General features: G+C 75.3%; 50 protein-coding genes, 1 tRNA gene and 3 pseudogenes (1 of these 54 cut by a window edge). 27 read left to right on the forward strand and 27 right to left on the reverse strand.

The genetic code is table 11. The features are described from left to right. From DQ241_RS09350 to DQ241_RS09360, 3 genes are all read left to right on the forward strand, one after another. On the forward strand, positions 1 to 96 hold the 3' end of the coding sequence (locus tag DQ241_RS09350; protein ID WP_113829882.1) for an SLC13 family permease. 1,242 nt of this gene lie to the left of the window's left edge; 96 of the gene's 1,338 nt are visible here — the last part of the coding sequence; its start codon lies beyond the left edge, outside the window; it ends in the stop codon at positions 94 to 96. A gap of 83 nt (positions 97 to 179) precedes the next feature. Further along, the gene (locus DQ241_RS09355; RefSeq protein WP_113829883.1) at positions 180 to 1,370 is read left to right on the forward strand and encodes a CaiB/BaiF CoA-transferase family protein; all 1,191 of its coding nucleotides are present in this window, start codon (positions 180 to 182) and stop codon (positions 1,368 to 1,370) included. Next, on the forward strand, positions 1,367 to 2,887 hold the full coding sequence (locus DQ241_RS09360) for a carboxyl transferase domain-containing protein (protein WP_113829884.1): 1,521 nt from the start codon (positions 1,367 to 1,369) through the stop codon (positions 2,885 to 2,887). The genes DQ241_RS09355 and DQ241_RS09360 overlap by 4 nt, the downstream gene beginning before the upstream one ends. A gap of 3 nt (positions 2,888 to 2,890) precedes the next feature. Here the strand turns inward: DQ241_RS09360 and DQ241_RS09365 are convergent, their stop codons facing one another. The 7 genes from DQ241_RS09365 to DQ241_RS09395 all read right to left on the reverse strand — a co-directional run bounded on the left by DQ241_RS09365 (position 2,891) and on the right by DQ241_RS09395 (position 8,608). Then, positions 2,891 to 3,382 carry a MarR family winged helix-turn-helix transcriptional regulator gene (locus DQ241_RS09365; RefSeq protein ID WP_113829885.1) on the reverse strand — a complete coding sequence of 164 codons (492 nt, stop codon included), beginning with the start codon at positions 3,380 to 3,382 and terminating at the stop codon, positions 2,891 to 2,893. A gap of 23 nt (positions 3,383 to 3,405) precedes the next feature. After that, entirely contained in the window at positions 3,406 to 4,083 is a 678-nt protein-coding gene (locus DQ241_RS09370) for a GAF and ANTAR domain-containing protein (RefSeq protein ID WP_233492333.1), read from the reverse strand. Positions 4,084 to 4,223: 140 nt separating this feature from the next. Continuing rightward, positions 4,224 to 6,617 (reverse strand): excinuclease ABC subunit UvrA, encoded by a 2,394-nt coding sequence (locus DQ241_RS09375; protein WP_113829887.1) that lies wholly within the window; start codon positions 6,615 to 6,617, stop codon positions 4,224 to 4,226. An 88-nt stretch (positions 6,618 to 6,705) separates the two neighbouring features. Continuing rightward, complete coding sequence (locus tag DQ241_RS09380) at positions 6,706 to 7,116, reverse strand: VOC family protein (protein ID WP_113829983.1); 411 nt, start codon at positions 7,114 to 7,116, stop codon at positions 6,706 to 6,708. Positions 7,117 to 7,121: 5 nt separating this feature from the next. Next, the gene (locus DQ241_RS09385) at positions 7,122 to 7,562 is read right to left on the reverse strand and encodes a helix-turn-helix transcriptional regulator (RefSeq protein WP_233492334.1); all 441 of its coding nucleotides are present in this window, start codon (positions 7,560 to 7,562) and stop codon (positions 7,122 to 7,124) included. 73 nt (positions 7,563 to 7,635) lie between these two features. Further along, the gene (locus DQ241_RS09390; RefSeq protein ID WP_113829889.1) at positions 7,636 to 8,163 is read right to left on the reverse strand and encodes a helix-turn-helix transcriptional regulator; all 528 of its coding nucleotides are present in this window, start codon (positions 8,161 to 8,163) and stop codon (positions 7,636 to 7,638) included. Next, positions 8,084 to 8,608 (reverse strand): hypothetical protein, encoded by a 525-nt coding sequence (locus DQ241_RS09395; protein ID WP_113829890.1) that lies wholly within the window; start codon positions 8,606 to 8,608, stop codon positions 8,084 to 8,086. Before DQ241_RS09395 ends, DQ241_RS09390 begins: the two co-directional genes overlap by 80 nt. Positions 8,609 to 8,844: 236 nt before the next feature. Between DQ241_RS09395 and DQ241_RS09400 the strand changes: the two genes are divergently transcribed. The 4 genes from DQ241_RS09400 to mscL all read left to right on the forward strand — a co-directional run bounded on the left by DQ241_RS09400 (position 8,845) and on the right by mscL (position 10,775). Next, positions 8,845 to 9,123, forward strand: coding sequence for a hypothetical protein (locus DQ241_RS09400; protein WP_113829891.1), 279 nt, complete (start codon positions 8,845 to 8,847; stop codon positions 9,121 to 9,123). Positions 9,124 to 9,280: 157 nt separating this feature from the next. Next, entirely contained in the window at positions 9,281 to 9,607 is a 327-nt protein-coding gene (locus tag DQ241_RS09405; RefSeq protein ID WP_113829892.1) for an FmdB family zinc ribbon protein, read from the forward strand. An 86-nt stretch (positions 9,608 to 9,693) separates the two neighbouring features. Further along, positions 9,694 to 10,308: a Flp pilus assembly protein CpaB gene (gene cpaB / locus DQ241_RS09410; protein ID WP_113829893.1), complete on the forward strand. Its 615-nt coding sequence runs from the start codon at positions 9,694 to 9,696 to the stop codon at positions 10,306 to 10,308. Positions 10,309 to 10,349: 41 nt separating this feature from the next. After that, positions 10,350 to 10,775: a large conductance mechanosensitive channel protein MscL gene (mscL, locus tag DQ241_RS09415; RefSeq protein ID WP_113829894.1), complete on the forward strand. Its 426-nt coding sequence runs from the start codon at positions 10,350 to 10,352 to the stop codon at positions 10,773 to 10,775. Here mscL and DQ241_RS09420 read toward each other — a convergent pair. After that, positions 10,772 to 11,464 (reverse strand): YbaK/EbsC family protein, encoded by a 693-nt coding sequence (locus tag DQ241_RS09420; RefSeq protein WP_113829895.1) that lies wholly within the window; start codon positions 11,462 to 11,464, stop codon positions 10,772 to 10,774. The two genes, mscL and DQ241_RS09420, sit on opposite strands and share 4 nt — an antisense overlap. A 59-nt stretch (positions 11,465 to 11,523) precedes the next feature. On the opposite strand from DQ241_RS09420, the gene DQ241_RS09425 reads away from it, so the two are divergent. Both DQ241_RS09425 and DQ241_RS09430 read left to right on the forward strand, forming a co-directional pair. Next, a complete protein-coding gene (locus DQ241_RS09425) occupies positions 11,524 to 11,880 on the forward strand; it encodes a VOC family protein (protein WP_113829896.1) in 357 nt (118 codons plus the stop codon). Then, positions 11,877 to 12,296, forward strand: a complete 420-nt coding sequence (locus DQ241_RS09430; protein WP_199584232.1) for a PaaI family thioesterase — start codon at positions 11,877 to 11,879, stop codon at positions 12,294 to 12,296. The genes DQ241_RS09425 and DQ241_RS09430 overlap by 4 nt, the downstream gene beginning before the upstream one ends. 2 nt (positions 12,297 to 12,298) lie before the next feature. Here DQ241_RS09430 and DQ241_RS09435 read toward each other — a convergent pair whose 3' ends face one another. Genes DQ241_RS09435 through DQ241_RS09465 form a run of 7 tightly spaced genes read right to left on the reverse strand, consistent with a single transcriptional unit; the run spans position 12,299 to position 16,150 of the window. Next, a complete protein-coding gene (locus tag DQ241_RS09435) occupies positions 12,299 to 13,213 on the reverse strand; it encodes an MSMEG_6728 family protein (RefSeq protein ID WP_113829897.1) in 915 nt (304 codons plus the stop codon). Between the two features lie 31 nt (positions 13,214 to 13,244). Beyond that, a complete protein-coding gene (locus DQ241_RS09440) occupies positions 13,245 to 13,535 on the reverse strand; it encodes a biopolymer transporter Tol (protein ID WP_113829898.1) in 291 nt (96 codons plus the stop codon). Then, on the reverse strand, positions 13,532 to 14,395 hold the full coding sequence (locus DQ241_RS09445; protein WP_113829899.1) for an NAD-dependent protein deacetylase: 864 nt from the start codon (positions 14,393 to 14,395) through the stop codon (positions 13,532 to 13,534). The genes DQ241_RS09440 and DQ241_RS09445 overlap by 4 nt, the downstream gene beginning before the upstream one ends. A gap of 38 nt (positions 14,396 to 14,433) precedes the next feature. Next, entirely contained in the window at positions 14,434 to 14,877 is a 444-nt protein-coding gene (locus tag DQ241_RS09450; protein WP_113829900.1) for an SRPBCC family protein, read from the reverse strand. A 31-nt stretch (positions 14,878 to 14,908) separates the two neighbouring features. Continuing rightward, positions 14,909 to 15,202 carry a hypothetical protein gene (locus tag DQ241_RS09455; protein WP_113829901.1) on the reverse strand — a complete coding sequence of 98 codons (294 nt, stop codon included), beginning with the start codon at positions 15,200 to 15,202 and terminating at the stop codon, positions 14,909 to 14,911. Positions 15,203 to 15,231: 29 nt separating this feature from the next. Beyond that, on the reverse strand, positions 15,232 to 15,675 hold the full coding sequence (locus DQ241_RS09460; RefSeq protein ID WP_113829902.1) for a DUF5313 family protein: 444 nt from the start codon (positions 15,673 to 15,675) through the stop codon (positions 15,232 to 15,234). Continuing rightward, a complete protein-coding gene (locus tag DQ241_RS09465) occupies positions 15,668 to 16,150 on the reverse strand; it encodes a MarR family winged helix-turn-helix transcriptional regulator (RefSeq protein WP_113829903.1) in 483 nt (160 codons plus the stop codon). Before DQ241_RS09465 ends, DQ241_RS09460 begins: the two co-directional genes overlap by 8 nt. A gap of 129 nt (positions 16,151 to 16,279) precedes the next feature. On the opposite strand from DQ241_RS09465, the gene DQ241_RS09470 reads away from it, so the two are divergent. Genes DQ241_RS09470 through DQ241_RS09485 form a run of 4 tightly spaced genes read left to right on the forward strand, consistent with a single transcriptional unit; the run spans position 16,280 to position 19,733 of the window. After that, positions 16,280 to 16,864 carry a sigma-70 family RNA polymerase sigma factor gene (locus DQ241_RS09470; protein ID WP_233492335.1) on the forward strand — a complete coding sequence of 195 codons (585 nt, stop codon included), beginning with the start codon at positions 16,280 to 16,282 and terminating at the stop codon, positions 16,862 to 16,864. Further along, positions 16,848 to 17,918 (forward strand): hypothetical protein, encoded by a 1,071-nt coding sequence (locus tag DQ241_RS09475; RefSeq protein WP_113829904.1) that lies wholly within the window; start codon positions 16,848 to 16,850, stop codon positions 17,916 to 17,918. Before DQ241_RS09470 ends, DQ241_RS09475 begins: the two co-directional genes overlap by 17 nt. Position 17,919: 1 nt before the next feature. Then, positions 17,920 to 18,888: an ABC transporter ATP-binding protein gene (locus DQ241_RS09480; protein WP_199584235.1), complete on the forward strand. Its 969-nt coding sequence runs from the start codon at positions 17,920 to 17,922 to the stop codon at positions 18,886 to 18,888. Next, entirely contained in the window at positions 18,885 to 19,733 is an 849-nt protein-coding gene (locus DQ241_RS09485; RefSeq protein WP_113829905.1) for an ABC transporter permease, read from the forward strand. The genes DQ241_RS09480 and DQ241_RS09485 overlap by 4 nt, the downstream gene beginning before the upstream one ends. Positions 19,734 to 19,765: 32 nt before the next feature. On the opposite strand, the gene DQ241_RS09490 is transcribed toward DQ241_RS09485, so the two are convergent. After that, positions 19,766 to 19,841, reverse strand: a tRNA-Arg gene (locus DQ241_RS09490). 205 nt (positions 19,842 to 20,046) lie between these two features. On the opposite strand from DQ241_RS09490, the gene DQ241_RS09495 reads away from it, so the two are divergent. The 4 genes from DQ241_RS09495 (at position 20,047) to DQ241_RS09510 (ending at position 23,565) form a co-directional block, all read left to right on the forward strand. Next, positions 20,047 to 20,367, forward strand: a complete 321-nt coding sequence (locus tag DQ241_RS09495) for a GNAT family N-acetyltransferase (protein WP_113829987.1) — start codon at positions 20,047 to 20,049, stop codon at positions 20,365 to 20,367. 28 nt (positions 20,368 to 20,395) lie between these two features. Continuing rightward, a complete protein-coding gene (locus tag DQ241_RS09500) occupies positions 20,396 to 21,205 on the forward strand; it encodes an Fpg/Nei family DNA glycosylase (protein WP_113829906.1) in 810 nt (269 codons plus the stop codon). Positions 21,206 to 21,277: 72 nt separating this feature from the next. Then, the gene (locus DQ241_RS09505; protein ID WP_113829988.1) at positions 21,278 to 22,117 is read left to right on the forward strand and encodes a hypothetical protein; all 840 of its coding nucleotides are present in this window, start codon (positions 21,278 to 21,280) and stop codon (positions 22,115 to 22,117) included. Between the two features lie 50 nt (positions 22,118 to 22,167). Further along, positions 22,168 to 23,565, forward strand: a complete 1,398-nt coding sequence (locus tag DQ241_RS09510) for an FAD-dependent oxidoreductase (protein ID WP_113829907.1) — start codon at positions 22,168 to 22,170, stop codon at positions 23,563 to 23,565. A gap of 3 nt (positions 23,566 to 23,568) precedes the next feature. Here DQ241_RS09510 and DQ241_RS09515 read toward each other — a convergent pair whose 3' ends face one another. The 6 genes from DQ241_RS09515 to DQ241_RS09540 all read right to left on the reverse strand — a co-directional run bounded on the left by DQ241_RS09515 (position 23,569) and on the right by DQ241_RS09540 (position 31,543). Beyond that, positions 23,569 to 24,642: an inositol monophosphatase family protein gene (locus DQ241_RS09515; protein WP_113829908.1), complete on the reverse strand. Its 1,074-nt coding sequence runs from the start codon at positions 24,640 to 24,642 to the stop codon at positions 23,569 to 23,571. Beyond that, complete coding sequence (gene ppc, locus DQ241_RS09520) at positions 24,635 to 27,436, reverse strand: phosphoenolpyruvate carboxylase (RefSeq protein WP_199584238.1); 2,802 nt, start codon at positions 27,434 to 27,436, stop codon at positions 24,635 to 24,637. The genes DQ241_RS09515 and ppc overlap by 8 nt, the downstream gene beginning before the upstream one ends. A gap of 49 nt (positions 27,437 to 27,485) precedes the next feature. Continuing rightward, a complete protein-coding gene (locus DQ241_RS09525; protein WP_113829909.1) occupies positions 27,486 to 28,346 on the reverse strand; it encodes a tetratricopeptide repeat protein in 861 nt (286 codons plus the stop codon). Between the two features lie 82 nt (positions 28,347 to 28,428). Next, complete coding sequence (locus DQ241_RS09530; protein WP_113829910.1) at positions 28,429 to 29,409, reverse strand: TIGR03557 family F420-dependent LLM class oxidoreductase; 981 nt, start codon at positions 29,407 to 29,409, stop codon at positions 28,429 to 28,431. Between the two features lie 38 nt (positions 29,410 to 29,447). Then, entirely contained in the window at positions 29,448 to 30,632 is a 1,185-nt protein-coding gene (locus DQ241_RS09535; protein WP_113829911.1) for an ABC transporter permease, read from the reverse strand. Further along, on the reverse strand, positions 30,629 to 31,543 hold the full coding sequence (locus DQ241_RS09540) for an ABC transporter ATP-binding protein (RefSeq protein ID WP_113829912.1): 915 nt from the start codon (positions 31,541 to 31,543) through the stop codon (positions 30,629 to 30,631). Before DQ241_RS09540 ends, DQ241_RS09535 begins: the two co-directional genes overlap by 4 nt. An 89-nt stretch (positions 31,544 to 31,632) precedes the next feature. On the opposite strand from DQ241_RS09540, the gene DQ241_RS09545 reads away from it, so the two are divergent. Then, on the forward strand, positions 31,633 to 32,322 hold the full coding sequence (locus DQ241_RS09545; RefSeq protein WP_113829913.1) for a UdgX family uracil-DNA binding protein: 690 nt from the start codon (positions 31,633 to 31,635) through the stop codon (positions 32,320 to 32,322). Positions 32,323 to 32,464: 142 nt separating this feature from the next. On the opposite strand, the gene DQ241_RS09550 is transcribed toward DQ241_RS09545, so the two are convergent. Together DQ241_RS09550 and pdxH are read right to left on the reverse strand one after the other, a co-directional pair. After that, positions 32,465 to 33,778 (reverse strand): MFS transporter, encoded by a 1,314-nt coding sequence (locus tag DQ241_RS09550; RefSeq protein ID WP_113829914.1) that lies wholly within the window; start codon positions 33,776 to 33,778, stop codon positions 32,465 to 32,467. Continuing rightward, the gene (pdxH, locus tag DQ241_RS09555; protein WP_199584241.1) at positions 33,775 to 34,422 is read right to left on the reverse strand and encodes a pyridoxamine 5'-phosphate oxidase; all 648 of its coding nucleotides are present in this window, start codon (positions 34,420 to 34,422) and stop codon (positions 33,775 to 33,777) included. Before pdxH ends, DQ241_RS09550 begins: the two co-directional genes overlap by 4 nt. A 160-nt stretch (positions 34,423 to 34,582) precedes the next feature. Between pdxH and DQ241_RS09560 the strand changes: the two genes are divergently transcribed. From DQ241_RS09560 to DQ241_RS21460, 5 genes and pseudogenes are all read left to right on the forward strand, one after another. Then, on the forward strand, positions 34,583 to 35,707 hold the full coding sequence (locus tag DQ241_RS09560) for a citrate synthase 2 (RefSeq protein WP_113829915.1): 1,125 nt from the start codon (positions 34,583 to 34,585) through the stop codon (positions 35,705 to 35,707). Positions 35,708 to 35,787: 80 nt separating this feature from the next. Next, on the forward strand, positions 35,788 to 36,900 hold the full coding sequence (serC, locus tag DQ241_RS09565) for a phosphoserine transaminase (protein ID WP_113829916.1): 1,113 nt from the start codon (positions 35,788 to 35,790) through the stop codon (positions 36,898 to 36,900). A 584-nt stretch (positions 36,901 to 37,484) separates the two neighbouring features. Next, a pseudogene (locus tag DQ241_RS21450) lies at positions 37,485 to 38,507 on the forward strand (sensor histidine kinase); the annotation flags it as partial. A 237-nt stretch (positions 38,508 to 38,744) separates the two neighbouring features. Further along, positions 38,745 to 39,035, forward strand: a pseudogene (locus DQ241_RS21455) (response regulator transcription factor); the annotation flags it as partial. A 219-nt stretch (positions 39,036 to 39,254) separates the two neighbouring features. Then, positions 39,255 to 39,542: pseudogene (locus tag DQ241_RS21460) on the forward strand (ATP-binding protein); the annotation flags it as partial. A gap of 6 nt (positions 39,543 to 39,548) precedes the next feature. On the opposite strand, the gene DQ241_RS09575 reads toward DQ241_RS21460, so the two are convergent. Then, positions 39,549 to 40,997: a circularly permuted type 2 ATP-grasp protein gene (locus DQ241_RS09575; RefSeq protein WP_113829918.1), complete on the reverse strand. Its 1,449-nt coding sequence runs from the start codon at positions 40,995 to 40,997 to the stop codon at positions 39,549 to 39,551. Continuing rightward, positions 40,994 to 42,871: a S9 family peptidase gene (locus DQ241_RS09580; protein ID WP_113829919.1), complete on the reverse strand. Its 1,878-nt coding sequence runs from the start codon at positions 42,869 to 42,871 to the stop codon at positions 40,994 to 40,996. The genes DQ241_RS09575 and DQ241_RS09580 overlap by 4 nt, the downstream gene beginning before the upstream one ends. A gap of 237 nt (positions 42,872 to 43,108) precedes the next feature. Between DQ241_RS09580 and sepH the strand changes: the two genes are divergently transcribed. Genes sepH through DQ241_RS09600 form a run of 4 tightly spaced genes read left to right on the forward strand, consistent with a single transcriptional unit; the run spans position 43,109 to position 48,163 of the window. Next, entirely contained in the window at positions 43,109 to 43,999 is an 891-nt protein-coding gene (sepH, locus tag DQ241_RS09585) for a septation protein SepH (RefSeq protein ID WP_113829920.1), read from the forward strand. A gap of 45 nt (positions 44,000 to 44,044) precedes the next feature. Next, positions 44,045 to 45,829: an ABC transporter ATP-binding protein gene (locus DQ241_RS09590; protein ID WP_113829921.1), complete on the forward strand. Its 1,785-nt coding sequence runs from the start codon at positions 44,045 to 44,047 to the stop codon at positions 45,827 to 45,829. Then, positions 45,826 to 47,658, forward strand: a complete 1,833-nt coding sequence (locus DQ241_RS09595) for an ABC transporter ATP-binding protein (RefSeq protein ID WP_113829922.1) — start codon at positions 45,826 to 45,828, stop codon at positions 47,656 to 47,658. Before DQ241_RS09590 ends, DQ241_RS09595 begins: the two co-directional genes overlap by 4 nt. Positions 47,659 to 47,689: 31 nt before the next feature. Further along, on the forward strand, positions 47,690 to 48,163 hold the full coding sequence (locus DQ241_RS09600; RefSeq protein WP_113829923.1) for a general stress protein: 474 nt from the start codon (positions 47,690 to 47,692) through the stop codon (positions 48,161 to 48,163). Here the strand turns inward: DQ241_RS09600 and DQ241_RS09605 are convergent. Beyond that, a partial coding sequence (locus DQ241_RS09605) for an integrase core domain-containing protein (protein ID WP_147252355.1) occupies positions 48,160 to 48,291 on the reverse strand: 132 nt, incomplete at its 5' end. The genes DQ241_RS09600 and DQ241_RS09605 overlap by 4 nt on opposite strands.

A 48,291-nucleotide genomic window follows, 5' to 3' on the forward strand; every position in this document is an offset into this window, starting at 1 on the left:
CGCTTCTACAAGCAGATCCTCGCCTACTCCGGCATCGTCGTGGCCGTCGGACCGCTGCTGGCCTGGCTGGTGTTCGTCGTCCCCGGCTGGCTCTGACGGGCCTCTGGCCAGATTTACCTCAGCGCTGAGACACTTTGCGGGTGCCGCCGCCGGAGCCGCACCGAGCGAGGGAGAGATCCATGACCGGACCGCTGGACGGCGTGCTCGTCGTCGACCTGACCCGGGCCCTGGCCGGCCCCCACGCGGCGATGATGCTGGGCGACCTGGGCGCGCGGGTGATCAAGGTGGAGAACCCGGGCAGCGGGGACGACACCCGCGGTTGGGGGCCGCCGTTCGTGCAACCCGACTCGGGTGACCGGGAGTCGACGTACTTCCTGTCGGCCAACCGCAACAAGGAGTCGATCACCCTCGACCTCAAGGACGAGGGCGACAAGGCGCTGCTCACCGAGCTGCTCCGCCGCGCCGACGTGCTCATGGAGAACTTCCGGCCCGGCACCCTGGCCCGGCTCGGCTTCGGCACCGACGTGCTGGCCGACCTGAACCCGCGCCTGGTGCAGCTGTCGATCAGCGGCTTCGGCCACGACGGCCCCGAGGGCGGCCGGGCCGGCTACGACCAGATCGCCCAGGGCGAGGCGGGGCTCATGTCGCTGACCGGGCCCGGTCCGGAGGACCCGCAGCGGGTCGGCGTCCCGATCGGCGACCTGCTGGCCGGGATGTACGGCGCCTACGGCGTGCTCGCCGCGCTGATGGAGCGGGAGCGGACCGGCCGCGGCCAGGTGGTGCGCACCTCGCTGCTGGCCTCGATCGTCGGCGTGCACGCCTTCCAGGGGACGGCGTGGACGGTCGGCGGCACGGTCGGCCGCGCGCAGGGCAACCACCACCCCTCGATCGCGCCGTACGGGCTGTTCCACTGCAAGGGCGGCAGCGTGCAGCTGTCCTGCGGCAGCGAGTCGCTGTGGCGCAAGCTCTGCGCCGAGTTCGGGCTGGACGCCGAGGCCCCGGGCTTCGCGACCAACGGCGAGCGGGTCGACCGCCGCCAGGAGGTCATCGCGCTGCTCGAGGGCGCGTTCGCCGACATCTCCCCCGAGGACCTGCTCGCCCGGCTGGCCGCGGCCGGCATCCCGGCGGGCAAGGTGCGCACCATCGACGAGGTCTACACCTGGGACCAGACGCTGTCCCAGGGCCTGCTGGTCGACGTCGACCACGCGACCCTCGGCCGCCTGCAGCTGCCCGGCCCGCCGCTGCGGTTCTTCACCCCCGGCCCGGACGGCGAGACCGAGACCACCCGCCGCGACCACGCCGCCCCGCCGGTGCTCGGCGCCGACGGCGACGCCATCCGCGCCTGGCTGTCCGGGGACGAGACCCCGTGAGCGAGCGCCGCGACGCCCGCGCGCTGCGCGACCTGGTCCTCGACCCCGGCTCGTGGCAGTCGTGGGACTCCCCCGTCCCCCGGCGCGACGTGCCCGAGGACTACGCCCGCGACCTGGCGAGGGCCGCGGAGAAGACCCGCCAGGACGAGTCGATCATCACCGGCGAGGGCCGGCTGCGCGGCCGCCGCGTGGCCGTGGTCGCCGGGGAGTTCGGCTTCCTGGCCGGCTCCATCGGCGTGGCCGCGGCCGAGCGGCTGATCGCCGCGGTCGAGCGGGCCACCGACGAGGGGCTGCCGCTGCTGGCCGCCCCGGTGTCCGGCGGCACCCGCATGCAGGAGGGCACGGTCGCGTTCCTGCAGATGATCGGCATCACCGCAGCGATCGCCCGGCACAAGGAGGCCGGGCTGCCGTACCTCGTGTACCTGCGCCACCCCACGTTCGGCGGCGTGCTGGCCTCCTGGGGGTCGACCGGGCACGTCACGATCGCCGAACCCGGCGCCTCGATCGGCTTCCTCGGACCGCGCGTCTACGAGGCGCTCTACGGGGAGAAGTTCCCCGAGGGCGTGCAGACCGCCGAGCACATGGCCGAGCTCGGCCTGATCGACGCCGTCGTCCCGCACGAGGAGATCGCCGACGTCGCCGACCGGGCGCTGCGCGTGCTGGCCGCCCGCCAGACCTGGCACGTCGACGTCCGCGGCGCCGAGCGCCCCGGGCCCGAGGACGGCACCGACGCCGACGACCCCGAGGACCACCGCAGCGCCTGGGACGTGGTCACCGCGTCGCGGCGGCAGGACCGGCCCGGTGTCCGGCGGCTGCTGCGGACCGCGGCCACCGACGTCGTCGGGCTGTCGGGCACCGGCGCCGGCGAGAAGGACCCCGGCCTGCTGCTGGCGCTGGCCCGCTTCGGCGGTGCACCGTGCGTGGTCCTGGGGCAGGACCGGCGCGGTCAGTCGATGTCGGCGCCGCTGGGCCCGGCGGCGCTGCGCGAGGCGCGGCGCGGCATGCACCTGGCGCAGGAGCTGCGGCTGCCGCTGGTCACGCTGATCGACACCCCCGGCGCGGCGCTGTCCCAGGAGGCCGAGGAGGGCGGGCTGGCCGGCGAGATCGCCCGCTGCCTGGAGGACCTCGTGATGCTCAAGGCGCCGACGCTGGCGGTGCTGCTCGGTCAGGGCACCGGCGGCGGGGCGCTGGCGCTGGTCCCGGCCGACCGGGTGCTGGCCGCGGCCAACGGCTGGCTCGGCCCGCTGCCGCCCGAGGGCGCCTCGGCGATCGTGCACCGCACGATCGACCGCGCCGGCGAGATGGCCGCGAACCAGGGCGTGCGGGCCACCGACCTCTGGCGGGCCGGGATCGTCGACCGGGTGGTGCCGGAGCGGCCGGACGCCGCGGACGAGCCGGTGGAGTTCTGCCGCCGGCTGGGCCGGGTGCTCGGCGAGGAGCTGGCCGGGCTGCTCGGCCGCGACGACACCGAGCGCTTCCGCAGCCGGCTGCACCGCTACCGGCACCTGGGCCGGTAGCGGTCAGGCCTGCAGCTCGTCGCCCTCCCGCAGCCGCAGGCTGTGGTCGGGGTCGAGGCGCTCGAGGACGGCCTCGAGCGCCTCGCCGAGGGCCGCCGCCTGCCCGGCGGTCAGCGGGTCGAACACCGCCTCCCGGACGGCGTCGACGTGCCCCGGGGCGAGCTTGACGACGACGTCCCAGCCGGCGTCGGTGAGGACGGCGACGTTCCCGCGCCCGTCCTCGGCGGAGCGCTCGCGCCGCACCCAGCCGCGCTCCTCGAGCCGGGCGACGGTGTGCGACAGCCGGCTCTGCGACTGGTTCGCCCGCCGTGCCAGGTCGCTCATCCGCCGGCTGCGGTCGGGCGCCTCGGACAGCATCGCGAGGACCACGTAGGCCGCGTGGCTGATCCCGGCGTCGCGCTGGAGCTGCGCGTCGAGCACCCGGGGCAGGAGCTCGGCCACCGACAGCCAGGCCCGCCAGGTCCGCTGCTGCTGCTCGTCCAGCCACTGCGTCACCGGGCGACCGTACTGCGCGAGGTTCAGTCCCGGCGCCCGGCGCCCGCGGGGATGTCGCCGGTCTCGGCCAGCTCCCGGGCGATGTCGACCAGCTTGCGGTTGAGCTCCTGGGAGATCCGGGTGAGCAGGGCGAAGGACTGGTCGGCGGTGAGCTTGTGCCGCTCCATGAGGATGCCCTTGGCCTGGCCGATGAGGTCGCGGCTGCGCATGCCCGCCCGCAGGTGCTCCTCGTGCTGGGCGCCGGCCAGGGCCACGGCGGCGTGCGAGGCGAAGACCTGCCCGATGTCCTCGGCCTCGTCGCCGAACGCGCGGGGTGCCCGGGCGTACAGGTTGAGCGCGCCGAGCTGGTCACCGATGACGAACAGCTGGAAGCACATCATCCCGCCGACGCCGATGTCCCGGGCCCGCCGCGACAGCTCGGGCCAGCGCTGGTCGGACGTGAGGTCGTCGACCCGGACGATCTCCTGGTCCCACACCGCGTCCAGGCACGGCCCCTGGCGCAGCTCCTGCTGGAGCAGGTCGACGTGGTGCGGGAGGTGCCCCGTGGCCGCCCGGGGCTCGATCCGCGCCCGGCCGATCACGTAGCTGATCCCGCACTCGTCGACCCCCGGCACGGTGAGGACCGCGGCGGCGGTGATGGCCTGGAGCGTCGCCTCGACGTCGCCGTGCTCGCCCTGCAGCTCCCGCGCGAGCCGGCTCATCGCGGCACCGAGCTCGGCGGCCGGACCGCGTGTCCCCTGCCTTCCCGGAGCACCGCCCCCCATGGGGCACAACCTACCGGCGGCGACGCCGGACGACACCGTCTCCTGCGCCGCCGCCGGCGGCCGCACCACGTCCCGGATCAGGCGCCGACGTAGGCCGCCAGGTGCTGCCCGGTGAGAGTGGACCGGTCGGCCACCAGGTCGCCCGGCGTGCCCTCGAAGACCACCCGGCCGCCGTCGTGCCCGGCGCCGGGGCCCAGGTCGATGATCCAGTCGGCGTGCGCCATGACCGCCTGGTGGTGCTCGATGACGATCACCGACCGGCCGCCGTCGACCAGCCGGTCGAGTAGGCCGAGCAGGTTCTCGACGTCGGCGAGGTGCAGGCCGGTGGTCGGCTCGTCCAGGACGTAGACCTCGCCCTTCTCCGCCATCTGCGCGGCCAGCTTCAACCGCTGCCGCTCACCTCCGGACAGCGTGGTGAGCGGCTGGCCGAGGGTGAGGTAGCCCAGGCCGACGTCGGCGAGCCGGTCGAGGATCGTGTGCGCGGCCGGCGTGCGGGCCTCGCCGGACGCGAAGAACTCCTCGGCCTCGCTGACGGGCATGGCCAGCACCTCGGCGATGTCCTTGCCGCCGAGGGTGTACTCGAGCACCGACGCCTGGAACCGCTTGCCCTCGCACTCCTCGCAGGGCGACTCGACGGTGGCCATGACACCCAGCTCGGTGTAGATCACCCCGGCGCCGTTGCAGGTGGGGCAGGCGCCCTCGGAGTTGGAGCTGAACAGCGCCGGCTTCACGCCGTTGGCCTTGGCGAACGCCTTGCGGATCGGCTCGAGCAGCCCGGTGTAGGTGGCCGGGTTGCTCCGCCGCGACCCGCGGATCGCCCCCTGGTCGACCACCACGACGCCCTCGCGCGGCGCCACCGAGCCGTGGATCAGCGAGCTCTTGCCCGAGCCGGCCACCCCGGTGACCACGGTCAGGACCCCGAGCGGGATGTCGACGTCCACGTCCCGGAGGTTGTGCGTGCTCGCCCCGCGCACCTCGAGGGCGCCGGACGGCGTCCGCACCGCCGGCTTGAGCGCCACGCGGGTGTCGAGGTGCCGGCCGGTCAGCGTGCCGCTGGCGCGCAGCCCGTCGACGCTGCCCTGGTACACGATCTCGCCGCCGCCGGTCCCGGCTGCGGGGCCGAGGTCGACCACGTGGTCGGCGATCGCGATGGTCTCCGGCTTGTGCTCGACGACGAGGACGGTGTTGCCCTTGTCGCGCAGCCGCAGCAGCAGGTCGTTCATCCGCTCGATGTCGTGCGGGTGCAGCCCGATGGTCGGCTCGTCGAAGACGTAGGTGACGTCGGTGAGCGAGGACCCGAGGTGGCGGATCATCTTGGTGCGCTGCGCCTCACCGCCGGAGAGGGTGCCCGCCGGCCGGTCGAGGGAGAGGTAGCCCAGGCCGATCTGGGCGAAGGAGTCGAGCAGGTGCTGCAGGCCGGCCAGCAGCGGGGCGACCGAGGGCTCGTCGAGCTCCCGCACCCAGGCGGCCAGGTCGCTGATCTGCATGGCGCAGAGCTCGGCGATGTTCTTGCCGCGGAGCCTCGAGCCCAACGCCTCCCTGGTGAGCCGGGTGCCCTCGCACTCCGGGCAGGTGGTGAAGGTGACGACCCGCTCGACGAAGCGCCGGACGTGCGGCTGCAGCGAGTCGACGTCCTTGGACAGCATCGACTTCTGGACCTTCGGGATCACGCCCTCGTAGGTGAGGTTGATGCCCTCGACCTTGATCTTGGTCGGCTCCTCGTAGAGGAGGGTGTGCATCTCCTTCTTGGTGAACCTGCCGATCGGCTTGTCCAGGTCCAGGCCGACGCCCTGGAACAGCCGGCCGTACCAGCCCTCCATGCTGTAGCCGGGCACCATGAGGCCGCCCTCGTTCAGCGACCTGGAGGCGTCGTAGAGCGCCGTCAGGTCGAAGTCGTTGAGCGCGCCCATGCCCTCGCACTTCGGGCACATGCCGCCCAGGTAGACGGCGTCGCGGACCACGCTCTTGTCGACCCGCCCGCCGGCCTTCTCGGTGCTCATCACCCCGCTGGCCCTGCGGGTCGGCACGTTGAAGGAGAAGGCGGTGGGCGGGCCGATGTGCGGCCGGCCGAGCCGGCTGAACAGGATGCGCAGCATCGCGTTGGCGTCGGTGGCGGTGCCGACGGTCGAGCGCGGGTTGGCGCCCATCCGCTCCTGGTCGACGAGGATCGCCGTCGTCAGGCCCTCGAGGAGGTCCACCTCCGGGCGGGCGAGGTTCGGCATGAACCCCTGCACGAACGCGCTGTAGGTCTCGTTGATCATCCGCTGCGACTCGGCGGCGATCGTGTCGAAGACCAGCGAGCTCTTGCCCGATCCCGAGACGCCGGTGAACACCGTCAGCCGGCGCTTCGGGATCTCGACGCTGACGTCCTTGAGGTTGTTGACCCGCGCGCCCAGCACCCGGATGAGGTCGTGGCTGTCGGCGACGTGCCGCTCCGGCGCCTGCGGGTCGGTCGTCGTGGCCGTGCTCATCGGTCCTCCAGCTGTCCAGGGATCGCGTCGCGGGTGACCGCTGTCTACCAGCGGTGTCCGACAGGGTGACTGCGCGAGCGGGCCGTTCTCAGCGCAGCTCCTGGATGCGGACGGTGTTGCCGGCGGGGTCCCGGAAGGCGCAGTCGCGGACGCCGTAGGGCTGGTCGGCCGGCTCCTGCATGACCTCGGCGCCGGTGGCCTGGATCCGGTCGAAGGCACCGTCGAGGTCCTTGGTCGCCAGGACGATGGAGGCGTAGGTGCCCTTGGCCATCATCTCGGCGATGGTGCGCTTCTCGTCCTCGGTGATGCCCGGGTCGGCGGCCGGCGGGTGCAGCACGATCGTCGGCCCGGGCTGGGCCGGGGAGCCGATGGTCAGCCAGCGCATACCGCCGTAGCCGACGTCGTTGAGCAGCTCGAAGCCGAGCGCGTCCCGGTAGAAGGCCAGGGAGGCGTCGGGGTCGTCGTGCGGGAGGAAGGTGTGGTGGATGGTGATGTCCATGGCGATCACGCTAGGGACGGCGCCGCGACCTGCGCTTCTCGATTCCTGACCGGTCTGGTGACCTGCTTGGCCACGCACGACGGGATGCCCTCGGCGGCGGCCGCGACCTCCCGGCGGTAGACGCTGGGCGGCACGCCGACCAGCTCGGTGAAGCGGGTGCTGAAGGTGCCCAGGGACGAGCAGCCGACGGCGAAGCAGACCTCGGTGACGCTGAGGTCGCCGCGCCGGAGCAGCGCCATCGCCCGCTCGATGCGGCGGGTCATCAGGTACGCGTAGGGCGACTCCCCGTACGCCGCCCTGAACGCCCGGGACAGGTGGCCGGCCGACATGTGCGCGCCGCGGGCGAGCGCCTCGACGTCCAGGGGCTGCGCGTACTCCCGGTCCATCCGGTCGCGGACCCGGCGCAGCCGGGCGCGGTCCGCGAGGTGGGGCGGCCGCTCGGTCACGCCGGTGATCGTGCCGCACCACCGGCACGGGTGTCAGCCCCGTGGCGACGGTCCCGGCGCCGGGCTCCGGTGGTCAGGACAGCAGCGTCTCCAGCGGGGAACGGCCGTAGACCTGCTGGTGCGCGGCGGCGAACCGGCCGCGGTGGGTGAACCCCCAGCGGGCGGCGACGGCGGCCACGGTCGCGCCGCTCGTCGGGTCGGCCGCCTGCAGCTCGCGGTGCGCCCGCTCCAGCCGGGTGTCGCGGAGGTACGCCGTCGGGGTCGTGCCCTTGTGCCGGCGGAAGGCCTCCTGCAGGGCGCGCGGACCGATGCCGGCCGCCCGGACGATGTCGTCGAGCGCCAGCGGCTGGTCGGCGTGCGCGTCGATGAAGTCGACCGCCCGTCGCACGGCGGCGGGCAAGGCGTACGCGGCCGGGCCGTCGGGAGCGCCCGCGGTGGTGCTGGTCGGGAAGGCGGCGAGCAGCGCCGCGGTGACGGTGTCGAGGGCGGCGGAGCGCACCAGGGGGTGCGCCACCGCCGGGTCATCGCCGGCGAACAGCGAGTGCAGGTAGCCGATGGTGTGCGCCCAGTGGCGGCCGAGAGCCGCGGAGATCGGGGACATGCCGCACAGGCGGAAGTCGGCCGGGTCGGTCCCCGTCGCCCCGGCTGCCCGCCGGGCGAGCTCGGGGGGCGGGCAGCCGGACCACCTGCAGGCTCATCAGCTGCCACTCGCAGGTGAACGGGACCCCCTGGGGGAAGAGCACCACGTCACCGGGTCGGCCGCGCACCTCCTCCCCGGCGCGGGTGAGGCCGAACTGGCCGCCGGTGACCAGCCCGACCCAGATGCCCTGCACGGGGTCGACGTCCTCGCGGACGCCCATCGAGTGGTGCAGGGAGTCGACGGCCAGCTCGCCCGCGGTCGCGGTCGACTGCCGGTAGCGGAAGTTCTCCTGGCTGCCGCGGATGTGCAGCCGGTGACCGGCGAACGTGTCGCGGATCGACTCGTGCGCGCGGAGCACGTCGCGGGTGACCACCTCGAGGCGTTGGACCGTCTCTGCGCGGGGCATCGCCAGGGACCCTCCTCGCCGTTCGGCCGGGCCGGCACCCGGTCCCCCACCGCCTTACCACACGCCGCGCACGGGCGCAGGGCGCGCGACGGGGGAGCCGCGGGACGAGGAGTGGCGGCCTGCTCCGGTCCGCCGCGCGCGGTCGTGAGCCGGGATGCGCACCGACCCTTGCGGGGGCATCGGCACCGGTGCGGTCATGGACCGGACGGGCGGCGGATCGATGGCCGGAGGGGTGCATGACGACCAGCCACGAGGGCACGGCGCACGGCCCGGGCGCCGTGGGCGGGGCGCGGTGGATCGTCGGTGCCGACGGGCTGGCCCTGCGCCTGTGGTCGGGGGAACCCGTGCCGATGCCGACAGGACGGTTGCACGCGGTGGGCGGCGACGGGCTGGTCCTCGGGCGGGCGGCCTGCCTGGCGCCCGTGGTGCTGCTCGACCCGCTGGACTGGTGCTGGCCGGACGACGGCGGCGAGGAGTGGCCGCCCTGCTGGATCTGCCTGGCCCTCACCCGATGAGCCGGGACCTGTCCGCGGAGGGGCTTCCACTGCCCCGTGCGACGTGACGCTCACCCACGCACGTGGACGCGCCGCCGCCGCATGGCGCATCATTGGCAGTCGACGGGGCGGAGTGCCAGCCCCGCGCCACTCCGCTCGACCAGGGAGACCACCGCCAGTGCCCACGTACCAGTACGCCTGCACCAACCCCGAGGGCAGGCACCAGTTCGAGGTCGTGCAGTCCTTCACCGATGCACCGGTGGCCGAGTGCCCCGAGTGCGGCGCCCCGGTGCGCAAGGTCTACGGCTCGGTCGGCGTCGTCTTCAAGGGCTCGGGCTTCTACCGCACCGACAGCCGCAAGAGCTCGTCGTCCTCGGAGACCGCCTCGACGAGCAGCAGCAAGCCGGCGGACAGCTCCTCGTCCACGTCGAGCAGCACCCCGTCGACGTCGCCGTCCTCGTCCTCGTCGGGCACCTCCGGCAGCGGGTCCAAGGCCGCCAGCTGACGCCGGCCCGTCCACAACGGACGGGCCCGTCCACAGCTCTTCCGCTCCACCACCGCACGCCGCCGCGCCGCGCCAGGCTCGGCGGCGTGCCGCGTCTCCGCCGTCCCCGTTCCCCGGTGCACGCCGCCCGGCAGGCCACCGCCGTCCTGCTGGGGCTGGCGGCCCTCGCGCTCGCCCTGCGACCGGCGCCGCCGCCCTCGGCCGGCCCGGTGCCCGTCCGTGTCGTGGTTGCTGCCGACGGGTTGCCGTCGGGTCGTTCGCTCGGTGTCGCCGACCTCGCCGTCGCCCGCCTCCCGCCGGACGCGGTGCCCGCCGGTGTGGTCGCCGCCCCCGCCGTGCTGGTCGGGCGGGTGCTGGCCGGCGCCGTCCGAGCCGGTGAACCGCTCACCGATGCCCGCCTCGTCGGGCCTGGCCTGACCGCCGGTCTCCCCACGGGTCAGGTCGCGGCGCCGGTGCGCCTGGCCGACCTCGCTGTGGCCGCGCTGGTGCGCACCGGCGACCGGGTCGACGTCCTGGCCGTCGCCGACGGTGCCGAGGGAGCGGAGCTGGTCGCGGAGAACGCGCTGGTGCTCGCGGCCGGGAGCGGTGACGGCGACCCGTCGGCCGGCCTGCTGCTGGTGGCGGTCGACCCGGGAACAGCCGGCCGGCTGGCCGTCTCCGCGGCGACGGCCACCCTCACGGTCAGCCTGCCGCCCCCGTGACGGTGCGTGCACCGGCGCCCGCGATGTGCGTGGATGACCGCATGATCAAGGGCTTCAAGGACTTCCTGCTGCGCGGCAACGTCGTCGACCTCGCGGTCGCGGTCGTGATCGGCGCCGCCTTCACCGCCGTCGTCGGCCAGTTCACCGCCTCGTTCCTGGAGCCGCTGATCGCCCTGGTCGGTGGCGGCGGCCTGGAGGGCGGGACCTTCACCGTCGACGGCCAGGTCTTCGACTGGGCGGCGTTCGTCAACGCGGTCATCACGTTCGTGCTGACCGCGGCGGTCGTCTACTTCGTGGTGGTGCTGCCCATGAAGACGATCGTGGAGCGGCGCAGGCGCGGCGAGGAGGCCGGCCCGGTCGCACCTACCCAGGTCGAGCTGCTCGCCGAGATCCGCGACCTGCTGCGCGCTCAGCAGCAGGGCCCGGACCGGAGCGAGGGCGGGGTGGGGAGGACGGGCAGCGCCTAGTCGGAGCCCCAGTGCGGCGGCCGGTCCTCGAGGTAGCGCCGGTCGTCGTCCGAGGGGTCGTGCGGGCGCTCCCCCCAGCCGACGTCGCTGTCGTCGGGCGCCCGCACCGGGGCCGGTGGCGGCGTCGCGGCCGCCGGCGCCTCCGCCAGCGGCTGCCCCAGCCCGTCGAGCACCTCCGCGGCGGGCAGCGCGGCCAGCACGGCACCGGGGACGGCGAGCTTGCTGCCGCGCGTCCCTGAGCCGACCACCACGAGGTCGGAGGCGGCGACCGCGGCGTCGACGAGCACGGGCCACGACCCGGGCAGCCCGACCGGGGTGATGCCGCCGTAGGCCATCCCGCTCTCGGCCACCGCCACGTCCTGCGGGGCGAAGGACGCCTTGCGGGCGCCGAGGTGCTTGCGGGCCAGGCCGTTGACGTCGGCGCGGGTGGTGGCCAGCACCAGGCAGGCGGCCATCGTCGTCTGCCCGGACCGCCGGGCGGCGACGACCACGCAGTTGGCCGAGGCCTCCAGCGGCACGCCGTAGGCCTCGGTGAAGGCGGCGGTGTCGGCCAGGTCGTCGTCGATCTCGGCCACCCACGCGGGGCCGGCGAGCGAGGCGAGCGCGGCGGCGACGGGCGCGCCCAGCAGGTCGGTGCGGTCGGCGGCGGGCAGCCAGGTCAGGGACCCGAGCACGGGAGCGGTCGGCACCCCCCGATCCTGCGCCACCGGGCTCGCGCACCGGACGCCGGGGCCGCCAGGATGGGCCCATGATCGGTCAGCTGCACTCCGTCGTCATCGACGCACCCGACGCGCACGCGCTCGCCGGCTTCTACGCCGAACTCCTCGGCATGGAGGTGAAGGGCGATCCCGGCGACGACTGGGTGGTCATCACCGGCGCCGGCTACCGCATCGCCTTCCAGCAGGCGCCGGATCTCCAGCCGCCGGACTGGCCGGACCCCGACCGGCCGCAGCAGTACCACCTCGACATCCGGGTCGCGGACGTCGACGAGGCGGAGCCGAAGGTGCTGGCGCTCGGCGCGCGGAAGCTGCCCGGCGGCGGCGGGGACTTCCGCGTCTACGCCGACCCGGTCGGTCACCCCTTCTGCCTGGTGTGGGACGCGTGAGCGAGCAGCCGCGGTCGGTGGACCTGACCGCCACCAGCCCGTTCGTCGCCGCGCTGAAGTTCGATGTCGCGGAGTCCACCGGCACGCGGGTGACCGGCTCCGTCGACCTCGGCCCCGACCAGCACACCCCCTGGGGCGTCGTGCACGGTGGCGTCTACTGCTCGGTCGTCGAGTCCGCCGCCAGCATCGGCGCCAGCCTGGCGGTGCAGGAGAAGGGCGAGTTCGCCGTCGGCGTCAACAACAACACCGACTTCATCCGCTCGGTCGGCGAGGGCCGGGTCGACGTCGTCGCCGAGCCCCTGCAGCAGAGCCGCACCCAGCAGCTGTGGCAGGTGCTGCTCACCCGGGCCGAGGACGGGAAGCTGGTCGCGCGGGGCCAGGTGCGGCTGCAGAACGTCCGACTGCCCTTCGCCTGAGGTCAGCTGAGCGCCGCCGGGTCCAGCACCACCCGGAACAGCGCCCGCGGGTCCTGCAGCGTCGCCGGCGGGCGCGCCGCCGACCGCGGCACGACGCGGTCCCAGCGGGCCGGCCGCCGGTGCGGCAGCAGCTCGCGCCCCTGGAACAGGTAGCCGCCCACCACCTCACCGAGCAGCAGCCCCGCACCGTGCTCGATCGGCAGCGCCACCGGGTCCCCCGGCCGCACCTCGTCGAGGAAGGCCGACAGCTGGCGCAGGTCCTTGGCCGGCCGCCGGCCGGAGATCTCCCTGGACAGCGCCCGCAGCTCCCCGGGCGTCAGGCCGGTGGCATCGACGTCGATCCCGGACTGGGTGCCCAGCCCCACGACGCCGGCGGCCAGGCAGGCGCCGAGCTCGTTGTGGTTCCGCGGCCGCGCCACCCAGACCGGCACGCCCTCCGGCTCGGGGGCCGGCGGGAGCTCGTCCGGACCCGGCCAGAGGTAGGGCAGGTCGTCGGGCTCGGGGCCGAACAGCTCGGTGAACCGGGGTCGGTAGAAGTCCGGGTCCTTGGCGATCAGGTTGGACCGGTGCGAGCGGTGCAGCTCCTCGTTGCCGATCCAGGACGGGAGCAGCCCGGCGTCGGCGAGCTCGGCCTGGCTGCGGCCGACCACCTCCGGCGCGAACTCGCCGATCTGCGCCTCGGTCGTGTCGGCGAAGCCGCGCTCCCGCCAGATCCGCGCCATCGCCAGCCCGTAGGCGGTCAGGGCCGGGGTGCGCCCCTTCCACATGAGGACGGCGGGGTGGCTGGCCCAGCCGTAGTCGGGCAGCTCGAGCGCGCGCAGGATCTGCAGCGTCTCGACCCGCTGCTTGCCCAGCCGCGGGGAGTCCAGCAGTCGCGCGCTCTCCTCGAAGTCGGCCACCGGCACGAAGGTCTGCATCGCCGAGCTTCCTGCCCGGGGGTCCGCTCCCTCAACCGCCGAGCGCCCGCAGCGCCGTCTCCCACCGCTCGCGCCGGGCGGCGTCGTCCTGCTCCCACCAGGGGGTGCCGCGCTCCCCCAGGCCGGTTTTGGCCGCCTGCACCCGCGCCCGGGCCGCCGTCCGCGCGTCGTCGTCCGCCGCGTTCCGGACCGCCGAGCGGGCGACGCCGAGGTGGTGCAGCAGCCGGGCGCGGACGTCGTCCGGGATCGCGGGGTCGTCGGTCCGCCAGCGCCGCCCGTCGACGACCACGTACCGCCCGTCCGGGGTCCGCTCCGGCGTCATCCGGCCAGCCGGGCGGCGAGCGCGGGCAGGACGTCGCCCAGCGGCGCGTCCACCCGCACATCGGCCTTCTCGTCGCCGCGGGTGGGGCCGACGTTGACGATCGCGACCGGGATGCCGAGCTTGGCCGCGCGCAGCACGAACCGGTAGCCGCTCATGACCGTCAACGACGAGCCGAGCACCAGCAGGCTGCCGGCGTCCTCGACCAGGGCGAAGCAGCCGTCGACCCGGTCGCGCGGCACCGTCTCGCCGAAGAAGACCACGTCGGGCTTGAGCAGCTCCTCGCCGCAGACCAGGCAGCCCACCATCACGAAGCCGTCGAGCACCTCGTCGGGCAGCTCGGCGTCGCCGTCCGGGTTGACCTCGTCCGCGCGCGGGCCGAAGCCCGGGTTGGCCTCCTGCAGCCGCAGGTCCAGCTCGCCGCGGTCGGCGACGTCGCCGCAGCCCAGGCAGACGGTGCGGTCGAGGCCGCCGTGCAGCTCCACGACGTCGCGCGCGCCGGCCGCCTGGTGCAGCCCGTCGACGTTCTGCGTGATGACGCCGGCCAGCAGCCCGGCGGCCTGCAGGTCGGCGACCGCCCGGTGCCCGTCGTTGGGCCGCGCCGCGCGCATCTGCCGCCAGCCGACGAAGCTGCGCGCCCAGTACCGGTGCCGGCCGCGCGGGTCGCGGGTGAAGGTCTGGTAGGTCATCGGGGTGTGCCGGCGCAGGCTGCCGGTCGCCCCGCGGTAGTCGGGGATGCCGGAGTCGGTGGACAGCCCGGCGCCGGAGAGGACGACGACGTCGCCGTCGGACACGAGGTCGGCGAGCGCGTCGGGGCAGGTGCCCGTCGCGGCGGCGGCGACGGCGGGTGGTGCGGCGGTCACCGGCCCATGGTCCCCTCGGATCGGCCGCCGCGCCCGGATCAGCCGGCGAGCACCTCGTCGAGCCGGCGCAGCAGGTCCCCGTGGACGCGGCGCAGGCCCTTGGGGGCGAAGGTGCGCTCGAAGAAGCCGCCGATGCCGGAGGCGCCGTCCCAGGTGGTGCGCACCCGCACGGTGCTCAGCCCGGCGTCGGCGGCGAGGACCGTCCAGGTGGTCACCATGGAGCTGTTCCGGTCGGTCTCGACCAGGGTGCCGGGGGCCGGCTCGGTGACGTCGAGCAGCTGGTCGCGGACCCGCTTCGAGGTCGCGGCGAACCGCCAGTGCACCCGCGTGCCCGCGCCCTGCCCGCCGGACTCGACGCGGTACTCGCTGAACTGGACGGGCAGCACCCGCGGCCGCACCGTCTCGTAGTCGGCCAGCGCGGCGGCCACCTGGTCGGCGGGCGCGCGGACGATCCCCTCGGCGGTGGCGACGACCTGGCTCATGCCCGCCATCCTCCCCTGCCGGTCGGCGCGGTCAGGGACGCGGGTTGGTGCGCGTCCAGCGGCGCTCGTCCCGGCGGGCGCCCAGGCCCGCGGCGCACCGCCGGCAGACGACGGCCACCTCGTCGGCGTGCCGGCCCGACTCCGGCTGGACGTCGGCCCAGCTGACGTGCGGGAAGCGCTGCAGGCGCGACCGGCTCAGCGACAGCCCGCACACCGTCTCGTTGCGCCCGGGCTCCCACCCGTGCACCTCGCCGGACGGCCGGCGGATCCCGTCGGGGTCGGTCCACTGCCCCTGGGCGGCGACCGCCGCGTTGCGCGCTGCCATGCCGTGCCGCTACCCAGGACGGGCGCGGGTCAACGGCCGAGCTTCTCCCGGTAGCGCTGGGCGCGCCGTTCCCGGGCGGCGCGCTTGCGCTCGCTCTCCTGCTGCTGGCGCAGCAGCGCGGCGGAGTCGCGGATCGCGGTGGCCGTCCCCGCCGGGTAGCCGGCCTTCATGATCCGGTGCTCGGTGGCCTCGGGCATGTACGCGACCGAGTAGAAGAGGGCCAGCGCGAGACCGCCGCCGGCGCACGCCAGGCGCAGCCCCCAGCCGGCGGGCAGCAGCAGCACGAGCAGCAGGATCGGCACGGCCAGCTGCACGAGCATGCGCGCGACGTGCCGCAGCCACCAGGTGCGGGTGGTGGCGTCGTGCAGCACCCAGCCGCGGTGCCGCTCGGGCAGTCCGCCGCCGAGGGCGTACCAGATCCAGCGGTGCGGGGCGGGCCGGACGACGGGGTCCGGCTGGACGTCCTCAGGCATCGGTCCCACCTCGGCTCCCCGAGGCGGCCAGCGCCCGCTGCGATGCCTCGATCACGCGGCCCAGCGAGCGCTGCACCGCCATCAGCTCCTCGACCGGCATGCCCAGCCGCTCGACGATGCCGGCCGGGATGCGCTCGGCCTCGGCGCGCAGCGCCGCGCCCTTCTCGGTCAGCGCGAGGGCCAGGTTGCGCTGGTCGCGCGGGTCCCGCTCCCGGCGCAGCAGGCCGGCCGCCTCCAGCCGCTTCAGCAGCGGGGAGAGCGTGCCCGGGTCGAGCTGCAGCAGCCGGGACAGCTCCTTCACCGACAGCGAGCCGTGCTGCCACACCGCCAGCATCACCAGGTACTGCGGGTGGGTGAGCCCGAGCGGCTCGAGCACCGGCCGGTACACCGCGACGACGTTGCGCGCGGCCACGGACAGCGCGAAGCACACCTGCCGCTCCAGGGCGAGCACGTCGTCCGTCTGCGTCTCGGTCACCTCTCGACCGTAACCCGTGGCCCACCAACGGTTGGCGGCCCAACGGTGTGAGGTGGCTGACGGAGAGGCGCCCGGAGGGGAATCCTCGGCCGCGTGTCACATCTGCGGCCGCGGCGGTGCTCTGCTGGTGTGGACCTGGTGCGGCAGGAGCGGTGGACGGCGACCAGCCCGGCGCTGCCCGCGGCCCGGCGGATCGCGGGTACCGCACGACCGGCCGGCACCGTCCGCGACGACCTCGAGCCGGTCTTCCGCGCCGAGTACGCGCGGGTGGTCGCGGTGGCCGCCCGGGTGCTGGGTTCCCGGGATCAGGCCGAGGACGTCGCCCAGGAGGTGTTCCTCTCCTTCGGCCGGTCGTCGGTGCCGGCACGCGAGGCCCGGGGGTGGCTCACCGTGGCCGCCGCGCACACCGCTCTCAACCTGATCCGGTCGGGCCGCCGTCGCACCGCGCGCGAGGAGGTGGTGGGCGCCGAGCCCGCCATCGTCCCCGACGTGGCCGACGCCGTCGTCTCCCGCGAGGAGCACGCCCGCGTCCGCGCCGCCCTGTCCCGCCTGCCCCGCAAGCAGGCGGTCGCCCTCGTGCTGCGGCACAGCGGCCTCGGCTACGCCGAGGTCGCGGCCGCCCTCGACCTGTCCGTCGGCAGCGTCGGCACCACGGTGCGGCGCGCCGAATCCGCTCTGCGCAAGGAGTTGAACCCGCATGCGTCACCCGACTGAGGGCGTGCTGCGCCGCCTGCTCGACGAGCCGGCGGGGGTGGCCGACGCCGACCGCGCGCACGTCGCCTCGTGCCCGGCCTGCCTGACCACCCTCGAATCCGTCCGCGCCGACGCCGGTGCGGTGGGAGCCGCGCTCGGCTCCGCGCCCCGCGTCGACGTCGACGCCGGCTGGGCGCGCCTGGCCGCGACCGCCCCCGCGCCGCGCGCCGCCGCCCCCGCTCGGCGGCGCCGGTGGGCGCCCGCGCTGCGCCGCCCTGCCGTGGCCGCGCTCGGCTTCGCCGTCGTCCTCTCCGGTGCCGGCGTCGCCGCCGCGAACGACTGGCTGCCGATCTTCCGCACCGAGCAGGTCGAGCCGGTCGCCGTGCGCACCGGCGAGCTGGTCGCGCTGCCCGACCTCTCCGCCTTCGGCGACCTGGAGGTCACCGGCGAGGGCGAGCCGACCGAGGTGGCCGACGCCAGGACCGCCGAGGAGCGCACCGGCCTGACCGTGCCCGACGTCGGCGACCTGCCCGTCGGCGTGAGCGGCGAGCCCAGCTACCAGGTCGTGGACGAGCTGAGCGCCGTCTTCACCTTCTCCGCGGACAAGGCCGCCGCCGCCGCGGCCGCCACCGGGGAGGAGCTGCCCGCTCCCCCGCCGGGGCTCGACGGCAGCCGGGTGCGGCTGCAGGCCGGTCCGGCCGTCGCCGCGGTGTGGTCGCAGGACTCCGGGCTGCCGGTCTTCGCGGTCGGCCGGGCGGTGGCGCCGACGGCGTTCTCCGACGGCGTCCCGTTCGAGACGGTGCGCGACTACCTGCTGTCCATCCCCGGCATCCCCGCCGGGGTGGCGCAGCAGCTGCGCGACTTCTCGCCCGAGGGCGCCACGCTGCCCCTCCCCGTGCCGGCCGACATGGTCACCACCTCGACGGCCGAGGTCGGTGGCCGCGAGGCCACCGTCCTGGAGTCGCGGGACGGCACGATGGCCGGCGTGGTCTGGGTCGAGGACGGCGTGCTCACCGCGGTCGCCGGTGCCGTGAGCACCGACGAGGTGCTGGCCGTGGCGCGCGGGCTGCGCTGACGTGGGGTCGGCGAGCCCCACGGCGGCGGAGCTGGTCGCGGGGCTGCCCGTCTCGCCCGCGGTGTGGTGCTCGGGGCTGCGCAAGCGGTACCGGCGCCGCACCGCCGTCGACGGCGTCTCGTTCACCGTCGGCCGCGGCGAGGTCGTCGGCCTGCTGGGGCCCAACGGGGCGGGCAAGACCAGCGTCATCAAGATGCTGCTGGGCCTGGTCCGGCCCGACGCCGGCGAGGTGATGCTGCTCGGCGCCCCGAACCGGGAACCGCGGTCCCGGCAGCGGGTGGGCTACCTGCCCGAGCTGTTCCGCTACCAGCCGTGGCTCACCGCCGCCGAGGTGCTCGCCCTGCACGCCCGCCTGGCCCGGGTGCCGCTGACCGACGCCGACAGCCGCGAGCGGCTCGGCGTGGTCGGGCTCGGCGGACGGGACGGCGACCGGGTCGGCGGCTTCTCCAAGGGCATGCAGCAGCGGCTGGGCCTGGCCGTCGCCCTGGTCGGCCACCCGGAGCTGGTGGTGCTCGACGAGCCGACGAGCGCCATGGACCCGCTCGGCCGGGCCGACGTCCGCGACCTCGTGCTGCAGCTGCGCGAGCGCGGCGTGGCGGTGCTGCTCAACTCGCACCTCATCGGCGAGGTCGAGCGGGTCTGCGACCGGGTGGTCATCCTCGACTCCGGCCGCGTCGCGGCCTCCGGCACGCTGGCGGAGCTGCTCGGCCGGCACGAGGTGCGGCTGCACCTCACCGGCGTGGACGGCCGGGCCGAGGCCCGGATGCGGGCGGCCGGCGCGCTCACCAGGGAGGCCGACCGGTTCACCGTCGTGCTGCCCGGCGACGAGGACGACGGCACGGTCCCGCGGCTGGTCGCCGACCTGGTCGACCTCGGCGTCGCGGTGCACGCCGTCGAGCCCGCGCGGATCAGCCTGGAGGAACGGTTGCTCGGCATCCTGCGCGACTCGTCCGGGGAGGGGCCGCGGTGACCGTCCTGACCATCGCCGGGCTGACGCTGCGGGAGGCCGTGCGCCGCCGGGTCGTGTGGGCGCTGGCGGTCCTGACGCTGGCGCTGCTCGGGCTCAGCGGCTGGGGCTTCAGCAAGCTCGCCGGCCTGGACACTGAGTTCGGCGACCTGACCTCGGGCCAGGCCCGGCTGGTCGCCTCGCAGCTGCTCAACCTGGTGATGTTCGGGCTGAGCCTGATCGCCGCGCTGGGCACCGCGTTCCTGGCCGGGCCGACCGTGTCCGGCGAGGTGGAGTCGGGCATGGCGCTGTCGGTGCTGGCCCGCCCCGTGCGCCGGTCGGAGGTGCTGCTCGGCAAGTGGCTCGGGCTGGTCGTGTTCGGCTCGGCCTACGTGGCCGTCGCCGGCCTCGCCCAGTTCGCCGTCGTCCACTGGGCGGTCGGCTACTGGCCGCCCGACCCGGCCACCGGCCTGGCGTTCCTCGCCGGGCAGACGATCGTGCTGCTCACCCTGGCGCTGCTGCTGTCGAGCCTGATCTCGCCCATGGCGTCGGGCGTCGTGGCGGTCGGGCTCTTCGGGGCGACCTGGGTGGCCGGGGTCGTCGGCGGGGTCGGCCAGGCGCTGGGCAACGACGCGGTGACGCAGGTCGGCACCGTCTCCCAGGTGCTGCTGCCCACCGACGGCCTGTGGCGCGGCGCCATGCACGCCTTCCAGGACCCCGCCGTGCTGTCGTTCTTCGAGACCGAGGCGGCCGGCTTCCCGTTCCTGTCCGAGAACCCGCTCAGCGCCGCCTACGTGCTCTGGGCGGTCGCCTGGGTGGCCATGGTGTGGGGGCTGACCGCCCTGCTGTTCGCCCGCCGCGACGTCTGAGGATCCCGGACGACGCCGCCGCCCGGCGCGGCTGGTGACCCCGGCAGGATTCGAACCTGCGACACACGGTTTAGGAAACCGATGCTCTATCCCCTGAGCTACGGGGCCGCGCCGGTCATCCTGGCACGCCGCCCGCAACCGGACGGCGCGGGACTCGTTCCAGAGGGCGCGGCGGTCGTTACCCGGGGGAACCATCGGCGCGGGCGACTCGTGGGACGGGAAGAGAGACGGCGGCGTTCCCCCGCGTTACCGTTCAGAGACACACGGCGAGCTCCGGCAACGGCGCCGGAGGTCACGGAAGGTGGAGCACAGCATGGAGAGCACGGTGGTCGACGTCCCGGAGAAGGGGCGTTTCGAGATCCGGCAGGGCGAGCGCGTCGTCGGCCTGGCCAGCTACCACGTCGACAACGGGCAGATGACCCTCCCGCACACGGAGGTCGACCCCTCCGTCGGCGGTCAGGGCATGGGCACCAAGCTCGTCGCCGGCGTCCTCACCGCCGCTCGTGAGCGCGGCCTGACCGTGCTCCCCTACTGCTCCTTCGTCCGGCACTACATCCAGCAGCACCCCGAGGACCTCGATCTCGTCGCCGAGGCCGACCGGCCGACCTTCGGCCTGGAGACCGCCGCCCGCTGAGCCTCGACCCGCCGCCTACGCTGCGCGGATGCCCGAGGGCCACACCCTGTTCCGCCTGGCGCGGGAGCAGTCCACGCTGTTCGCCGGCCGGCCGGTGCACGTCACGAGCCCGCAGGGCCGCTTCACCGCGGGCGCGGAGCTGCTCGACGGACGGGTGCTCGACGAGGTCTTCTCCTACGGCAAGCACCTGTTCGCCCGGTTCGGCGGCGACGCGCTGCACGTGCACCTGGGCCTCTACGGCACCTACACGACCGGCACCGGGACACCCCCGCCGCCCAAGGGCGCCCTCCGCATGCGCTGGGAGGCCGACGGCCCCGACGGGGCCGGTGTGTGGACCGACCTGCGCGGCCCCACCGCCTGCGAGGTGCTCACCGCCCCCGAGGTGTCGGCGATCCTCGACCGGCTCGGCCCCGACCCGCTGCGCCCGCGTGCGGACGGCGGCCGGGCGCTGGCCCGCATCCGCAGCAGCCGGACGGCGATCGGCGCGCTGCTCATGGACCAGTCGGTGCTCGCGGGGGTCGGCAACGTCTACCGCGCCGAGCTCCTCCACCGGCACCGCGTCTCCCCCTTCCGCCCCGGCAAGGCCGTCGACGAGGCGCTGTGGGCGCAGATGTGGGCCGACCTGGTCACGCTCATGAAGGCCGGCGTCCGGATGGGGCGGATCGTCACCACCCGCCCCGAGGACCGCACCCGCCGTCGAGGCGCGGTCCAGCGGGAGGACGCCCACTACGTCTACCGGCGCACCGGGCTGCCCTGCCGCATCTGCGGCACCGAGGTCCGCACCGAGGCGATGGTCGGGCGCAACCTCTACTGGTGCCCGACCTGCCAGGCCGTGTGACGGGTGGTGCGGAACCGGGACGTTCCCTCCCACGGACGCCGGGTCACAGGTCGCTTCGGTCCGATGGAGGGCATGCGACGAGGAGCGGCAGCGGTCACCGCCGTGCTCGCCCTGCTCGGCCTGCAGCTCCTGCTCGCCACCCCCGCCACGGCGGCGCCGTTCGCGTCGGCCACGCCGCAGAGCCGGGTCGGCTACGACATCTCCCACCCCCAGTGCGGCAGCACGCCGCCGGACGACCAGGCGTTCGGCATCGTGGGCGTGAACGGCGGCCTGGCCACCCGCGCCAACCCCTGCCTGCGCGAGCAGCTCCAGTGGGCGGGCCGGTCCAGCGGGATCACCGACCAGCCGGCCGTGCAGCTCTACCTGAACACCGCCAACCCGGGGCAGGTCCTCGACGACGTCACCACCTGGCCGAGCGCCGGCGCGACGCCCTACGGCAGCTGCGAGGGCGCGAACGACCAGGCCTGCTCGTGGCGGTACGGGTGGGAGCGGGCGCGCAACAGCGTGGTGTCCTTCTTCGCCCCTGCCGCGCGTGCGGTCCAGATCGACAGCTCGCCGCACCGCTACACCTGGTGGCTCGACGTCGAGACCTCCAACACCTGGCAGGCCGGCTCCTCCGACGCGCGGGCCCGCAACCTGGCCGCGCTCGAGGGGATGGCCGCCTACCTGGAGTCGGAGGGCGCCGAGGTCGGGCTCTACTCGACCGGCCGGCAGTGGGGCCAGATCGTCGGCACGGTATCGGAGGACAGCCCGCTGACCGAGCTGGACAGCTGGCTGGCCGGGGCCGTCACCTACGAGCAGGCGGTCGACGCCTGCGGCCTGGACCCGCTGGTCCCGGGCGGCCGCGTCGTCCTCACCCAGTACGTCCCCGACGGCCTCGACGGGCTCGACCACAACCACTCCTGCCCCTGACCGGGGCTTCCGGGGTGGTGCCGCGCGCCCGGGACGGACAGGATGCGTTCGTGGTCGACGACGGAGCGGTCCCCTCGGCCGGGCGGCCCCTGCGCATCGCCGTCATCGGCGCCGGGCCGGCGGGCATCTTCACCGCCGACGCGCTCACCCGCCAGCAGGACGTCCCGGTGGCCGTCGACCTGGTCGACCGGCTCCCCACGCCCTTCGGGCTGGTGCGGCACGGCATCGCCCCCGACCACCCGAAGATGCGGGCGATCCGCGAGACCCTGCACCGCAGCCTCGACCAGCCGCTGGTCCGTTTCGTCGGCAACGTCGAGATCGGCACCGACCTCTCCCTCGACGAGCTGCGCCGCCACGTCGACGCCGTCGTCTACACCTACGGCGCGGCGCTCGACCGGCGGCTGGGCATCGAGGGCGAGGACCTGCCGGGCAGCCTGGCCGCCACCGACGTCGTCGCCTGGTACTGCGGGCACCCCGACGCCGACCGGGAGCGGGTGGAGGCCGCGCTGGCCGCCGCCCGCTCGGTGGTGGTCATCGGCGTCGGCAACGTCGCCCTCGACGTCGCCCGGGTGCTGGCGCGCACCGCCGAGGAGCTCGAGCCCACGGACATGCCGCAGCACGTCCTCGACGTGCTGGCCGCCGCACCGGTGCAGGAGGTCACGGTGCTCGGCCGGCGCGGACCGGCCCAGGCCACCTTCACCACCCAGGAGCTGCGCGAGCTCGACGAGCTGGCCGGCGGCACCGTGCTGGTGGACCCGGCGGAGCTGGAGCTCGACCCGGGCAGCGCCGAGCGCGCCGCCACCGACCGGACGGTCACCCGCAACCTGGCCGTGCTGCGCGAGTGGGCCGGGCACGAGGTCCCCGACGGGCACGTGCCGGTGCGGCTGCGCTTCTTCCGCCGCCCGCTGCGGCTGCTGGGCGCCGACCGGGTCACCGGCATCGAGGTGGAGCGGACCGCCGTCGACGGTGACGGCCGCGCCATCGGCACCGGCGAGGTCGAGGTGCTGCCGGCGGACCTCGTCGTGCGCTCGGTGGGCTACCGCGGCCTGCCGCTGCCCGGCCTGCCGGTCGACGAGCGCACCGGCACCGTGGCGCACGACGGCGTCGGGCGGGTGCTGCGCGACGGGGCGGTCTCCCCCGGCGAGTACGTGGCGGGCTGGATCAAGCGCGGGCCGACCGGCGTGGTGGGGCACAACAAGCACGACGCGCGGGAGACCGTCGCCGCGCTCCTCGCCGACGCCGCGGACGGCACGCTCGCCGTGCACGGCCCGGTCGACGACCTGGTGACGACGCTGCGCGAGCGCGGCGCGGAGCCGGTGCTGCTCGAGGACTGGCGGGCCATCGACGCCGCGGAGGTGGCGCTCGGGGCCAGCCGCGGCCGGGCCCGCACGACGATGCACGAGCGCGAGGCGCTGCTCGCCGCCGTCCGCGCGGCCGCGGCGGGCTGAGCCTCAGGCCAGGGCGGCGAGCAGCTCCCGGGCCGTCGTCTCGTCCGCTGCCGCGACCAGGCGGATCTTGGTCTCCGTGTCGGGCCGCAGCCGGAGCGGCTCCCCCTCCTCGGTGAGCGCGGTCCCACCGGCGGCCAGCAGCACGGCCAGCCCCCCGGCGACGTCGTGCACGTGCGTGCCGCTGCGGTCGACGTCGTGCCAGGCCGCGGCGGCGCCGTCGGCGACCAGGCACAGGTCGACGGCGGTGCAGCCGGTGATCCGCACCCGCCGGGCGGTCTCCGGCACCCCCACCACCGCGCCCCGCGGTCCCGACGGGACGACGACGGTGCCGCCCGGCCGGGGGCCGATCGGGACGCCGTCGCGCACCGCGCCGCGTCCCTCCAGCGCCCACCAGCGCCGCCCCGACGAGAGGTCGGCGACCAGCCCGGCGACCGGCCGGCCGTCGTCCACCAGCGCGGCGGAGAAGGCCCACGGCGGCAGGCCGGCGGCGAAGTTCCCGGTGCCGTCCAGCGGGTCGAGCACGATCCACGGGGAGCCGTCGGGCACCGGGGCGTCGGAGCTCTCCTCGCTGAGCACCGGGACGCCGAGGTCGCCGAGCACGGCCACGGCGGCGGCGTGCGCGGCACCGTCGGCGGCGACCGCCGGGCTGCCGTCGTCCTTCGTGCGCGCCACCCCGGTGCCCCGGGCCAGCGCCACCGCCGTCTCGACCCGCGTCGCGGCGAGCGCGGAGAGGACCGCGAAGCGCACCGCCAGCGGCGCGTCGGCCGGCGGGAGGGGCACCTCGCCCACGCGGTCGGTGGCCAGGTGCCGCACGCGGTCGCAGCCCCACCCGGCCGCCGTCGCGAGCACGTCCGGGTGGTCCAGCGGCACCCCGGTCCGGCGCACCGCGACGGCCTCGGCGGTGGCGTCGTCCGCCCACTGCCGGCGGAGCAGCACCACCTGCCCCTCGACGCCGACCAGCACCCGGGCCCGGGGCTCGACCAGCGCCGGGGCGAGCGCGGCCGGCGACAGCCCGAGGGCGTCGGCCGCGGCGTGCAGGTCGGCGCTGGTCGCGGTGCGCAGCCCCGGGTCAGCCACTGTTGCGCAGCGCGGTCGCGATGCCGTTGATGGTCAGCTGGATGTTGCGGCGGGTCAGCTCGTCGTCGTCCCCGCTCCGGCGGCGGCGCAGCATCTCCACCTGCAGGTGGTGCAGCGGCTCCAGGTAGGGGAACCGGTTTCGGATCGAGCGGGCCAGCGACGGGTTGTCCGCCAGCAGCGCGTCGTCGCCGGTGACCGCGAGCAGCATCCGGCAGGTGCGCTCGTGCTCGGCGGTGATCTGGTCGAACACCCGGGCGCGCAGCTCCTCGTCGGGCACCAGCTCGGCGTAGCGGGCGGCCAGGCCGAGGTCGGTCTTGGCCAGCACCATGCCCATGTTCGACAGCATCGTGCGGAAGAACGGCCACCGCCGGTGGAGCTCCTGGAGGCTGCCGAGCCGGCCCTCGTCGCCGTCCACCCAGGACTCCAGCGCCGATCCGGTGCCGTACCAGCCCGGCAGCATGATCCGGGTCTGCGACCAGCTGAACACCCACGGGATGGCCCGCAGGTCGGCGATCGAGTTGCCGGCCTTGCGCGACGGCGGCCGGCTGCCGATGTTGAGCTCGGCCAGCTCGCTGATCGGCGTCGCCGCCCGGAACCACTCGACGAAGCCGGGCGTCTCGTGCACCAGCGCCCGGTACGCCTGCTGCGCCCGCGCCGCGAGGTCGTCGAGCAGCCCGTAGGCGTCCTCGGCGTCGGCGCCGAGGCCCTCGACGTCGAGCAGCGTCGACTCCAGCGTCGCGGCCAGCAGCGCCTCGAGGTTGCGCCGGGCCAGATCCGGGTCGGCGTACTTCGCGGCGATGACCTCGCCCTGCTCGGTGATCCGCAGCGCACCGGCCACCGCACCCGGCGGCTGGGCGCGGATCGCCTCGTAGCTCGGACCCCCGCCGCGGCCGACGGTGCCCCCGCGGCCGTGGAAGAGCCGCAGCCGGATGCCCTCGCGGCGGGCCACCTCCACCAGGTCCAGCTCGGCCCGGTACAGCGCCCAGTTGGCGGCGAGGTAGCCGCCGTCCTTGTTGCTGTCGCTGTAGCCGAGCATGACCTCCTGGGCGTCGCCGCGGTTGCCCACAAGCGCGCGGTACAGGGGCTGGTCGAGCATCGCGCCGAGCGTGGTGGCCGCGGCCTGCAGGTCGCCGATCGTCTCGAACAGCGGCGAGATGCCGACCGAGCAGGTGGGGCCGTCCGGGCCGGCCGGGTCGAGCAGGCCGACCTCCTTGAGCAGGACGGCGACCTCGAGGACGTCGCTGACCGACTCGCACATGCTGATCACGTAGTTCGGGATCGTGCGCGGGCCGAGCAGCACGACCTGCTCGGCGGCGGCGAGGAGCACGTCGAGCTCCTTGCGGGTGTCGTCGGAGAGCTCCGCGTCGGGCCGCACCAGCGGGCGGCGCCGCTGCAGCTCTCCCGCCAGCAGCTCGACCCGCGCCGCCTCGTCGAGGGAGGCGTAGTCGTCGCACACGCCGGCCCAGGCGAGGAGCTCGCCCACCACCTGCTCGTGGACCGCCGAGTTCTGCCGGAGGTCCAGCCCGCACAGGTGGAACCCGAAGACCTCGACCGCCTCGCGCAGCCGCAGCAGCCGGTCGTCGGCCAGCGCGCCGGCACCGTGGCTGCGCAGCGAGGCGTCGACGACGTCGAGGTCGGCGCGCAGCTCGTCGGGCGAGTCGTACGGGGGCAGGTGCACCTCGGGCGCCGGCCCCGGCACCCGGCCGAGGACGGCGTGCGCGGTCCCGGCCAGCCGCCAGGCGATGCCGTTGAGCGCCCGGCGGTAGGGCTCGTCGGCCCGGAACGGGGAGTCGTCGCGGGAGGCCTCGGCCAGCGTGTACAGCGCCGGCGTCGGCGTCACCAGCCGGTCGGACATCGACAGCTCGCCGCGCAGCGCCTCGAGCTCGGCCAGGTGGTGGCCCAGCGCCGTCTCGGCCTGCCGGTTCGTGGCCCGCCGCAGCGCGTCGGCGGTGACGAACGGGTTGCCGTCGCGGTCGCCGCCGATCCACGAGCCGGGCAGCAGGATCGGGCGGCGCAGCAACCCCGCGCCGGGGAAGCGCTCCTCCAGCGCCCGCCGCAGCTCGGCGTTGAGCGCCGGCACCACGTCGAACAGCGACAGCTTGTAGTACCGCAGCGCCTCGTCGATCTCGTCCTGCAGCCGCAGCCGCGAGAGCCGCAGCAGCGCCGTCTGCCACAGCGTCAGCACCGAGCGCCAGAGCTTCGCCGACCACTCGTCGTCGACCTCGCCCTCCGCCGTGCGGTCCCGCTGCCGGATCAGCTCGGCGACCTGGCGCTGCACCTGGGAGATGGTCTTGCGGCGCACCTCGGTGGGGTGCGCGGTGACCACGGGGCACACCAGCGCGCCGGTCAGCTCCCGGGCGACGACGTCGGGGTCGAGGTCGGCGCGGTCCAGGAGCGCGAACGTGGCCGCCAGGGTGCCCAGCTGCGGGGGCGACCCCTCCCGGCGGTGGTAGCGGCGGCGCCGCTCGTGGTGGATGTCCTCGGCCAGGTTGGCCAGCAGCGAGAAGTGGCTGAACGCCCGGATGACGTGGTTGGCCGAGCGCACGTCCAGCCCGGCCAGCTGCGCGGCGAGCTGCCCGCGGTCGACCTCGGACCGGCGGATGCCGAAGGCCTGCACGCGGGTGGACTCGACGAGCTCGAGCACCTCGGGGCCGGCCTGCTCGCCGATCACCTCCCCCAGCACGCGGCCGAGGAGGCGGATGTCGTCGCGCAGCGGGGCGTCGTCCGCGCGGGCGTCGGGGTCGGGGCGGTCGGAGCGGCGCAGGTCGGCGACGTCGACTGTGGCTTCGGACACGTGCAGCAGTATCCGGTGCGCGTGTGACGGGCTCGTGTCCAGCCCACCCTCAGCCGAGCTCGAGCCCCCGGAGGGTCTGCGCGGCCAGCTGGTCGCCGGCCTCGGCGCCCAGGCGGAACTGCTCGACGGCGCCGTCGAGGTCGCCGCGGTCGGCGAGCAGCACGGCGAGGTTCTGGTGGCAGTACACGTCGCCGGCGGCGATGCCGGCGCGGAACGCCTCCTCGGCGGCCTCGTCGTCGCCGAGCTCCTCCCGGTAGAGGTTGCCCAGCGGCAGCCACGACACCTGCTCGCCGCGCTTGGCGCCGACCTCGAGCACCCAGCGGGCCTCCTCGGGCCGGCCGGTCTCGCGCAGCAGGTGCGCGAGGTCGGTGCGCGCCGCCGGGAAGTGGGCGGCGCCGGCCCGCAGGTCGGGCTCCAGCCCCGGGTCCAGGGTCGTGCAGTACGTCCAGCAGGCGACGACGGCGGCGGCCTCGTCGTCCCCGGCCGCGGCGATCTCCCGCGCCACGGCGAGGGCCTCGTCGCGCTCGCCCTGCTCGCGGAGCAGGAAGGCCAGCTGCAGGCCGCCCTCGAGGTCGCCGGCGTCCACGGCGCCGCGGTAGGCACGCATGGCGCCGGCGAGGTCGCCGAGGTCCTCCAGCACGAGACCGAGGTTGCGCCAGGCGTCGGCCTCCCCGCCGGCCAGCGCGATCTCGTAGGCGTCGACCGCCTCCTCCCAGCGCTGCTGGGCGGCCAGGGCGTTGCCGAGGTTGAACGCGGCGACGGTGTCCCCCCGCTCGGCGGCGCGGCGGAAGCACTGCTCGGCCTCGGCGTGCCGGCCGGCGTCGGCCAGGTCGCAGCCGAGGTCGATCAGCGCGTCGGCATCGCCGGAGGCCCCCAGGCTCCGGAGGCGCGCGTCGAGGTCCTCGGTCATGCCGCCGATGATCGCGGGCCCCGGGGCCCCTCCGCGCCCCCCGGCGGGGGCACCTCACCCCAAGGGGAGGTGCCGCCCCGGGTCAGCTGCCGAACGCCTCGCGCCAGGCCGGCATCAGCCGCTCCCGGACCCACTCCAGGTACGGGTCCTGCTGGTCCCCGCCGATCTGCACGAGGGCCAGGTGGGTGAAGCCCGCGTCGGCGTACTCCTTGGCCCCCTCGAGGACCGCCTCGACGTCGTCCCCGCACGGGATCGAGCTCTCGACGTCCTCCTCGCGGACGAACGAGGCGGCCGAGTCGAAGGCGCTGGTCCCTGGCAGCTCGGCGTTGACCTTCCACCCGAGGCCGAACCAGCGGAACAGCTGGTGCGCCCGGGTGACGGCGGCCGCCTTGTCGGTGCCGAAGCTGATCGGCATCTGGGCGACCTTCGGCTTGCCCGCCCCGCCCGCGGACTCGAACTGCTCGACCAGCTCGCGCTCCGGATCGGTGGCGACCAGGACGTCGGCCAGCTCGCCGGCGATGGTGGCCGCCTGCGTGCCCCCGGCGGCGAAGCCGATCGGCACCCGCTTCTCCGGGAGGTCCCAGAGCTTGGCCGACTCGACGTCGAAGTGGTCCCCGCGGAAGTTCGTGTACCCGTCGCCGTCGAACAGCGAGCGGATGATCTGCAGCGCCTCGACCACCATCTCGTGGCGCACGTCGGCCGGCGGCCACCCTGCACCGACGACGTGCTCGTTGAGGTTCTCCCCCGCGCCCAGGCCGAGGGTGAACCGGCCGTCGGAGACGATCTGCAGCGTCGCCGCCTGCTGCGCCACGACCGCCGGGTGGTAGCGGAAGCTCGGGCAGGTCACGTAGGTCATCAGCGGGATGCGGCTCGTGGCCTGCGCCGCGGCGCCGAGGGTGACCCACGCGTTGGGCGAGTGGCCCATCTCGTCCAGCCACGGGAAGTAGTGGTCGCTGCTCACCGCGAAGTCGAAGCCGACCTCCTCGGCGCCGACCACGTGCCGGACCAGGTCCTTCGGCCCGGCCTGCTCGGTCATCATCGTGTAGCCCAGCTGCATCGCCATGGCGCCCGGCTACCCGGGCGCCACGGCGGCCAACCGGGTTACACGCGCTCGGCGCGCAGGGCCTCCCGCAGCTTGGTCTTGCCACCGGTGCGCAGCAGCGCGCCGGCGTAGATCCGGCCGCCCACGCGGACGATGGCCACGATCGCGGCCAGCATCAGCACCGCCGACAGCCCGACCTCCCACGCGGCCACCTCGCCAGCGGCCTGCCGCACCGGCATGACCAGCGGCGAGAGACCCGGCACGAAGGAGGTGACGGTGGCGAGCGTGCCGTCGGGGTCACCGGCCGCCTGCACGCCGAACAGCAGGGCCACGACCAGCGCCATGGTCGTCGGCATGACCACCGTGCCGAGGTCCTCCTGCCGGCTCACCAGCGACCCCGCGACCGCGAAGACGGCCGCGTAGAACGCGTACGCCAGCACGAACCACAGCACGACCGAGACCGCGGTGCCGATGACCTCGCCCGGGACGTCGACGACGTCGAACGCGATCGCCCCCGCGACGCCGACCACGGCGATGAGCACGACCTGCGCGAACCCCAGGACGCCGAGGCCGATGATCTTGCCGGCGAGCAGCTGCCAGGGGCGCATCGTGGCCAGCAGCAGCTCGACCACCCGGCTGGCCTTCTCCTCCACCACGCCCTGGGCCACGAACTGGCCGAAGAGGATGAGCAGGCCGTAGAGCAGCGCCGCCCCGATGAGCGCGACGACGACCCGCTGGGTGTCGGCGTCGGCGTCCGGGTCGAGCGGCGTGACGGCGACGTCCGGGACGTCGAGCGCGGTGACCCCCGCCTCGGTCAGCTGCTCGGTCAGCGCCAGCTGCGTCACCGCACCCCGGACCAGCGCCTCGAGCGACCCGCCCGCGGACTGCTCGACCAGCAGCTCGGGGTCCGCGCCGGCGACGAGCACGCCGTCGACGTCCCCGTCGGTGACGGCCCGCTCGGCGGCCGACCGGTCGGCCACCTCCCCGACCGTGACGTCGACGTCCAGCGCCTCACCCTGCTGCTCCAGCGCCTGCTCGATGCCGGCCGGTCCGTCCACGACCCCGATGCGGCTCTCCTCGCCGCCGGAGTTGAGGGCGACCTGCAGGCCGAGGCTGCCGAGGATCAGCACCAGGATGACCGCGGAGCTGATGATGAAGTTCTTGTCGCGGATTCGGGCGGCGATCTCCCGCACCGCGACCAGGCGGATCAGGGCCGCGCTGCCGGGACCGGTGCGCCGGCTCACGCCGCCACCTCCTGCGGGGTCGGGGTGGCGACGGCCTCGCGGAACAGCTCGACGAGGGTGGGCTGCTGCCAGGCGAAGTGGGTGACCCGGCCGGTGCGCAGGCCGGCCGCGAGCACGGCCTGGTCGTCCCCGCCGCCGGTGAGGTCGAGCAGGGTGTCGCCGGCGGACTCCGAGACCACGCGCACGCCGGGCAGCGTGCCCGCCCAGCCCGACGGGGCGTCGGGCACGACCACCCGCAGCAGCCGGCCTGCCTCCCGGCGGCGCAGCTCCTCGACGGTGCCGGTGGCGACCATGCGGCCGCGGGCCAGGATCCCCACGGAGTCGCACAGCCGCTCGACCAGGTCGAGCTGGTGGCTGGAGAAGACGACCGGGACGCCCTCGCGCACCTGGGCCAGCAGCGCGTCGGCGAGCGAGTCGACGCCGACGGGGTCCAGGCCGGAGAACGGCTCGTCGAGGATCAGCACCTCGGGCCGGCTGACCAGAGCGGCGGCCAGCTGCACGCGCTGCTGGTTGCCCAGCGACAGCTTCTCGACCTGGTCCCCGCGCCGGGCGGCCAGGCCCAGCCGCTCGACCCACTCGTCGGAGGCCCTGGCCGCGGCCGCGGCGTCCAGGCCGTGCAGGCGGGCGAAGTAGGTGATCTGCTCGCCGACCTTCATCTTCGGGTAGAGGCCGCGCTCCTCCGGCATGTAGCCGATGCGGACCCGGGTCGCCTGGTCGAGCGGCCGCCCCTGCCAGCGCACCTCGCCGGCGTCGGGGCGCACCAGGCCCATGGCGATCCGCATCGTCGTGGTCTTGCCGGCCCCGTTGGACCCGCAGAACCCGAACATCGAGCCGGGGGCGACGGTGAAGCCGACGCCCTCCAGCACCCTCACGTCGCCGAAGCTCTTGTGGAGCCCGTCGAACTCGAGCACCGGTCCTCCTGCCGTCGTCGCTGCCTGTGCACCGACCGTATCGGTCGGGCGACCTCGCGCCGGGCGCCGACCTGCGGTGTCATCGGTCCATGAGCGAGCGCAACGGCGTGGCGCAGCCGCCGCATGGGGTGGGCCTGGACGGGCTGCGGACGGCGGCGGCCGGCTGCCGGGCCTGCGAGCTGTGGGAGCCGGCCACCCAGACGGTGTTCGGCGAGGGGCCGCCGACCGCCCGCGTGGTGTTCGTCGGCGAGCAGCCCGGCGACCAGGAGGACCGGCAGGGCGAGCCGTTCGTCGGGCCCGCCGGCCGGCTGCTGGACAAGGCGCTGGACGACGCAGGGATCGACCGCCGGGACGCCTACGTCACCAACGCGGTGAAGCACTTCCGGTTCACGCCCAAGGGCAAGCGGCGCATCCACCAGACGCCGGGGACCGAGCACCTGCGCGCCTGCCTGCCGTGGCTCGAGGCCGAGCTCGCCGTCCTGCAGCCCGAGGTGGTGGTCTGCCTCGGGGCCACGGCCGCGAAGGCGCTGATCTCCCCCTCGTTCCGGATCACCAAGGACCGCGGGCAGCTGCTGCCGTGGACGCCGCCGGGGCTGCCCGCTCCCCCGGTGGCCGACGAGGCGGACGACGACGAGCCGGACGAGGCAGCCCCCGCGCAGGTCTGGGTGCTGGCCACGACGCACCCGTCGGCGATCCTGCGGACACCCGACGAGGTGCGCGACGCCGCCTACGCCGCCCTGGTCGCCGACCTGCAGGTGGTTGCGCGGGCGCTGGTCTGAGCGAGGGCGGTGATCAGCACGGGTCCACGGGGGTGTCCCGCCTCGACGACACCCCGCCCGACCCGAGGTCGTCGAGCCGCACCGCGAGGTGCCGCAGCGGCCACGCCAGCGCGTGTCGCCAGCGGTCGGATGCGGATGCCGGTCACGCGTGCGAGCGGGAGGCGCGGAAGAGCCAGAACGACGGGACGACGAGCGCGACGACGGCCATCGCCAGGACCACGACGACGCCCCCGGTGGTCATCGCCACCGTGACCGACGCGGCGCTGGCCAGGGCTCCGGCGCGGAGGTCGCCCAGCCGCGGCCCGCCCGCGACCACGACGATGAACACGCCCTGCATCCGGCCGCGCATCTCCTCGGGCGCGGCCAGCTGCAGCATCGAGGAGCGCAGCACCGCGCTCACCATGTCGCCCGCCCCGGCCACCGCCAGGCAGAGCACGGCCAGCCACAGCGACGGCGCGAACCCGAAGCCGATGATGGCCACGCCCCACACCGCGATCGCCCCGAGCACGACCGCGCCCTGCCGGTCGACCCGCGAGACCCAGCCCGAGGTCAGCCCGCTGACCAGCGCCCCGATGGAGACCCCGGCGAACAGCCAGCCGAGCGCGTTGGACGAGCCGTCGAACCGGGTCTCGGACAGCTCCGGGAACACCGCCTGCGGCCAGGCGAAGGCCATGGCGACGATGTCGACGACGAAGGTCATGAGCAGCACCGGCTGGGTGCGCAGGAAGGCGAACCCCTCGCCCACCCCGCGCACCGCGGCGCCCAGCCGCAGCGGCCCGGCGTCCCGGCCGGGCGGCAGCGACGGCAGCCCGCGGAGCAGGACGGCGGCGGCGAGGAAACCGAGGGCGTCGACGAGGTAGGCCAGGAACAGCTCACCCGCGCCGATGAGGACGCCGGCCAGCAGCGGGCCGACGATCACCCCCGCCTGCCGCACCGTCATCGACAGCGCGTTGGCCGCGGGCACCCCCTCGGCGCCGACGATCGCCGGGATGACGGCGCTGCGGGTCGGCTGGTTCACCGCCGCGAAGCCGGAGACGCAGGCGGTCAGGATCCACAGCAGGACCAGGTTGCCGCCCCCGGGCAGCAGCGCCTGCAGGGCCAGCAGCGCGCTGGTGACGGCGGCCCCGACCGAGGTGATCAGCATCAGCCGGCGCCGGTCCATCGCGTCGGCGATCGCCCCGCCCAGCAGGCCGAACACGATCAGCGGCACGAGCGCCACGATCGAGGTGACGCCGACCAGCAGCGACGACCCGGTCAGGTCGTAGACCTGGTACGGGACGGCGACCAGCGTCATCTGCTGGCCGAGCATGGTGGCGGCGACGCCCCAGAACAGCCGCCGGTAGGCGGGGTTGCGCAGCGGGGTGGTGTCGATCGCCCAGGACCGGCGCGGGTGGCCCTGCTGCAGGGGCCCGGGCCGAGCTTGCGAGGTCTGGGGGGCAGCAGGGTCCTCTTTCACGGAGCCAGGCGCTGGACGATCCAGCCGCCGCCTTCCTCCTCGTCGCGCACGAACCGCAGCCGGTCGTGCAGCCGCCCCGCCCCGCCCTGCCAGAACTCCACGGTCCCCGGCACGACGCGGTAGCCGCCCCACACCTCCGGCCGCGGCACCTTCTCCCCCGGCGTCGCCTCGTCGAGCGCGCGCACCCGGGCGACGAGCTCGTCCCGCGAGTCCACGACCGTCGACTGGATCGATGCCACCGCCGCCAGCTGGGCCTCGCGCGGCCGGGGATCCCACAGCGCGTCGGAGGCGCCGGCGCCGATCCGCTCGACCCGGCCGGTGACCCGCACCTGTCGCTGCAGCGCGTGCCAGGGGAAGACCAGCGCCGCCCGCGGGTTGACGGCCAGCTGGGCGCCCTTGGCCGAGGCGTAGCTGGTGCCGAAGACGATGCCGTCGGCGTCGTACCCCTTCATCAGCACGATGCGGGCGTCCGGCGCGCCGTCGGCGTCGGCGGTGGCGACGACGACGGCGTTCGGCTCGGGCACCTCCGCGGCGACGACGTCGGCGAACCAGCGGTCGAACTGCTCGACCCAGGTGGGCGCGAGGTCGGCCTCGCTCAGCTGCCCCAGCGTGTAGTCGTTGCGCATGCGGGAGAGGTCGGGCACGCCGCCATGCTGGCACCGCCGGCCCGGACGGGCGCGGGAGGGCCCGCTCAGCGACGCCCCGCTTTCGCTCGGCGCGTCTCCACGGCCTAGGGTCGTCAGGCAATCCCGTGCCGCGCGCGACCCGCGAGGCCCGGGTCCCGCGCGCAGAGGAGCATGCGAGATGGCCGACGACTTCGTACCCGGCCTGGAAGGCGTCATCGCCTTCGAGACGGAGATCGCCGAACCCGACAAGGACGGCGGCGCCCTGCGCTACCGCGGCGTCGACATCGAGGACCTGGTCGGCAAGGTCACGTTCGGCAACGTGTGGGCGCTGCTGGTCGACGGCAAGTTCGGCCCCGGCCTGCCCCCGGCCGAGCCGTTCCCGATCCCGGTGCACACCGGCGACGTCCGCGTCGACGTGCAGGCCGCGCTGGCGATGCTCACCCCGATCTGGGGCTACCGCCCGCTGCTCGACATCGACGCCGAGGAGGCGCGCGAGGAGCTGGCCCGCGCCGCCGTCATGGCGCTGTCCTACGTCGCGCAGTCCGCCCGCGGCATCGGCATCCCCGCGGTGCCGCAGAAGCGGGTCGACGAGGCGTCCACCATCGTCGAGCGCTTCATGATCCGCTGGCGCGGCGAGCCCGACCCCCGCCACGTCGCCGCCGTCGACGCCTACTGGACCTCCGCGGCCGAGCACGGGATGAACGCCTCCACGTTCACCGCCCGCGTGATCGCCTCCACCGGTGCCGACGTCGCCGCCTCGCTGTCGGGCGCCATCGGCGCCATGTCCGGCCCGCTGCACGGTGGCGCCCCCTCGCGCGTGCTGCACATGCTCGACGAGGTCGAGAAGACCGGCGACGCCGAGAAGTACGTGAAGGACCTGCTCGACCGCAAGGAACGGCTCATGGGCTTCGGCCACCGGGTCTACCGGGCCGAGGACCCCCGCGCCCGCGTGCTCCGCCGCTCGGCCGAGGAGCTCGGCGCCCCGCGCTTCGAGGCCGCCCTCGCCCTGGAGAACGCCGCCCTCAAGGAGCTCCGCGAGCGGCGTCCCGACCGCCCGGTCGAGACCAACGTGGAGTTCTGGGCGGCGATCGTCCTCGACTTCGCCGAGGTGCCCAGCCACATGTTCACCTCGATGTTCACCTGCGCCCGCACCGCCGGCTGGTGCGCGCACATCCTCGAGCAGAAGAACACCGGCCGCCTGGTCCGCCCGTCGGCGCGCTACATCGGTCCCGACCCGCGCAAGCCCGAGGACGTCGAGGGCTGGGACACCATCACCACGAAGGCCACCACCTCCCCTTCCTGAAGCAGCACCCCGCCGCCTCGCCACCTCCGGGTGGCGGGGCGGCTCCGCCGCCCGTCAGCACCGCGAGAGGCACGTCCCGGATGAGCATCCAGATCCCCGCCGAGCTCCTGCCCGCCGACGGCCGGTTCGGGTGCGGCCCGTCCAAGGTGCGCCCCGAGGCGCTGCGGGCGCTGGCCAGCGACGGCGCCGCCGTCATGGGCACCTCCCACCGCCAGGCGCCGGTCAAGAAGCTGGTGGGCCAGGTCCGCGAGGGGCTCACCCAGCTGTTCGACCTGCCCGACGGCTACGAGGTCGTGCTCGGCAACGGCGGGACGACGGCGTTCTGGGACGCCGCCCTGTTCGGGCTCATCCGCGACCGCGCGGCCTTCGGCACCTACGGCGAGTTCTCCGCCAAGTTCGCCTCGGGCGCCAAGGAGGCCCCCTTCCTCGGCGACCCGGTGATCACGAAGGCCGAGCCGGGCACCCTGGCGCTGCCCACCGCCACCGAGGGCGTCGACGCGTACGCGTGGGCGCACAACGAGACCTCCACCGGCGTCATGGCCCCGGTCGCGCGCCCGTCGGGCACGGAGGACGCGCTCGTCCTCATCGACGCCACCAGCGCCGCCGGCGGCCTGCCCGTCGACGTCTCGCAGACCGACGTCTACTACTTCGCGCCGCAGAAGAACTTCGGTGGCGACGGCGGCCTGTGGATCGCTCTCATGTCGGCCGACGCGCTGCAGCGGGTGGCCGAGATCAAGGCCTCGGGCCGCTGGATCCCCGGCTTCCTGGACCTGTCCATCGCGGTCGACAACTCGGGCAAGGACCAGACCTACAACACCCCAGCGGTGGCGACCCTCTTCCTGCTCGCCGACCAGATCCAGTGGCTGCTGGGCCTCGGCGGGCTCTCGGGCGCCGTCGACCGCACCCGCGAGTCCTCCGGCCGGCTCTACGGCTGGGCGGAGAAGTCGCAGTACGCGACGCCGTTCGTGGCGAACCCCGACGAGCGCTCGCTGGTCGTGGGCACCGTCGACTTCGCCGACTCGGTGGACGCCGCCGCCGTCGCCGAGGTGCTGCGGGCCAACGGCGTCGTCGACGTCGAGCCCTACCGGAAGCTGGGCCGCAACCAGCTGCGGGTGGGCATGTTCCCCTCGGTGGACCCCGACGACGTCTCGGCGCTCACCGCCTGCATCGACCACGTGGTGGAGCGTCTCTGAACGAGGACCTCGGGCAGCGGGCCGGCACCTCGGGACCCGACCTCGGCGCGCTGTTCGCCGCGGGCGGCGAGGCCGGCCGGATCATGGCTGCCCACGACTGGGCGAGCACGCCGGTCGGGCCGGTGGAGACCTGGCCGGCCAGCCTGCGCTACGCCGTCCGCACCGTCCTGGTGTCCCGGTTCCCGATGGTGCTCACCTGGGGACCGGAGCACCTGCAGTTCTACAACGACGCATACGCCCCGCTGATCGGCGCGAAGCACCCGGCGATCGGCGAGGACATCCGGCAGACGCTGGCCGAGGGCTGGGACGCCCTCGGCCCGCCGATCGAGCACGCGATGGCCACCCTGGAGGCCTCCTGGCTGCCGGAGCTGCTGCTCCTCCTGGAGCGCGCCGGGTACCGCGAGGAGACCTACTTCACCGTCTCGCACGCCCCCGCGTTCGACGACGCCGACCGGGTCGCCGGCATGCACGCGGTCTGCACCGAGGTCACCGGCGAGGTGCTGGCGGCACGCCGGCAGAGCCTGCTGCACGACCTGGCGACCGCCGGCGGTCAGCTGGGCGAGGAACGGGCCACCGCCACCGCGATGTGCGCGGCGCTGGCCGCCGACCCGCTCGACGTGCCCTTCGCCGCCGTCTACCTCTCCTCCCCCGGCGGGGGCCCGTACGAGCGGGTGGCCGTCCTCGGCTGCCCCGAGGACGCCCTGCCCGCCGTGGCCACCGCCGCGGAGCTGCCCACGGACGTCGCGCGCCTCGGGCTGGCCGGTGGCCCGTGGGGCGATCCGGTCACCCGCGCCGTGGTGCTGCCGCTGTCCGCCGGCCGCGAGGGCGAGCCGGTCGGCCTGCTGCTGGCCGGGATCAGCCCGAACCGCGCGCTGGACGCCGACTACCGCACCTTCCACGAGCTGCTGGCCGGCCAGTTCGCCGGCGCCGTGGTGAACGCGCGGGCCTTCGAGACCGAGCGGCTGCGCGCGGAGGGCCTGGCCGAGCTCGACCGAGCCAAGACGACGTTCTTCTCCGACGTCAGCCACGAGCTGCGCACCCCGCTGACGCTGCTGCTCGGACCCCTGGGCGACGTCCTGGACGACGCCGCCCACCCGCTCCCCCCGGACGTCCGGGAGCAGCTGGAGCTGGCCGTGCGCAACGGCCGCCGCCTCCGGCGCCTGGTCGACGACCTGCTCGACTTCGCCAGCATCGAGGCCGGCCGGGCCACGCCGGTGCGGGTGGAGACCGACGTCGCCGCCTTCACCGCGGAGCTGGCCGGCATCTTCCGCTCGGCCACCGCGCGGGCCGGCCTGCGGCTGACCGTCGACTGCCCACCGCTGGGCCGGCCCGCCCACGTCGACCCGCGGATGTGGGAGAAGGTCGTCGTCAACCTGCTGGCCAACGCGGTGAAGTACACGTTCGTGGGCGGCATCGACGTCGCGCTGCGCGGCGGGACCGACACCTTCTCGCTGGTGGTCCGGGACACCGGCGTCGGCATCGTGGCCGAGGAGCTGCCGCACCTGTTCGAGCGCTTCCACCGGGTCAGCGGGGCCGCGGCCCGGACCCGCGAGGGCACCGGCATCGGGCTGGCCCTCGTCCAGGAGCTGGCCGCGCTGCACGGCGGCACTGTGTCGGTGACCAGCGAGCCGGGGCGCGGCAGCACGTTCACCGTGGAGCTGCCCTACGGCGGCCCCGACGCGGAGGCCCCGGCCACCGTCTCCCCCTCCGAGGCCGCGCACGGCGAGGCCGCGGGCTGGGAGCACGACACCGAGCGGCCCGCCGCCGGGGGTCGGGCCGGCCTGGTCCTGGTGGTCGACGACAACGCGGACATGCGGGCCTACCTCACCCGGCTGCTCACGCCGTACTGGACGGTGCGGTCCACGGCCAACGGCGAGGAGGCGCTCGCCGCGGTCGCCGAGCAGGTCCCGGACCTGGTGCTGACCGATGTGATGATGCCGCGCGTCGACGGCTTCGAGCTGCTCCGCGCGCTGCGCGCGGATCCGGCGACCCGCGGCGTCCCGGTGGTCATGCTGACCGCCCGCGCCGGCCAGGAGGCCTCGGTCGAGGGGCTCGAGGCCGGCGCCGACGACTACCTCGCCAAGCCGTTCCGCGCCGCCGAGCTGCTCGCCCGCGTCCGGGCCGTGCTGGAGCGCGGCACCGGCCGGATCCCCGCGGCCGCCGACCCGGCTCCGTCACCGGTTCCGCCGCCGGGCCCGCCGCCGGCTCCCCCGGTGACGACGGCGCCGTTCCCGCGTGCCCCGCACGAGCAGCCCACGCCCGACCCCGGTCACGACGTCGCCCGGTGGCGGCTGCCGTCGGAGGTCTCCTCGATCCCGGTCGCCCGCCGCAGGTTGCGGGCGGTGCTGGACGCCGCCGAGGTCGGTCCCGACCAGGCCTACGACCTGCTGCTGGCGGCCTGCGAGGCGGTGAGCAACGCCGTGGAGCACGCGCAGGACCCCACGGAGCCCTACGTCGACGTCGCCGTCGCGGTGACCGACGGGCGGGTGCGGATCACCGTCCGGGACTTCGGGCAGTGGCGCGAGCGGGTGCCGAGCATGGACCGCGGCCGCGGATCGACGTTGATGAGCGCGTTCGCCGACGTCACCGCCACGCCCAGCCCCGAGGGCACGACCGTGGTGATCAGCACCCTGCTGGCCTGATCCGCCTCAGGCCAGCAGCCAGGTGTCCTGGCCGGCCGGGACCGGGCCGCCGAGGTCCACCCGCGACCACGGCGCCGGCACCGCCCGGGCCCCCTCGACGGCGACCGAGAAGACGCGCAGCGTGGCCGGCCGCGGCTGCGGCCCGCCCTCGGCGAGCACCGGCACGGTGGCCGGGGTGAGCGGTTCCCGCGCCACGAACCGGTGCGGCGCGGCGGACACCTCGGCCCGCAGCCGGTCGAGGTCGGCTGCCGAGCAGGTGCGCCCGTCGACGGCGCCCCGGCCGCCGTAGCCGGCGACCTCCTCGACCACGAGCCGGTCCAGCCGGTCGCGGACGGCGGCCAGCTGCTCGGGGTCGGCCAGCACCCAGGTGCTCCGCGACGGCAGCAGCGGCTCCTCGTCGAGGTAGTGCGCGATCATCGCCGGGACCAGCGCGAAGGTGGCGGCGTCGTCGGCCAGCGCGTTGCCGGGCACGTTGGCCAGGCCGAGCCGCCCGGCCCGCACCGCCTCGGCCAGCAGCACGCCGAGCGGCACCCCGACCGGGGTGCGGTACGCGCCGAGGGCGGCGTCGTCGAGCCGGCGGTAGAGGACGTCGACCGGTAGCCGCTCGCCTCCGATCGCGGCCTCCAGGCCCCCGTCGGTGCGCGGCCAGAGGTCGCCGGGGTGCACCAGCGGCGCGTCGAGCGCCTCGGCCAGCAGGGCGTGCTCGTGCTCCGCCGCGTCGGGTTCGCCCGCCGTCAGGACGGCGATCCGCGGCGCGCCGGGCGCGGCCGGCGGCGCCGCGGCCGCCAGGCCTGCGTGCAGCAGCGGCACCGCGTCGGCGGGGTCGGCCGGTCCGACGGCGGCGAACAGCTCGGGGACGACGGCGCGCAGGTCGGCGCGGTCGGCCAGGGCGAACCCGAGGCCGGCGGGGACGCGCAGGTCGTCGCCGGTCACCACCCAGCCGCCGTCGTCGGTGCGCACCAGGTCGACCGCGGCCAGCGCGGCCCGCGGCTGGCCGGGCCAGGCGAGGCCGACCGCGCCGGGGTCGCGGGCCGGGTTGTGCGCGACCGCCCACTCGGGCAGGACCCCGGCCCGGACGATGCCCGGCTCCCGGTCGCGGTCCCCCCGTCGCCGCCCGGCGGCCCGGTAGGCGTCGGCGAGGAACGCGTTCAGCGCGCGGTGCCGCTGCTCGACGCCGGCCGCCAGCAACCGCCACTCGACGGCGGGCAGGGGGCGCGGCAGGGCGTCGAGGTGGAGCGGGTGCCGGTGCAGCCGGCCGTCGGTCCAGGTGCCGAGCGCGACCCCCCGCGCCCGGCGGCGTCCGGCCAGCTCGGCCGCGGCCGCCGCCAGGGCCGGTGCGCCCAGCCGGTCCAGGGCAGCGCCCAGCGGCACCCAGGACTTCCGGAGCCGGCCGTCCGGGGCGACCGCCTCGTCGGCGGGGGCGCAGGGGTAGCCGGCGAAGAGCTCGCCGCTCACAACCAGCGATCGAACCAGGCGGCGACCCGTCCGGCCAGCTCCACGACGTGCGCGCGTCCCACGACCGTGTGCCCCTCACCCGGGAGGAGGAGCAGGTCGGACCGGGCGCCGTGCGCCTGCAGCTCCTGGTGCGCCTGCACCGACTCGGCCACCGGGACGTTGGTGTCACGGTCCCCGTGGCACAGCAGCACCGGCGCGGTCACGCGGTCCAGCGCCGTCATCGGCGAGAGCGCGGCGAGCATCTCCCGGTCGGTCACCGGGTCGCCGTACTCGGTCACCGACGCCGCGGCCATCCACGGCTCCGTCCCGGCGAAGAAGGTCCGGAGGTCGCTCATGCCGGCGAGGGTCGCCCCGGCGGCGAACAGCTCCGGCCAGCGGGTGAGCGCGACCAGCGCCAGGTAGCCGCCGTAGGACCACCCGTGCACGCCGATCCGCCCCGGCGCGGCGATGCCGGCGGTCACCAGTTCGTCGACCGTGGTGCGCACGTCCTCGAAGGAGGCCTCGCGCGCCGGTCCGTCGTCGGCGGTCGTGAAGGCGCGGCCGAAGCCGCCGGAGCCGCGCACGTTCGGGGCGAAGACGGTGAAGCCGGCCGCGACCAGGCTCTGCGTCAGCGGGGAGTAGCCCGGCCGCTCCTGGCCCTCGGGGCCGCCGTGGAAGCTGACCACGGTGCGGTTGGGCGTGCGGACGCCGGCCGGTGCGTAGAGCCACCCGGACAACGGCATGCCGTCGGGCGCGGTCCAGCGGTGCAGCACCGGCGTGGCCATGCGCCGGGCGCTCGGTCGGGCGGGCGCACCGGCCAGCCGGGACGGGCGGCACCGGCCGGTCAGGTCGATCCGCCACAGCGCGCGCGGGGTGCAGGGGCCGGTCAGCTCGGCGACGACGGTCGTCCCGTCCGCGGACAGCGACCACCCGGGCATGACGGCGTCCGGCAGCGGCACCCGCCGGACGAGGGCGCCGTCGGACAGCGCGTGCAGCGAGAGCTCGGTGGCGCCGTCGGCGTTCCAGACGGCGAGCACGGTGCCGTCGCCGAGCAACGCGTAGCCGTCGAGGTCGGCGTCAGCCCGGGCGAGCACCGTCCGCCCGCGACCGGAGGTCCCGGTGGGGCCCAGCGGCACCTGGACCAGGCCGGCGCGGTCGGCGAACGGCGGGCCCGGCAGCGACGCGCGCAGGAACACCGATCCGCCGTCGACGGCGAACCGCCCGTCCTCGGAGGCGACCCCGCCGGGTGCGTCCTCGTCGAGCACCCGCTGCTGCCGGCCGGTGCCGACGTCGACCAGCACGACGTGCCGGTAGCCCCGCGGCCCGCGGCGGGCCAGCACGGACCGGCCGTCGGCCGACACCGCGGTCACCGAGAGGAAGCCGCCGGAGGCGAGGGTCCGGCACTCCCCCGTCCCGACGTCGACGAGGACGACGTCGGCGTCCGGGCCGTCCCCGGGTGCGATCGAGCAGACGTAGCTGCCCGGGCCGGTCCAGCCGCCGGCGAAGACCGTGACCCGCGGGTCGGCGCCGGCCAGCAGCCGGTGGCCGGTCCCGTCGGGGCGCACGACGTGGAGCTCGGCGCAGATGGAGCCGCCCGGGCTGACCAGGTAGGCCAGTCGGCCGCCGTCGGGCGACCAGGCGACCGAGACGACCTCCTGCTCGGGCAGCGACACCACGGCCGGCAGCGACCGGCCGTCCAGCGGGGCCACCTCCAGCCGCGGGATGCCCGAGCGGTCGGTCACGTACGCGACCCGGTCGCCCTCGGGCGACAGGGCGGGGCACCAGGCACCGGCGGCACCGGCGATCTCCTCGAGGACCGGGCGCAGCGCGCCCAGCGGGTCCCCGTCGAGCCGCGCGGGCGCGGCGGGCTGGGTCCGGGTGGTCGGGACGGCCATCGCACCTCCTCGGCTCTCGTGCGCGGCGGGACCTCCCGCCACGGTCGCGCGCGCGTGTTGCGCCCACGTGTCCCCGCTGTCATCGGCGTGCGACGGCCGCCGACGCACCCCCCGCGCGGGGGCCCGGGCTGCACGCCACGCCGGGGCGCTTCCGGGACGGGATCGCGGCCCGCCGATAGCCTCGGTCTCCCGTCTCTCTCCCGGAGCCGGACCGCCCCGAGCCACAAGGAGGACGCCATGCGCGCGCTGCGCCTCGTGGCCCTCTCCGACGACGGCACGAAGCTGGTCCTGGCGCTCGACGGCGAGGACGGCGAGCAGAAGTTCGAGCTGCCGATCGACGACCGGGTCCGGGCGGCCGCCCGCGGCGACGCGCGCCGGCTCACCCAGATCGACGTCGACAACGGCACCGAGCTGCCGCCGCGGGTCATCCAGTCCCGGATCCGGTCCGGCGAGACCCCCGAGCAGGTCGCGGCCTCCTCCGGCACCCGCGTCGAGCGGATCATGCGGTTCGCCCACCCGGTGCTGCAGGAGCGGGAGCGGGTCGCCGAGCAGGCCCGCGAGGCGCGGGTCCGGCTCTCCGAGGGCGCCCCGGGCAGCACCCTGCAGCAGTTCATGGGCGAGCGGCTGCGGCTGATCGACACCGACGTCGACGCCGTCCGCTGGGACGCCTACCGCGAGACCAGCACCTGGGTGGTCACCGGCGCGTGGCGGGCGGGCGAGAAGTCCGGCGTCGCGCGCTGGGCCTTCGACCTGCCCTCCCGCACGGTCACCCCGCTGGACGCCGCGACGACCGACTTCGCCGAGGGCACCCGCCTGGTCCGCGTCGTCCCCGACGTCCCGGCCGGTCCCCCGCCGGCGCCGGCGAACCGGCCGGTCGCCGTCGTCCGCGAGCCGGCCCGGCCGGCCGAGCCCGCGCCGGCGGAGGCCGACACCGAGGTCGTCGTCGACGTGCACCCGGCCAGCGGCTCACCGGAGCAGGACTCCGCGATGGCGGCGCTGCTCGACGAGGTCGCCGACCACGACACCGTCGTCCTCGGCCGGACCGGGGAGGACCCCGACTCCGACGACCCGCGGGCGCGCATCCCCGCGTGGGAGGACATCGTCTTCGGGGTCCGCCGCAACCGCTGAAAGTCGTTCGCCGATGTCAGTACCGGCACCTAGCCTCGACCTGCCATGGACGACGCCCCGCGCACCGCGCCCGCCGATGACCGGGGCCGGCTCTCCGCCCTCCTGCGCCTGTGGCCCTACACCCGCCCGTACCGCGGGCTCGTGGTGCTCACCTTCACCGCGGCGCTCCTGGCCACCCTCGCCCAGCTCGCCGTCCCGCTGATCACCGCGGCGGTCGTCGACGGCCCGATCGCCGACGGCGACCGCGGCGCGCTGGTGCCGCTGCTGGGCCTGGCGCTGCTGTTCGGCGTCGCCGAGGCGGCGCTGTTCTTCGTGCGCCGCTGGGCGATGAACCGCAGCTGCCTGCGGATCGAGCGCGACCTGCGCGACGCGCTGTACCAGCGGCTGCAGCGGCTGCCGGTGGCCTTCCACGACCGGTGGGCCTCGGGCCAGCTGCTCTCCCGCGCGACGAGCGACATGTCCACCGTCCGCCGGTTCGTCGGCTTCGCCGCGGTCTTCCTGGCGGTCAACCTGATCACCTGCGTCGTCGTCCTGGTGCTGCTGCTCGTCACGTACTGGCCGCTGGGCGTGGCGGTGCTGCTGACGACCGTCCCGCTGACCGTCCTCGGGCTGCGCTGGGAGCGCCGCTACAACGTCCAGTCCCGCCAGGTGCAGGACCAGCAGGGCGAGCTGGCCACCGACGTCGAGGAGGCCGTGCAGGGCATCCGCGTGGTCAAGTCGCTGGGCCGCAGCGGCCTGGTCTTCGACCGCTACGACGCCAAGGCCCGGCAGCTGCGCCGGCTGGAGCTGGGCAAGGTGCGCACGCTGGCCCTGCTGTGGTGCGTCTTCGAACTGCACCCGCAGGTGACCCTCGCCGTGATCCTGGTGGGCGGCGCGTTCGCCGTGAGCAGCGGCGCCCTGACCGTCGGCGGGCTGGTCGCCTTCGTCGCCCTGTTCACCGTGCTGCTGTGGCCGATCCTGTCCCTGGGCTTCCTGTTCGCCTTCGCCCAGGAGACCGCCAGCGCCTGCGACCGCATCGGCGAGCTGCTCGACGAGCCCGTCACCGTCACCGACCGGCCGGGCGTCACCCCGGCGGCGATCGGCTCCCCCGCCCGGCTGCGCTTCGAGGGCGTCGGGTTCACCCACCCCGGCTCCGGGACGGCGGTGCTGGACGGCGTCGAGCTGACCGTCGAGCCGGGCGAGACCGTGGCGCTGGTCGGGGCCACCGGCTCGGGGAAGACGACGCTCACCGCGCTGGTCGGCCGGCTGCACGACGTGACCTCGGGGCGGGTCACCCTCGACGGCGTCGACGTCCGCGACCTGCCGCTGGCCCAGCTGCGCAGCGTCGTGGCCACCGCCTTCGAGGACGCCACGCTGTTCTCGATGAGCGTGCGCGAGAACCTCGCGCTCGGCCGCCCCGACGCCACCGACGACGACGTCGCCGAGGCGCTGCGGGTCGCGCAGGCGGAGTTCGTGCACGACCTGCCGTGGGGCCTGGACACCCGCATCGGCGAGCAGGGCCTGTCGCTGTCCGGCGGCCAGCGGCAGCGGCTGGCGCTGGCCCGCGCGGTGCTGGGCCGCCCGTCGGTGCTGGTGCTCGACGACCCGCTCTCGGCCCTCGACGTGCACACCGAGGCGCTGGTCGAGCGCGCGCTGCGCGACGTGCTGGCCGACACCACCGCGCTGGTGGTGGCGCACCGGCCCTCGACCGTCCTGCTGGCCGACCGGGTGGCCCTGCTGGCCGGCGGGCGGATCGCGGCGGTGGGCACGCACAGCGAGCTGCTGGCCTCCGTGCCGGAGTACCGCGACCTGCTGGCGCAGGAGAGCGAGCTGCTGGAGACGACGCCGTGAGCGCGCCCGACCAGGCTCCGCAGGACCGGTCCTGGCGCGGGGTCGCCACCGAGGAGTCCGCCGATCTGCCCGCCGGCGCCGGGATCTTCCTCCGCGCCCGCTCGCGGCGGCTGCTCGGCGAACTGCTCCGGCCGCACCGGCGGTCGCTGTGGTGGCTGCTGGCGACGATCGTCGTCCAGAACGCCGCCTGGCTGGCCGGCCCGCTGCTCATCGGCGTCGGCATCGACGTCGCCGTCCCGGCGCTGGTCGACGGGAATCCCTGGCCGCTGGTGTGGATCACCACCGCGATGCTGGCGGCCGCGGCGCTCGACACCGGGCTGCGGTTCGTCTTCCTCACCCGGTCCGGCCGGGTCGGCCAGGCGGTGCTGCTGACGCTGCGCAGGCGGGTGTTCCGGCACGTGCAGGCGCTGCCGCTGTCGTTCCACGAGCGCTACACCTCGGGCAAGACCATCAGCCGGCTGACCAGCGACGTCGAGGCCCTGGCCGAGCTGCTCGACGAGGGCCTGGACAACCTGGTCACCGCGCTGTTCAGCGTGCTCACCATCGGGATCGTCCTGGTGGTGCTCGACCCGCCGCTGGGCCTGGTCGCGCTGCTCGGCTTCCCGCCGCTCTACCTCGTCGCCCGCTGGTTCCAGCGCAACTCCACCGCCGCCTACCGGCGCACCCGCGAGACGATCGCCGCGCTCATCGTGCAGTTCACCGAGACCTTCGGCGGCATCCGGGCGGTGCAGGCGTTCCGCCGCGAGCCGCGCAACGACCAGCTGCACGCCGCGCTGAACGAGGACAACCGGCAGGCGCACGACCGCGCGTTCTGGCTGATCGCCGTCTTCGTGCCGGCGGTGACGCTGATCGGCAACCTGGTCACCGTCGCCGTGCTGGGCATCGGCGCGCTGCGGGTCCTCGACGGCGCACTCGCCGTCGGCACGCTGGTGTCCTTCCTGCTCTACCTGCGCCGGTTCTTCGACCCGCTGCAGGACGTCGCGATGTTCTACAACAGCTACCAGTCGGCTACGGCGGCGCTGGAGAAGCTCTCCGGGGTGCTCGAGGAGCGGCCGACGGTGCCCGAGCCCGCCGATCCGGTCCCGCTGCCCGCGGCCGCCGGCGAGCTGGTGTTCGACGGCGTCCGGTTCGGCTACACCGCCAGCACCGTGCTCCCCGACCTCTCGCTCACGGTGCCCGCCGGGCAGACCGTGGCCCTCGTCGGCGCGACCGGCGCGGGCAAGTCCACCCTGGCCCGGCTGGCCGCCCGGTTCTACGACCCGCTCGCGGGCGAGGTGCGCCTCGACGGCGTGCCGCTGGACCGGCTGGCCGACGAGGACCTGCGGCGGGCGGTCGTGATGGTCACCCAGGAGAGCTTCCTGTTCTCCGGCTCGATCGCCGACAACATCGCCTTCGGCCGGCCCGGCGCCTCCCGCGCGCAGGTCGAGGGCGCGGCCCGGGCGATCGGCGCGCACGGGTTCATCGCCGCGCTGCCCGAGGGCTACGACACCGACGTCGCCAAGCGCGGCGGGCGGCTGTCGGCCGGGCAGCGGCAGCTGGTCAGCTTCGCGCGGGCGTTCCTCGCCGATCCCGCGGTGCTGATCCTCGACGAGGCCACCAGCTCGCTCGACGTGCCCAGCGAGCGGCTGGTGCAGCACGCGCTGCGCACCCTGCTCGCCGACCGGACCGCGCTGATCATCGCCCACCGGCTGTCCACGGTGGAGATCGCCGACCGGGTCCTGGTCATGGAGGGCGGCCGGATCGTCGAGGACGGCTCCCCCGCCGAGCTGGTCGCGGGCACCGGCCGGTTCGCCGGTCTGCACCGGGCCTGGGCCGACAGCCTGGTGTGAAGGACGCGCCGGCGCGGGTAGGTTGCCGGGCATGTCAGCGTCGGTGTCGATGCCGCTGGGCGGCGTCCAGGTGGGGTCCTACGACAGCTACGAGCGCGCGCAGGCCGCGGTCGACTACTTGTCCGACCAGAAGTTCCCCGTCGAGAACGTGACGATCATCGGCACCGACCTCAAGCAGGTCGAGCGGGTCCTCGGCCGGCTGACCACCGGCCGGGCGATCGCCGCCGGTGCCGCCGGCGGTGCCTGGTGGGGGCTGTTCGTCGGCTTGCTGCTCGGCATCTTCGCCGTCGACGGCGCGGGCTGGATCGGCTCGGTGCTCTCCGGCCTGCTGATCGGCCTGGTGTTCGGGGCGATCTTCGGCTGGACCGGCTACGCGGCCACCCGAGGCCGCCGCGACTTCACCAGCACCAGCCAGATCGTGGCCGGGCACTACGACGTGATGTGCAACCCCGCCCAGGCCGAGCAGGCTCGGGCGCTGCTGGCGCAGCTGGCCCTGCGCGGCTAGCTGTACTGACCGGACAGGTTGGTCAAGCGGGTGATGGGTGGCTGACGTCCGGTCGCGGTGTGGGGTCGGTGATGGTTGTACTCGTGGAGCCAGGCCGGGAGGGCCTTGCGGCGTGCTGACTCGCTGGG

The sequence above is a fragment of the Blastococcus sp. TF02A-30 genome (genome assembly GCF_003319185.1).
Classification (GTDB): domain Bacteria; phylum Actinomycetota; class Actinomycetes; order Mycobacteriales; family Geodermatophilaceae; genus Blastococcus.

Coding starts and splice junctions, on each gene's coding strand:
- DQ241_RS09355 (WP_113829883.1), top strand. CDS start 180: ATGACCGGACCGCTGGACGGCGTGCTCGTCGTCGACCTGACCCGGGCC.
- DQ241_RS09370 (WP_233492333.1), bottom strand. CDS start 4,083: ATGAGCCGGCTCGCGCGGGAGCTGCAGGGCGAGCACGGCGACGTCGAG.
- DQ241_RS09375 (WP_113829887.1), bottom strand. CDS start 6,617: ATGAGCACGGCCACGACGACCGACCCGCAGGCGCCGGAGCGGCACGTC.
- DQ241_RS09380 (WP_113829983.1), bottom strand. CDS start 7,116: ATGGACATCACCATCCACCACACCTTCCTCCCGCACGACGACCCCGAC.
- DQ241_RS09390 (WP_113829889.1), bottom strand. CDS start 8,163: ATGTCCCCGATCTCCGCGGCTCTCGGCCGCCACTGGGCGCACACCATC.
- DQ241_RS09395 (WP_113829890.1), bottom strand. CDS start 8,608: ATGCCCCGCGCAGAGACGGTCCAACGCCTCGAGGTGGTCACCCGCGAC.
- DQ241_RS09400 (WP_113829891.1), top strand. CDS start 8,845: ATGACGACCAGCCACGAGGGCACGGCGCACGGCCCGGGCGCCGTGGGC.
- mscL (WP_113829894.1), top strand. CDS start 10,350: ATGATCAAGGGCTTCAAGGACTTCCTGCTGCGCGGCAACGTCGTCGAC.
- DQ241_RS09425 (WP_113829896.1), top strand. CDS start 11,524: ATGATCGGTCAGCTGCACTCCGTCGTCATCGACGCACCCGACGCGCAC.
- DQ241_RS09435 (WP_113829897.1), bottom strand. CDS start 13,213: ATGCAGACCTTCGTGCCGGTGGCCGACTTCGAGGAGAGCGCGCGACTG.
- DQ241_RS09440 (WP_113829898.1), bottom strand. CDS start 13,535: ATGACGCCGGAGCGGACCCCGGACGGGCGGTACGTGGTCGTCGACGGG.
- DQ241_RS09450 (WP_113829900.1), bottom strand. CDS start 14,877: ATGAGCCAGGTCGTCGCCACCGCCGAGGGGATCGTCCGCGCGCCCGCC.
- DQ241_RS09455 (WP_113829901.1), bottom strand. CDS start 15,202: ATGGCAGCGCGCAACGCGGCGGTCGCCGCCCAGGGGCAGTGGACCGAC.
- DQ241_RS09460 (WP_113829902.1), bottom strand. CDS start 15,675: ATGCCTGAGGACGTCCAGCCGGACCCCGTCGTCCGGCCCGCCCCGCAC.
- DQ241_RS09475 (WP_113829904.1), top strand. CDS start 16,848: ATGCGTCACCCGACTGAGGGCGTGCTGCGCCGCCTGCTCGACGAGCCG.
- DQ241_RS09495 (WP_113829987.1), top strand. CDS start 20,047: ATGGAGAGCACGGTGGTCGACGTCCCGGAGAAGGGGCGTTTCGAGATC.
- DQ241_RS09500 (WP_113829906.1), top strand. CDS start 20,396: ATGCCCGAGGGCCACACCCTGTTCCGCCTGGCGCGGGAGCAGTCCACG.
- DQ241_RS09505 (WP_113829988.1), top strand. CDS start 21,278: ATGCGACGAGGAGCGGCAGCGGTCACCGCCGTGCTCGCCCTGCTCGGC.
- DQ241_RS09525 (WP_113829909.1), bottom strand. CDS start 28,346: ATGACCGAGGACCTCGACGCGCGCCTCCGGAGCCTGGGGGCCTCCGGC.
- DQ241_RS09530 (WP_113829910.1), bottom strand. CDS start 29,409: ATGGCGATGCAGCTGGGCTACACGATGATGACCGAGCAGGCCGGGCCG.
- DQ241_RS09545 (WP_113829913.1), top strand. CDS start 31,633: ATGAGCGAGCGCAACGGCGTGGCGCAGCCGCCGCATGGGGTGGGCCTG.
- DQ241_RS09560 (WP_113829915.1), top strand. CDS start 34,583: ATGGCCGACGACTTCGTACCCGGCCTGGAAGGCGTCATCGCCTTCGAG.
- serC (WP_113829916.1), top strand. CDS start 35,788: ATGAGCATCCAGATCCCCGCCGAGCTCCTGCCCGCCGACGGCCGGTTC.
- DQ241_RS09580 (WP_113829919.1), bottom strand. CDS start 42,871: ATGGCCGTCCCGACCACCCGGACCCAGCCCGCCGCGCCCGCGCGGCTC.
- sepH (WP_113829920.1), top strand. CDS start 43,109: ATGCGCGCGCTGCGCCTCGTGGCCCTCTCCGACGACGGCACGAAGCTG.
- DQ241_RS09590 (WP_113829921.1), top strand. CDS start 44,045: ATGGACGACGCCCCGCGCACCGCGCCCGCCGATGACCGGGGCCGGCTC.
- DQ241_RS09600 (WP_113829923.1), top strand. CDS start 47,690: ATGTCAGCGTCGGTGTCGATGCCGCTGGGCGGCGTCCAGGTGGGGTCC.